Annotated in this window: 51 protein-coding genes and 7 pseudogenes (2 of these 58 running past the window's edge); 34 read left to right on the top strand and 24 right to left on the bottom strand. The window is 66.0% G+C overall.

Annotated elements, in window-relative coordinates:
• From AC3A6X_RS20965 to AC3A6X_RS20955, 3 genes are all read right to left on the bottom strand, one after another.
• Positions 1 to 99, bottom strand: partial view of a hypothetical protein gene (locus tag AC3A6X_RS20965; RefSeq protein WP_487844001.1) — the 5' end (the start) only. 180 nt of this gene lie to the left of the window's left edge; 99 of the gene's 279 nt are visible here — the first part of the coding sequence; it begins with the start codon at positions 97 to 99; the stop codon falls past the left edge of the window.
• Between the two features lie 706 nt (positions 100 to 805).
• Complete coding sequence (locus tag AC3A6X_RS20960; RefSeq protein WP_487844000.1) at positions 806 to 1,309, bottom strand: hypothetical protein; 504 nt, start codon at positions 1,307 to 1,309, stop codon at positions 806 to 808.
• An 89-nt stretch (positions 1,310 to 1,398) separates the two neighbouring features.
• Positions 1,399 to 1,896, bottom strand: coding sequence for a hypothetical protein (locus tag AC3A6X_RS20955; RefSeq protein WP_487843999.1), 498 nt, complete (start codon positions 1,894 to 1,896; stop codon positions 1,399 to 1,401).
• A gap of 518 nt (positions 1,897 to 2,414) precedes the next feature.
• Here AC3A6X_RS20955 and AC3A6X_RS20950 point away from each other — a divergent pair.
• Positions 2,415 to 3,574: pseudogene (locus AC3A6X_RS20950) on the top strand (IS30 family transposase).
• Positions 3,575 to 4,020: 446 nt separating this feature from the next.
• Complete coding sequence (locus AC3A6X_RS20945; RefSeq protein ID WP_487843998.1) at positions 4,021 to 5,637, top strand: N-acyl-D-amino-acid deacylase family protein; 1,617 nt, start codon at positions 4,021 to 4,023, stop codon at positions 5,635 to 5,637.
• 827 nt (positions 5,638 to 6,464) lie between these two features.
• On the opposite strand, the gene AC3A6X_RS20940 is transcribed toward AC3A6X_RS20945, so the two are convergent.
• The 6 genes and pseudogenes from AC3A6X_RS20940 to AC3A6X_RS20915 all read right to left on the bottom strand — a co-directional run bounded on the left by AC3A6X_RS20940 (position 6,465) and on the right by AC3A6X_RS20915 (position 11,319).
• Complete coding sequence (locus tag AC3A6X_RS20940; protein ID WP_487843997.1) at positions 6,465 to 7,961, bottom strand: sialidase family protein; 1,497 nt, start codon at positions 7,959 to 7,961, stop codon at positions 6,465 to 6,467.
• Between the two features lie 622 nt (positions 7,962 to 8,583).
• Positions 8,584 to 8,847: a hypothetical protein gene (locus tag AC3A6X_RS20935; RefSeq protein WP_106559146.1), complete on the bottom strand. Its 264-nt coding sequence runs from the start codon at positions 8,845 to 8,847 to the stop codon at positions 8,584 to 8,586.
• A gap of 332 nt (positions 8,848 to 9,179) precedes the next feature.
• On the bottom strand, positions 9,180 to 9,338 hold the full coding sequence (locus AC3A6X_RS20930; protein ID WP_487843996.1) for a DUF255 domain-containing protein: 159 nt from the start codon (positions 9,336 to 9,338) through the stop codon (positions 9,180 to 9,182).
• Positions 9,335 to 10,306, bottom strand: coding sequence for an ABC transporter substrate-binding protein (locus AC3A6X_RS20925; RefSeq protein WP_487843995.1), 972 nt, complete (start codon positions 10,304 to 10,306; stop codon positions 9,335 to 9,337). The genes AC3A6X_RS20930 and AC3A6X_RS20925 overlap by 4 nt, the downstream gene beginning before the upstream one ends.
• Before the next feature lie 479 nt (positions 10,307 to 10,785).
• A pseudogene (locus AC3A6X_RS20920) lies at positions 10,786 to 10,974 on the bottom strand (LysR family transcriptional regulator); the annotation flags it as partial.
• A 39-nt stretch (positions 10,975 to 11,013) separates the two neighbouring features.
• Complete coding sequence (locus tag AC3A6X_RS20915; RefSeq protein WP_487843994.1) at positions 11,014 to 11,319, bottom strand: helix-turn-helix domain-containing protein; 306 nt, start codon at positions 11,317 to 11,319, stop codon at positions 11,014 to 11,016.
• A gap of 95 nt (positions 11,320 to 11,414) precedes the next feature.
• Here AC3A6X_RS20915 and AC3A6X_RS20910 point away from each other — a divergent pair, with 95 nt between their 5' ends.
• Positions 11,415 to 12,029, top strand: a complete 615-nt coding sequence (locus tag AC3A6X_RS20910; protein ID WP_487843993.1) for a Rossmann-fold NAD(P)-binding domain-containing protein — start codon at positions 11,415 to 11,417, stop codon at positions 12,027 to 12,029.
• Between the two features lie 169 nt (positions 12,030 to 12,198).
• Entirely contained in the window at positions 12,199 to 12,441 is a 243-nt protein-coding gene (locus AC3A6X_RS20905) for a hypothetical protein (RefSeq protein WP_487843992.1), read from the top strand.
• Positions 12,442 to 12,535: 94 nt separating this feature from the next.
• Here the strand turns inward: AC3A6X_RS20905 and AC3A6X_RS20900 are convergent, their stop codons facing one another.
• Positions 12,536 to 13,615 (bottom strand): ArdC family protein, encoded by a 1,080-nt coding sequence (locus tag AC3A6X_RS20900; RefSeq protein ID WP_487843991.1) that lies wholly within the window; start codon positions 13,613 to 13,615, stop codon positions 12,536 to 12,538.
• Between the two features lie 825 nt (positions 13,616 to 14,440).
• On the opposite strand from AC3A6X_RS20900, the gene AC3A6X_RS20895 reads away from it, so the two are divergent.
• Genes AC3A6X_RS20895 through AC3A6X_RS20865 form a run of 7 tightly spaced genes read left to right on the top strand, consistent with a single transcriptional unit; the run spans position 14,441 to position 21,629 of the window.
• Positions 14,441 to 16,156: a phospholipid carrier-dependent glycosyltransferase gene (locus AC3A6X_RS20895; RefSeq protein WP_487843990.1), complete on the top strand. Its 1,716-nt coding sequence runs from the start codon at positions 14,441 to 14,443 to the stop codon at positions 16,154 to 16,156.
• Positions 16,153 to 16,542: a DMT family transporter gene (locus tag AC3A6X_RS20890; protein ID WP_309972905.1), complete on the top strand. Its 390-nt coding sequence runs from the start codon at positions 16,153 to 16,155 to the stop codon at positions 16,540 to 16,542. Before AC3A6X_RS20895 ends, AC3A6X_RS20890 begins: the two co-directional genes overlap by 4 nt.
• A complete protein-coding gene (locus AC3A6X_RS20885) occupies positions 16,539 to 17,669 on the top strand; it encodes a DegT/DnrJ/EryC1/StrS family aminotransferase (protein ID WP_487843989.1) in 1,131 nt (376 codons plus the stop codon). Before AC3A6X_RS20890 ends, AC3A6X_RS20885 begins: the two co-directional genes overlap by 4 nt.
• A gap of 17 nt (positions 17,670 to 17,686) precedes the next feature.
• Positions 17,687 to 18,670, top strand: a complete 984-nt coding sequence (locus AC3A6X_RS20880; RefSeq protein WP_487844087.1) for a glycosyltransferase — start codon at positions 17,687 to 17,689, stop codon at positions 18,668 to 18,670.
• The gene (locus AC3A6X_RS20875) at positions 18,667 to 19,623 is read left to right on the top strand and encodes a formyltransferase (protein ID WP_487843988.1); all 957 of its coding nucleotides are present in this window, start codon (positions 18,667 to 18,669) and stop codon (positions 19,621 to 19,623) included. The genes AC3A6X_RS20880 and AC3A6X_RS20875 overlap by 4 nt, the downstream gene beginning before the upstream one ends.
• A 31-nt stretch (positions 19,624 to 19,654) precedes the next feature.
• Positions 19,655 to 20,698 carry a bifunctional UDP-4-keto-pentose/UDP-xylose synthase gene (locus AC3A6X_RS20870; protein ID WP_487843987.1) on the top strand — a complete coding sequence of 348 codons (1,044 nt, stop codon included), beginning with the start codon at positions 19,655 to 19,657 and terminating at the stop codon, positions 20,696 to 20,698.
• Between the two features lie 19 nt (positions 20,699 to 20,717).
• The gene (locus AC3A6X_RS20865) at positions 20,718 to 21,629 is read left to right on the top strand and encodes a polysaccharide deacetylase family protein (protein WP_487843986.1); all 912 of its coding nucleotides are present in this window, start codon (positions 20,718 to 20,720) and stop codon (positions 21,627 to 21,629) included.
• Positions 21,630 to 21,678: 49 nt separating this feature from the next.
• Here the strand turns inward: AC3A6X_RS20865 and AC3A6X_RS20860 are convergent, their stop codons facing one another.
• Positions 21,679 to 21,831 carry a hypothetical protein gene (locus tag AC3A6X_RS20860; protein ID WP_487843985.1) on the bottom strand — a complete coding sequence of 51 codons (153 nt, stop codon included), beginning with the start codon at positions 21,829 to 21,831 and terminating at the stop codon, positions 21,679 to 21,681.
• Positions 21,832 to 22,020: 189 nt separating this feature from the next.
• Between AC3A6X_RS20860 and AC3A6X_RS20855 the strand changes: the two genes are divergently transcribed.
• Positions 22,021 to 22,338, top strand: a complete 318-nt coding sequence (locus tag AC3A6X_RS20855; protein WP_487843984.1) for a DUF3761 domain-containing protein — start codon at positions 22,021 to 22,023, stop codon at positions 22,336 to 22,338.
• A 204-nt stretch (positions 22,339 to 22,542) separates the two neighbouring features.
• Positions 22,543 to 23,280 carry a hypothetical protein gene (locus AC3A6X_RS20850; protein ID WP_487843983.1) on the top strand — a complete coding sequence of 246 codons (738 nt, stop codon included), beginning with the start codon at positions 22,543 to 22,545 and terminating at the stop codon, positions 23,278 to 23,280.
• A 164-nt stretch (positions 23,281 to 23,444) separates the two neighbouring features.
• Here AC3A6X_RS20850 and AC3A6X_RS20845 read toward each other — a convergent pair whose 3' ends face one another.
• The 4 genes from AC3A6X_RS20845 to AC3A6X_RS20830 form a co-directional block, all read right to left on the bottom strand.
• Complete coding sequence (locus tag AC3A6X_RS20845) at positions 23,445 to 23,720, bottom strand: hypothetical protein (RefSeq protein WP_487843982.1); 276 nt, start codon at positions 23,718 to 23,720, stop codon at positions 23,445 to 23,447.
• A 39-nt stretch (positions 23,721 to 23,759) separates the two neighbouring features.
• Positions 23,760 to 24,032 (bottom strand): hypothetical protein, encoded by a 273-nt coding sequence (locus AC3A6X_RS20840; protein WP_487843981.1) that lies wholly within the window; start codon positions 24,030 to 24,032, stop codon positions 23,760 to 23,762.
• A gap of 779 nt (positions 24,033 to 24,811) precedes the next feature.
• Positions 24,812 to 24,937 (bottom strand): hypothetical protein, encoded by a 126-nt coding sequence (locus AC3A6X_RS20835; protein WP_487843980.1) that lies wholly within the window; start codon positions 24,935 to 24,937, stop codon positions 24,812 to 24,814.
• Between the two features lie 285 nt (positions 24,938 to 25,222).
• Positions 25,223 to 26,470 carry a DUF4382 domain-containing protein gene (locus AC3A6X_RS20830; protein WP_487843979.1) on the bottom strand — a complete coding sequence of 416 codons (1,248 nt, stop codon included), beginning with the start codon at positions 26,468 to 26,470 and terminating at the stop codon, positions 25,223 to 25,225.
• Positions 26,471 to 26,898: 428 nt separating this feature from the next.
• Here AC3A6X_RS20830 and AC3A6X_RS20825 point away from each other — a divergent pair.
• Positions 26,899 to 27,003, top strand: a pseudogene (locus AC3A6X_RS20825) (DUF6958 family protein); the annotation flags it as partial.
• A gap of 35 nt (positions 27,004 to 27,038) precedes the next feature.
• Here the strand turns inward: AC3A6X_RS20825 and AC3A6X_RS20820 are convergent.
• Both AC3A6X_RS20820 and AC3A6X_RS20815 read right to left on the bottom strand, forming a co-directional pair.
• Positions 27,039 to 28,208, bottom strand: coding sequence for a glycerophosphodiester phosphodiesterase (locus AC3A6X_RS20820; RefSeq protein ID WP_487843978.1), 1,170 nt, complete (start codon positions 28,206 to 28,208; stop codon positions 27,039 to 27,041).
• 401 nt (positions 28,209 to 28,609) lie between these two features.
• The gene (locus tag AC3A6X_RS20815) at positions 28,610 to 28,954 is read right to left on the bottom strand and encodes a hypothetical protein (RefSeq protein ID WP_487843977.1); all 345 of its coding nucleotides are present in this window, start codon (positions 28,952 to 28,954) and stop codon (positions 28,610 to 28,612) included.
• A 316-nt stretch (positions 28,955 to 29,270) separates the two neighbouring features.
• Between AC3A6X_RS20815 and AC3A6X_RS20810 the strand changes: the two genes are divergently transcribed.
• Both AC3A6X_RS20810 and AC3A6X_RS20805 read left to right on the top strand, forming a co-directional pair.
• Positions 29,271 to 29,687 (top strand): hypothetical protein, encoded by a 417-nt coding sequence (locus AC3A6X_RS20810; protein WP_487843976.1) that lies wholly within the window; start codon positions 29,271 to 29,273, stop codon positions 29,685 to 29,687.
• A complete protein-coding gene (locus AC3A6X_RS20805) occupies positions 29,680 to 29,892 on the top strand; it encodes a BBE domain-containing protein (RefSeq protein ID WP_487843975.1) in 213 nt (70 codons plus the stop codon). Before AC3A6X_RS20810 ends, AC3A6X_RS20805 begins: the two co-directional genes overlap by 8 nt.
• Before the next feature lie 325 nt (positions 29,893 to 30,217).
• Here the strand turns inward: AC3A6X_RS20805 and AC3A6X_RS20800 are convergent, their stop codons facing one another.
• The 4 genes from AC3A6X_RS20800 to AC3A6X_RS20785 form a co-directional block, all read right to left on the bottom strand.
• The gene (locus AC3A6X_RS20800) at positions 30,218 to 30,853 is read right to left on the bottom strand and encodes an ATPase (RefSeq protein WP_487843974.1); all 636 of its coding nucleotides are present in this window, start codon (positions 30,851 to 30,853) and stop codon (positions 30,218 to 30,220) included.
• On the bottom strand, positions 30,853 to 31,215 hold the full coding sequence (locus tag AC3A6X_RS20795; protein ID WP_487843973.1) for a hypothetical protein: 363 nt from the start codon (positions 31,213 to 31,215) through the stop codon (positions 30,853 to 30,855). The genes AC3A6X_RS20800 and AC3A6X_RS20795 overlap by 1 nt, the downstream gene beginning before the upstream one ends.
• 242 nt (positions 31,216 to 31,457) lie before the next feature.
• A complete protein-coding gene (locus tag AC3A6X_RS20790) occupies positions 31,458 to 31,865 on the bottom strand; it encodes an FHA domain-containing protein (protein ID WP_487843972.1) in 408 nt (135 codons plus the stop codon).
• A 444-nt stretch (positions 31,866 to 32,309) separates the two neighbouring features.
• Complete coding sequence (locus AC3A6X_RS20785) at positions 32,310 to 33,683, bottom strand: RepB family plasmid replication initiator protein (protein ID WP_487843971.1); 1,374 nt, start codon at positions 33,681 to 33,683, stop codon at positions 32,310 to 32,312.
• Positions 33,684 to 34,235: 552 nt separating this feature from the next.
• Between AC3A6X_RS20785 and AC3A6X_RS20780 the strand changes: the two genes are divergently transcribed.
• From AC3A6X_RS20780 to AC3A6X_RS20730, 11 genes are all read left to right on the top strand, one after another.
• On the top strand, positions 34,236 to 35,480 hold the full coding sequence (locus AC3A6X_RS20780) for an AAA family ATPase (RefSeq protein ID WP_487843970.1): 1,245 nt from the start codon (positions 34,236 to 34,238) through the stop codon (positions 35,478 to 35,480).
• Between the two features lie 723 nt (positions 35,481 to 36,203).
• Positions 36,204 to 37,229, top strand: a complete 1,026-nt coding sequence (locus AC3A6X_RS20775) for a ParB/RepB/Spo0J family partition protein (RefSeq protein WP_487843969.1) — start codon at positions 36,204 to 36,206, stop codon at positions 37,227 to 37,229.
• A gap of 1,111 nt (positions 37,230 to 38,340) precedes the next feature.
• A complete protein-coding gene (locus AC3A6X_RS20770; protein ID WP_487843968.1) occupies positions 38,341 to 38,568 on the top strand; it encodes a hypothetical protein in 228 nt (75 codons plus the stop codon).
• An 83-nt stretch (positions 38,569 to 38,651) separates the two neighbouring features.
• Complete coding sequence (locus AC3A6X_RS20765) at positions 38,652 to 40,526, top strand: site-specific integrase (protein WP_487843967.1); 1,875 nt, start codon at positions 38,652 to 38,654, stop codon at positions 40,524 to 40,526.
• Between the two features lie 528 nt (positions 40,527 to 41,054).
• On the top strand, positions 41,055 to 41,333 hold the full coding sequence (locus tag AC3A6X_RS20760; RefSeq protein WP_487843966.1) for a type II toxin-antitoxin system ParD family antitoxin: 279 nt from the start codon (positions 41,055 to 41,057) through the stop codon (positions 41,331 to 41,333).
• Positions 41,323 to 41,616, top strand: a complete 294-nt coding sequence (locus tag AC3A6X_RS20755) for a type II toxin-antitoxin system RelE/ParE family toxin (protein ID WP_487843965.1) — start codon at positions 41,323 to 41,325, stop codon at positions 41,614 to 41,616. The genes AC3A6X_RS20760 and AC3A6X_RS20755 overlap by 11 nt, the downstream gene beginning before the upstream one ends.
• A gap of 320 nt (positions 41,617 to 41,936) precedes the next feature.
• The gene (locus AC3A6X_RS20750; protein ID WP_487843964.1) at positions 41,937 to 44,693 is read left to right on the top strand and encodes a DEAD/DEAH box helicase; all 2,757 of its coding nucleotides are present in this window, start codon (positions 41,937 to 41,939) and stop codon (positions 44,691 to 44,693) included.
• Between the two features lie 35 nt (positions 44,694 to 44,728).
• Positions 44,729 to 45,760: an SWIM zinc finger family protein gene (locus AC3A6X_RS20745; protein WP_487843963.1), complete on the top strand. Its 1,032-nt coding sequence runs from the start codon at positions 44,729 to 44,731 to the stop codon at positions 45,758 to 45,760.
• Positions 45,761 to 46,139: 379 nt separating this feature from the next.
• Positions 46,140 to 46,505, top strand: coding sequence for an excisionase family DNA-binding protein (locus tag AC3A6X_RS20740; RefSeq protein ID WP_487843962.1), 366 nt, complete (start codon positions 46,140 to 46,142; stop codon positions 46,503 to 46,505).
• A gap of 57 nt (positions 46,506 to 46,562) precedes the next feature.
• Entirely contained in the window at positions 46,563 to 46,874 is a 312-nt protein-coding gene (locus AC3A6X_RS20735; RefSeq protein WP_487843961.1) for a FitA-like ribbon-helix-helix domain-containing protein, read from the top strand.
• A complete protein-coding gene (locus AC3A6X_RS20730; protein WP_487843960.1) occupies positions 46,871 to 47,299 on the top strand; it encodes a PIN domain-containing protein in 429 nt (142 codons plus the stop codon). Before AC3A6X_RS20735 ends, AC3A6X_RS20730 begins: the two co-directional genes overlap by 4 nt.
• An 81-nt stretch (positions 47,300 to 47,380) precedes the next feature.
• Here the strand turns inward: AC3A6X_RS20730 and AC3A6X_RS20725 are convergent.
• Together AC3A6X_RS20725 and AC3A6X_RS20720 are read right to left on the bottom strand one after the other, a co-directional pair.
• Positions 47,381 to 47,592 (bottom strand): annotated as a pseudogene (locus tag AC3A6X_RS20725) (IS3 family transposase); the annotation flags it as partial.
• Positions 47,593 to 47,990: 398 nt separating this feature from the next.
• Positions 47,991 to 48,203: pseudogene (locus AC3A6X_RS20720) on the bottom strand (SDR family oxidoreductase); the annotation flags it as partial.
• Here AC3A6X_RS20720 and AC3A6X_RS20715 point away from each other — a divergent pair.
• Together AC3A6X_RS20715 and AC3A6X_RS20710 are read left to right on the top strand one after the other, a co-directional pair.
• A pseudogene (locus AC3A6X_RS20715) lies at positions 48,174 to 48,299 on the top strand (ABC transporter ATP-binding protein); the annotation flags it as partial. The pseudogenes AC3A6X_RS20720 and AC3A6X_RS20715 overlap by 30 nt on opposite strands.
• A 42-nt stretch (positions 48,300 to 48,341) precedes the next feature.
• On the top strand, positions 48,342 to 48,572 hold the full coding sequence (locus AC3A6X_RS20710) for a hypothetical protein (RefSeq protein ID WP_487844095.1): 231 nt from the start codon (positions 48,342 to 48,344) through the stop codon (positions 48,570 to 48,572).
• A gap of 32 nt (positions 48,573 to 48,604) precedes the next feature.
• On the opposite strand, the gene AC3A6X_RS20705 is transcribed toward AC3A6X_RS20710, so the two are convergent.
• Entirely contained in the window at positions 48,605 to 49,507 is a 903-nt protein-coding gene (locus tag AC3A6X_RS20705; RefSeq protein WP_487844086.1) for a LysR family transcriptional regulator, read from the bottom strand.
• A 116-nt stretch (positions 49,508 to 49,623) separates the two neighbouring features.
• On the opposite strand from AC3A6X_RS20705, the gene mdlC reads away from it, so the two are divergent.
• The 5 genes and pseudogenes from mdlC to AC3A6X_RS20680 all read left to right on the top strand — a co-directional run.
• Positions 49,624 to 51,246 (top strand): benzoylformate decarboxylase, encoded by a 1,623-nt coding sequence (mdlC, locus tag AC3A6X_RS20700; RefSeq protein ID WP_487843959.1) that lies wholly within the window; start codon positions 49,624 to 49,626, stop codon positions 51,244 to 51,246.
• Between the two features lie 65 nt (positions 51,247 to 51,311).
• Positions 51,312 to 52,760 carry an aldehyde dehydrogenase gene (locus tag AC3A6X_RS20695; RefSeq protein ID WP_487843958.1) on the top strand — a complete coding sequence of 483 codons (1,449 nt, stop codon included), beginning with the start codon at positions 51,312 to 51,314 and terminating at the stop codon, positions 52,758 to 52,760.
• 130 nt (positions 52,761 to 52,890) lie between these two features.
• Positions 52,891 to 53,868, top strand: a complete 978-nt coding sequence (locus AC3A6X_RS20690; RefSeq protein WP_487843957.1) for a Bug family tripartite tricarboxylate transporter substrate binding protein — start codon at positions 52,891 to 52,893, stop codon at positions 53,866 to 53,868.
• A gap of 3 nt (positions 53,869 to 53,871) precedes the next feature.
• A pseudogene (locus tag AC3A6X_RS20685) lies at positions 53,872 to 54,033 on the top strand (aldehyde dehydrogenase family protein); the annotation flags it as partial.
• Between the two features lie 113 nt (positions 54,034 to 54,146).
• Positions 54,147 to 55,067: the 5' portion of a Bug family tripartite tricarboxylate transporter substrate binding protein gene (locus AC3A6X_RS20680; protein ID WP_487844085.1), read on the top strand. It continues 57 nt past the right edge of the window; 921 of the gene's 978 nt are visible here — the first part of the coding sequence; it begins with the start codon at positions 54,147 to 54,149; the stop codon falls past the right edge of the window.

The raw sequence follows: 55,067 nt of genomic DNA, 5'->3' as shown, positions 1-55,067 counted from the left end.
GGTTACGGTTTGGCTCCTGAAAAGCGGACCGTGGGTCCGGAAACCCTTCTCCCACTTGTCCGGGTCTTCAATCTGCGCTGTGATTACCACCTTGGGCATGTCATCTCTCCTTTGAGCAGGCACCCGCTCAGATGGGAACTTTGAAAGCCTGATTGCTACGCGCCAAGGTTGCCAGGCTGGCTTGGAGGCTCACACACCAGTGGACGAAGTTCATGTGGGTCTCGTTGGTGGTTTCAGGCCAGGGCGAGGCGGGTGGCCTTGGCCATTTGACGGCCGCGATACTGAACTAGTCAATTTGTATTACATTTTGACGTTCATGGACGCTCGCAGGGCTTGACGCAGGTGCGGCAGGAGCCGGTCTGGCCTTCCGAGTTCGTGGCCTCGGTGGTCATGTCCAAAGTTGTCGACCGTTATCTCGAGCTTCCGTCAAGGCGCGTTGCGTGTTTGCAAAGACCGACCTTGAACGTTCGACTTCTGAGTTCTTCGGCGCTGTGTCGTTTGAAGCTGGCAGAGCTCCTTTGAGCGCGGAGCGCAACTCGGAACGTGGACGACCTACGACAAGAATGACGCGGTGTGCAAAGTCGCGGCCATTAGGCCAAACGGCAAGTGACGGCCAGCACCGGCCTTCGTTCACCAGGCTCATTCGCCCTGATTCGACCTTCGCGGCGCGGTGCACACAACTTCTGCTGGTTCTGTGAGCGCTTGGCCTGAAGCGCGTGCACTCAGCGCCGCGGCCCCCGTCATGCGCGGGCGCCATGGCGCAAATAGGTCATGCTCCCGCCCTGTACCTCGGACCGGCTAGTCTTCACTCTGCCGCTACGGCTCGGGCAGGACGTTGAAAGTCCGAGGCGGCATAGCCGCCGCCCCTGAGCAGGCTGGTGTCCGTCGATTGGAACTTGCAGAAGGCCGGCACCGGCGTCAGTGATCTGCTCATGCCGAAGCCGAATCTCAAGGCGCGCTCCTGATTTGGCTCGATCGTGACGGTGATCACGGCGTCCGGAATGGGGGTGCCGTCCGGCTGAGTCTCCTCCGTGTGGTAGGTGACGGTCACTTCCCTGGCGACGGTGCCAAGGTTCAAGAGCGCACACGCGCCAGTGAGATTGGTCTCCAGGAAGAAGGGTGGCGTCGCCAGGACCGTCGGCGCCCGTTTGCCCGCGCCGCCGGCGCGTTGGGGATCGCCCTCGTTCTGGTCGGCCGAGACGGGAATCGATGTCACCATCGATCCGATGGCCGCCAAGGCGCATGCGGCGGCCCGATGAGCGAACCCGCGCTTTGTGCGTCGTGCTGCCGAAAGAATCAGGTTGTTCATAATCGGGTCTCCATCTGAATTGCCGCGATCGGGACTGACTCGGATCTGCGGCGAAGTGGAGTCGGGGTGCAGGCAAATACCGACGGGCTTCACTGAGCCACTATGGTGCTGAGAATGCGATCTCCATCCCGGATCGCGGCGCTCGCCCGGAGCACGCTCGTGTCTGCCGATTCAAAAACGCACCAGTTCCCCGTCGGAAAAGGCACCACTCTCGGGACGCTGAATCCAAAGGACCGGATGCGCCCTGGCGGCAGGGTGATGTTCTCGACGATATCCGGAAAGGGGCCTCCCCCGCCGATGAGCCTGAACTCCGTGTGCATAGTCACAGTGACTTGCTGAGGTGCCGTGCCGACGTTCGCGACCGAGCAGATGAAACTCTCGAGGTTGTTCCAGTACAGCGGCGGCGTCGCCAGGAGCGTCGGCGGGTCCTTGCGCGATCCGCGGTCGCCATCTGCGCGTGGGTTCTGGTCGGCCGATGCGGGAATCGCTGTCGCCATCAAACCGATGGCAGCCACGGCGCAGGTGGCCATCCGATGCGCAAGCTGGCGGCCCGTGCCGAGCGCGGCTGAGGGAACAAGCTCTTTCATGGCTCGACCTCCAACTGAGGTGCCGCAGGGTGGACGACTCGAATGTGCGGCGGACCTCGAGCCGGGGCTCACGCTGGCAGGACGACGACGGCGGTCGTCGAGATGGACATGCCCGTGGTTGCGAAAGTGTAGGCGTCGCTGGATGGAGTTCAAGCTCAGAACTGGGGTTGACAGCCCTGGCCGTTTTTGCGGATTGGGTGATCTCGGCGCCTAGGCCGGAGTTGACGATTTGTTCACCCCCTCGGGGGGACCAGCCCGTGTTTAACAAGGGAAGTGAATCGCGCAACCCGGACGCCGTGCGGCGTGCCGCTGGGTTGCCCTCCGAACAGGCGAGCCGCGACTTGGGCGGCGCCTGGGCGGTCGGGATGCGCCGCCTGGCGGGCGCAATCTTGTGGCCTTGCCCCGACTAGCCGAAGTGCCAACCCTCCGGGTTGCCGACTAGACTTCGGCAGTCGGCTGCGGATTCAATCGGTCGATGCAACACATTAAAAACTGCGTAGGCAGAAGGAGTGTTGCAGATGGCGTACCGGACGCGAACCTACTACACAGACAGCCAGAAGGCATTGATGTGGGAGCGATGGAGGCAGGGATGGACCCTCCATCAGATCACTCAGCTGTTCAATCGGCCACACGCATCGGTACAGGGAATTCTGTCGCGTACTGGCGGCATTCGGCCGCCTGAGCGAAGCCGTTCATCGATGGCGCTGACGCTGGCCGAGCGCGAGGAGATCTCGCGTGCCATGGCGGCTGGCTTCTCGATTCGCTCGATCGCGTTGATCCTCGGGCGAGCTCCATCCACGATCAGCCGCGAGATCAAGCGCAATGGTGGTCCGGAATGCTATCGAGCGCCCCAGGCCGACCAGGCAGCATGGGATCGGGCTCGTCGGCCCAAGCGCTGAGACTGGCTGAGAACCGGGACCTGGCACGCGTCGTCACGGAGAAACTTCGACTGCAATGGTCTCCGGAGCAGATTGCGGGGTGGCTCAAGCATACTTACCCGTGCGACGAGACCTCCCACGTGTCCCACGAGACCATCTACCGCAGCCGGTTCATTCAAGCCTGCGGGGCCTTGAAGAAGGAGCTGTTGCAGCATCTCAGGCGCACCCGGGGCATGCGCCGCTCGCGCAATCACACGCAGAAGACAGACGACCACGCAAGAATCGTCGACGCCGTTTCCATCAGCGAGCGGCCAGCCACAGCTGAAGATCGAGCAGTTCCCGGCCACTGGGAGGGCGACTTGCTCTTTGGAAGCGCCAACAGCCAGATCGCCACGCTGGTTGAGCGCCAGACGCGATATGTGATGTTGATCAAGCTGGATGGCAAGGACTCTCAGACCGTCGTCAACGCACTCATCAAGAACGCTCGCAAGCTGCCACAGGAGCTCTACAAGTCACTGACCTGGGACAGAGGAACGGAGATGCACGCTCACAAGAAGTTCACGTTGGCCACCGACATTCAGGTGTACTTCTGCGATCCGCAGAACCCGTGGCAGCGCGGAAGCAACGAGAACACGAATGGATTGCTCAGGCAGTACATGCCGAAGGGCATGGACATCTCAGGGTTCTCACAGCTTCAACTCAACGCGATCGCGAGACAATTGAACGAGAGGCCGCGCAAGACGCTCGGCTTCCAAACACCCGCTGAGATGTTCAGCGAATGTGTTGCATCGACCGGTTGAATCCGCAGCCAAAACCGGAAGTTCCCCATGGTTCTCTGTTTTCGCTAAAGGGCGACGCTGTACCTCAAGCAATGACCCTTGCACGCAACCGCTCAATGCCTGACACCGTTAGCCACTACTAGCAGCCCAGGGGAATCTGTTTGACGAGTGGCGCCCACACGTTGTGGCCGAAGCTGATCATTTCGTCGAGGATGGTGTCGTCCGCAAGGAGAGCTGGCGCACGGCATCAGCACCATCGTCCGCACGCAGCTCGGCGGCCAGTCCTGGCTCACCGGCGGCGCCGACCCGCAGCGCGATGGGCATCGTGGCGGCGACGGCATGGTGGCTTGAGGGCCTGTGCTGACCATGCCCTGAGGGCATGGCCGGTGGTCCATTTGTAATGGCCGCGCGCGCGGCGGCGCCTCTAGACTGGGCGCCGTCCCACTTCCAACGCGCACTCCATCGCCATGCCCGTCGCCATCTCCCGCTTCCCGCTCCGTCGCAGCGTCGCCGTGCTGGCGGCGCTACTGCCCCTGGCCTTCGGCGTGTCGGCGCGCGCCGTCGACGAACCTGTCGCGCTCGATCTAATCATCGAAGGCGGCACCATCTTCACCGGCGACGACGCGCCGCCGCAGGTGGGCGACGTCGGCATTGCCGGCGACCGCATTGTCTTCGTCGGCCGGGCTGCGCCGCATCGCTTCGTGGCCAAGCGGCGCATCGATGCGCGCGGCCAGGTGGTGGCGCCGGGCTTCATCGATCCGCACACCCATGCCGACCGCGACCTGTTCCAGGCCGACGCGCGCCGCCGGCTCAACGTGCCCTTCCTCACCCAGGGCGTGACCACGGCGGTGATCGGCAGCGACGGCTTCGGCGGCGCCGACATCGCGGCGCAGGCGCAGCGGCTGAGGGACAACGGCGCCGGCACCAACACCGCGATCTACGTCGGCTTTGGGCCGGTGCGCGCCGGCCAGCTCGGCGAGGCCAACCGCGCGCCGACGTCCGAGCAGCTGGACGCCATGCGCGCCCAGGTCTCGCGCGCGATGTGCGAAGGCGCGCTCGGCCTGTCAACCGGGCTCTTCTATGCACCGCAGAGTTTCGCGCGGACCGAGGAGGTGATCGAGCTGGCCAAGGTCGCGGCGCGCCACGGCGGCCTGTACGACAGCCACATCCGCGACGAGTCCATGTACAACATCGGCCTCAAGGGCTCGATCGACGAGGTGATCCGCATCGGGCACGAAGCTAGGCTGCCGGTGCACGTAGCCCACATCAAGGCGCTGGGCGTGGCAGTGCATGGCCAGAGCGGCGACATCATCCGCCGCATCGAGGCCGAACAGAAGCGCGGCCTGGCGATAACCGCCGACCAGTACCCGTGGACCGCATCGAGCACCCGCTTCTCGGCCGCGCTGGTGCCCGGCTGGGCGGTGGACGGCGGCCGCGCCGCGATGCTCAAGCGATTCGACGACGCCTCGCTGCAGGAGCGTCTGCGCAAGGACATGCGCGAGAACCTACGCCTGCGCGGCGGGCCGGAGGCGATCCTGTTCTCGGCCGGCCCGAACACCAAATACATCGGCCGCACGCTGGCCGAGGTGGCGCAGGGCGGCGATCCGGTGGACGCCGCCATCGCGGTGCTGCGCGAGGCCGACTTGGCGATCGCCTCCTTCAACCAGACCGACGACGACGTGCGCAACTTCATGAAGCGGCCGTGGGTGATGACCTCCTCCGATTCGTCGGAAGGCCATCCGCGCGCCTACGGCACTTTCGCGCGCAAGTACGACCAGTATGTGGCGAAGGAAAAGGTGATCTCGCTCGGCCGCTTCGTGCGCGCCAGCACTGACCAAGTGGCCGACACCCTGGGACTGACCAAGCGCGGCTACCTGCGCAGCGGCTACCACGCCGACGTGGTGGTGTTCGATCCGGCGCGCTACGCGGCGCGCGCCACCTATGCGCAGCCTACGCTGCTGTCGCAGGGCGTGACGACGGTGCTGGTGAACGGCGAGCTGGCGGTGGACGGCGGCGAAGTCACCGGCCGCGCCGCCGGCCGGCCACTGCTGCGCACGCCGCGCGAGGGAAGCTGCCCGGCCTGAAGCCGGCGGCTGGTCAAACGCCAGATTGGCTACGGCGACGAATTTCTACCGGAGGTTGCCGAAACAAGCGATGTAGAACACTTGGTCATGCTCTCAATCCGCGGACTGGTCGACGCGTTCAGTCGTGGCATTGCGGCGACGCTGTAGGAAATCAAGGGTGACGATGAACGTCGGAAGCTGTTCGCGGATCGGCTGGAGAAGATGGTGCACGAACTGCCGTATAACGACTGACGTTCTATCCTCAAGATGAGGGGCCGCCTCAGCGACGATTGCGCAATGTTTTCGTTGCGCGCAGTCCGAGTTGGCGTCCGCTTTGAGGACGGGGCGAGCGACCGTTAAGGGCCCGGCAGAGCCGTCGAGGATGTGGCAGGATGCGGGCTAATACCGGACGGTCGCGTTCAGGTCAGAATTTCAAGGACGCAACCGGTGGGCACCAGGAACAGCAACTATCCTGAAGGGAGAGCGGTGAATGCCTCGTCCATCTCGCTGGAGGCTAACCATATTTGCCTTCTTGCTGACCGCCACCGCATTCCTTTTCCATTGGCTCGGGGCGCTGCGGCAGTTGGCCAGAAGCACGTTCGTCAACACGGTCTCTTTACAGGTCGAGGAAGCATGTCTTCGCTCATACGATGTCGAGTGCCTGCGCGCCAGCTGGAAGATTCGGGAGGCCACGGCTACGATGCTCGCGCGTGGGCGCGTGGGCGCGTGGGCGCTACCGCGTCGGTGCCGCTGGACGCTGAACTCAAAACCTACCCTCGGTGGGCCAAAAATCTCCCTGTTGGAGTGAAGTAGATTCAGCTTCCGGCCATGACCGACCGTTCGCTAGGCTACCTGACGAACAGGATGCTCTGGCGGTCATGGCTGTCGACGAATACGCCGTTGTTGTTTTGCGGGAAGGCGACCGGCAAGCCCAGGTTGTTCGCGACTGTGAATGCCGCAACGAAGTCGACGCCGACGGTGGCGAGCCCGACATAGTCGCCGGGGAAATAGCCACGTGCGCCGGTCAACACCATCTGGCGCGTGTCGAAGGACTGAGGCGTGAGCCGGCGCTCGCCCAGGTAATTCAGGTTGGCGTCGAACAGCGACAGGAACACGTCGGTGGACAAGGGTGCGTCGCCAAGTACGTCGTTGCGCCAGTCGTAGAAGAGTACGCCCACCATGCCCTGCGCGTTCACCGCCACCACCGGCAGGAAAGCCTGGACCGAGGCGTTCGTGGCTTGATTGACGCGTACCGGCGTCGACCACGTGGCGCCACCGTCATCCGAGCGCGCGACGACGACGCCCGCCAAGCCCGCGCTGTTGGCATTGCCGTCCTGCCAGGCCATGTAGAGCTGCCCGGTCGCGCGGTTGGCGGCGATGCTCGGCAGTTCCTGCGCATCGCGCACGGGGATGCCGAGCTCCGGGTCTACCGCCGTGATGCTGGCGAACGAGGCCACCCGCGAGTCGACGCGCTTCCAGTGGCGCCCCTGGTCGGTCGAGCGCAACACCGCCTGCTCGAACGTGACGCGGCGCCTGGCTTCGTCGAACACGATGCGGAAATAGGCGTTCACCAGCGACCGGTCCGGCAGCACGACGATCTGCGCGCCCTGGCGGAACACCGCGTGCTCGGCGGGCGCCGTATTGCCCATGGTCGCGATCGGGATGGGCGGCGACCAGGTCAAGCCGCCGTCGGTCGAACGCGAGAACACCACCGAAGTGACGCCGGTGCGGAACAGCGTCCAGGTGGCGTATACGAGGTTCGAGTCGAACGAGTCGGCCGTGATGGTGTTCTTGTCGTGGAACAGCGAGCGCAACGTCGGGTCCTGCGCTGGCGAGCGGGCAATCACGACGGGCGCCGACCACGCGGCCCCGCCGTTGGTCGAACGCGCGACCACCATGGCGTTCGCGTTGACCGTTCTGTCGGTGACGAGCGCCATGTAGTGCGCCGTGCCGTTCGGGCTGAAGCTGATCCACGGATCGGAGCCGCGTTCGTAGTCGCCGGCCGAGCCCGGCGCGGCGCCAGAGCAGCGGGTGAACGGAATGACCACCTGCTGCCACGACAAGCCTCCGTCCGTCGTGAACGCGGCGCCGAGACTTTGCGCGCCGCCCGTGCTCCACCGGTCCTGGTGCCAGCCGGCGATCATGTTGCTCGGGTTGGTGGGGTTGACCGCGAGGTGCGGCTCGGCCTCGCTGTTGCGATAGACCACGCCGGTCTGCGGGGCGCCATTGCACGCGGTGACGGCCAGCGGGTCGTTCGGGTTGCCGCCGTCCGGGTTGGTGCTCGTCCCGCTGATCAGCACCTGCGCGCGCAGCGCGACGGGCCAGGCGGCGGTGAGCAGCACCATGCCGAGCACGGCAGTGCACAGGATGGCGGGCCGCGCTGACAGCCATTGGCGATGTGACATGACCGTTCTCCTTGCACTGATGGAGGGCGGACATCGTACACCTGCAGCAGGATCGTTGAACACCCGCATCCAGCTCGCCCATCAATGAAGCGCTCGAACTGCTTGGAGTTCGAGCAACCACCGCTGAAGCCGACGCGTTCCAAACTGTCGGCCTCGGGGGGCACCGATGAATTGATGACTGGCTCGGCCTGGCGGACGATGACGACTGAACCGGGGCCGCTGTGGCAGCATGCGGGCCATTTCCGGTCATACGAACGATCAGGAAATCGCCGCGCCAACGGCAGGTTTCAAAGTACAGCCGCCACAGGGCCTCGGCCGGTCGAACGCGACCGATCTCCAAAGCGGTCGCTCATGGTCTGCCGGCCCTGATCGACTTCGGATCGACTCTGTCCGTCAGCAGTTGGATCAGCCGAAACTACGCTGACGGCCCAAACCGGAAGTCGACGCGGCCCAGGTCAATCGCCATAAAGCCGACGGTCAACGTCCCGCTCGACGGGTTAGCAGCACTCACCACAACCCGGACGCCACCGCAAGAACGGGCCGCCGGATCGGCAGCGCCTGTCTAGGCTTCGATGCACACCACCACGGTCTCGGGCAGCACGCCGTCATGGGCCATCGCATCGGCCGCGTCCTTGGACTGCATCGCGGCGCCAAACTTCTCCATGTCGGGAACGTCCATCATCAACGCCACGGAGGTCGGATCCGTCGGGTTGATGAATGTGCGGATGTTCGTTACGCCGATCAGTTCGAAGAATTCCTTGCGCTTGGGCGAGGCCAGCCAGTGCTTTTGATCCTTGACCTTGTGGTGGGCGACGATCGTAGGCATCGAAGTCTCCTTTGCGTTCCGAAAAGCAAGCGGTGTTGCACCGATAGCGCCGCGTTCAAGCCGGCGCCCGCTTGAAGTAGACGCTCATCGTTCGCCCATGTCCAGCGCGCTGCGTTCACATCGCCCGCATTGGATGACTCTAGCGAGCGGCACGTTGTGGCCGCCACCGGTTTTCGCTGGGGGATGCCGCGAGCTGACTTTGGCCGCCAGGGCAATCGCACCAAAAGTCAGCTTCCTGGCGCCGCCTCGTACTCACACTGGCGGCCATCAACCGTCACTCGCGGTCGACCGCTTAAAGCATGTCGGTGCGAGTCACCCGCTGCGGTCACGCGCTAACGCGCGTGCTCTCGAAGTACCGGCTTGTCCTCGCTGCGCGCCTTGGTGAACGCCTCGTCGCCCCACGGATACCAGTCGACCGGGTTGAACGCGTGCTGCAGCAGATAGGGGCTGGTCTCGCGCTCGAGACGGTTGGTGCGGCGGGTGGAGTTCATTCGATCACCGCATCCGCGCGCAGCAGCACTGAGCTTGGAATCGAGATCCCGAGTGCCCTGGCGGTCTTCAGATTGACAACCAATTCGAAGCGCGTGACCTGCTCGAACGGGATGTCGGCCGGCTTGGCCCCTTTGAGGATGCGGTCGACCTGATGGGCAACGCGCTTGGTGATTTCGTCGGAGATGGGTCCGTACGAAACCAGACATCCGTCGTGTGCCTGGAAGCGGAACGCGCACACCGTCGGCGTGCGACTGGCGAGCGCGAAATCCGCCACCCGCTTCCAGTTCGCAAGAGTCAGGTAGTCGTTGAACATCAGCAGCGCGCCGACCGGATCGCCGGCGATCGGCGTGAATACGCTGTCGTAATCCGCGGCCGTTCGTACTCCGAGCGGCACCACACGAACACCGAGAGCGCGTCCCGCTTCCTGCGTGTGCTTCAGATGCACCAGCGAGCCGCGATCGTCGACGTTGTACAGCGCGGCGACGCTCGACAACGCCGGCACGATCTGCCTCAGCAGCTCCATGCGCTTCACGTCCAGCTCGGGCGCCAGACTCTCGATGCCGGTCACGTTGCCGCCCGGGCGTGCCAGACTGGGAACGAGGCCGGTGGCCACCGCGCCGTGGGCAAACCCCACGACGATCGGAATCGTGCTGGTCGCCTGCTTGGCGGCAAAGGCATGCAGGTTCGTGTAGGCGACGATGACGTCGACCTTGGCGCGCACGAGATCGGCGGCCTGCTCGCGCGCGCGATCCGGCCGCCCCTGCGTCGTGCGGACCTCGAACACCGCGTTCCGGCCTTCGACGTAGCCGAGTTGTCGCAGCGCCTCGTCGACCGGACTCGCGTCGTTGGCGCAGAGGAAGCCGATGCGGAATGGGCTGGCCGGCTGTGCGTGGACCACCAGCAGCGGCAATGCCAACACCAGCGCCAGAGCGAATGCGCGGGCCAGTGGTCTCGACTTCGTAGTCATCTCGGTCCCTCCTTCATCCGTCGCGATCCGCCGCCGGCTGAACCAACGGATGTGCCGGCGAGATTTGCTGCCGATGCTGGAATGTCCCAGCGCATGCATTGGAGAGTACTCCGTCCGGCCGGTCTATGCCACGTTCGCAAACAGAACTCGCCGCCACGGGACACCGAGTCGGCCATCCACAGTCAGACGCCCGATCAGCAAAGTTCGGCTTTGCGGCGCGGAATCTCGACCGCCGTGTGACCGCTTGGGGCCGGCAGCGCTGCATCGTGACCATCGGGTGCAGCCGTTCGGCCCCGAAATTGTCGCGATCGTCGTTCGGCATGCGCGAACGACTGCTGTCGCAATCACTGACGTTCTTGGTGGCGTCGGCGAAGGTCAAGTTCCAAGGTAGACCGGTCGTTCGCTGAGAAAACCGCCGCTGGCTCCTATGGGCCCCGAACTGCCGTTCGGGCGATCACGCTGAACGTCGGAGATCAGTCTCATCCTGCCACATTCGCGTCGTCGCCGCTGCCCACTTCGCCGACCTTTCGCCCAATGAGCCACGCCTGAACCGGGCGGACCATCCTCACAGCAATGTCGGCTTCACGACGCAGCAAGTTGGTCAGCTGATCGCTCGCCACCAACTCGACCGCAATGCCCGGCTCCTGGCGGTGCAGTTCCGCGATGAGGGGGTGGAAGCAGGTCGGTGGGGGCCACCATGCTGGTCGTCAGGCGCACAGTGCCGGTCGTGCGGTCCTGCTGGCCCGCAAGCGTCCGGGCCACGGCTTCCGCGCCCTCTTGCATCCGCCTCGCCCCCTCGGCAACGGCAAGCGCGGATGGCGTTGTGAGACATCACGCCCCGTGCGCTCGAACAGCGGCGTACCCCACTGTGCCTCCAGCTCCGAGATGTGCCTGCTGAGCGTTGGTTGCAGCGCTCCCGTCTTTCGAGCCGCCCCCGTCAGGCTGCCGGCATCGAGCACGGCAAGAAAGCTCTTGACCAGCGCCCAGTCGAAGCGGTTCAGTTCATCTGTCATGCAAAAGTGTATGGCTGGACTGCCGGGATGCGCAATTGCGGAATGGCGCGATCTTGCCGAGACCGAGGCCATTCCTACTGCACACCAGCCTGTCGATGAACACTCCTGTTGCTTCACCACCGAGCGTCCTGATCCTGGGCGCCAACGGCCGCCTTGGCTGCGCCCTGGCGCGGGCCTTCCATGCGGCGGGCTGGTCGGCCCTCGCGCAAGTGCGGCCTGAAGCCTCGCCATTGCTGCCGCCGAAAGTCATCCTGCTACGCGTCCCGATCTCAGACGTGGATGCGCTCGCCAACGCCGCGCGTTCTGTCACCGTGGTTATTCATGCAGTCAATCCAGCGTACACCCGATGGAGCACAGAAGCGCTGCCTGCGCTTCGGGCAGGCCTCGAAGTCGCCCAGCGAACGAACGCACATTTCATGCTGCCCGGCAACATCCACAACTTCGGCGCTTCGATGCCGCCACTGTTGAGTGAAGACACGCCGGCACGCGCCAGCACGGAGAAAGGGTGCGATCCGAGTGGCGTTGGAGAAACTCAAGGCCGAGCAGGCAATGCAGGGCGGCTTCCCTGCCAGCGTCGTCAGGGCCGGCGACTTCTTTGGCAGGGGCACGGGAAGCTGGTTGGATCTTGTCATCCTGAAGTCATTGCCGGCCGGCAAGCTCGTCTACCCTGGGCCAATGGACGTTCCCCACGCCTGGGCCTCTTTGCCTGATCTGGCTCAGGCATTCGTGAGCGCAGCGCAACGGCCACGTCACAAGGGACTTCAGACGTGGCCTTTGCCGGCTACACCCTCACCGGCAATCAGTTGCTCGGCCACATCGGCAGTTGCCAGCCTGGGCATTGCGCCCTCCCAGGGCTTCCGGCGCGGCAGCATGCCGTGGATGCTGATTCGTATCGCTGGCATGGTGGTGCCGCAGTGGCGTGAACTGGCGCGCATGGCCTATCTTTGGACCGTGCCGCATGCACTGGACGGCCTTCCATTGGCAGAGCTTTCGTTGCCTTCATCGCACACGACTCCCGTGGAGTGCGCACTTCGTGAATCCTTGATTGGACTGGGCTTCGGCTCCTCCTCTGAGGTCTCCTCGAATCGACGAGCCGCATCGATTGGCGCAAGATTCCAATGAGCGGCGCGATCGCGCGCTGGTCGTATGAAGCCAAGCCGCAAACGTGCACCTCGATCAACTGCAATCCGGCCGAACGTGCGCCGGTCGACCGGACTCATTCTTTCGGTGGAAGGAGCGCCGCAGTGTCCAGCAGCGGCATCTCCCTGGCCAGGATGAATTCGAAGGCGGCTCCGGCATGGCGCGCCGCCGTGAAGATCGCCGTGCGATCGCTCTTCAGCACTTGCAGCCAGCTGTCCAGGTAGGCCGCATGGCCCTCGATGGTGGCGTCCACCAGGCCGCAGTGCCCCATCACGAACGCCGAGCCCAGCTCGGCCACCAGTTCCTCGAACGCATAGGCCGCATCGCCGAAACGTTGCCCGAACTGACGATTCAGCCGGCTCGGATGGCCGCTCCAATGGACCAGTTCGTGCAGCGATGTGGCGCAGCAGGCTTCGGCGCTGGTGAACTGGCTTGGCCACGGCAACCGGATCTCGTCGAGCTCCGGCAGGTACATCGCCCGCTCAAAACCATGTCGGATCGTCGCATTGCAACCGCCGAGCAGGCGCAATGCGCCCTCCACCGGTCCCCGCGGCGGCTTGGCGGCAGGGACGCAAAGCGCGACGACCTCGGACGGCAGGCCGTCGATCTGCGCGACGTTGAACACCCAGAACGGCATGGCCAGCAGCACACCGCCGCGCGACGATGCCTCCGCCCTGCCCTCGTCCTCGTCGTCCTGGAGCGTCTCGGCGCCGTCGGCGTCCTGCCCCTTGCGTGACTTGCGTTCGAAGTGCGCGCACATCACCGCCCGCTCGCCGCGCCGCACCTGCGCCCCCAGGCTCGATGCCTGCTTGTAGGTCAACCAGACATTCGATCCATAGCCGTGCTCGATCGCAGCATCCCACAGCAGCAGCACGTTGGCGCCGTGGTAGGGCTCGCCGGTCTTGCCGTTGCGCGGCACGCCGCGCGAAGCGGCCCGCGTCCAGCGCTCCCGGAACACGTTGCCGCCCTTCTCGAGCAGGCCGACGATGCGATCGGTGATGACCTGACGGACATCCAGCCGGCCGCTGCTGCGACCGGTCCGGATTTCGCCTTCAAGCTGGCCTGCTTTTGGTGAGTCCTCGGGGGGTACGGGGGGAACGCCCGTGGCTGTTTGGGTATGCGCAGGGCGCTGACGGGTGGAAGAAGCTGCATGCATGGCTGGTCCTTTCTGCGGGGTGTGCCGCGGTGGTTGAACATCTGCTTTCGGAGCCGCCTCGACGCATGAAGAGCGAGCGCAAGGGCCGATGTCCAGGGACCGCCCGGAGGCCGCAGCCGAGCTCAGCGAGGACCGGGCGAGGACGGTGGCGCAGTCCAAAGCCCTGGACAGCGGCCCGTGCGAGCTAGGCGTCGATCAAGAGGTGGGTCTGAAGGCAGATGTGCGCGGCATGTCCTGCCGGAGCAGCGCATGCACGCCACCCGCCAACGTCACTTGGCCGCCTGGCCGAGTGACGACGCCTACCTCCGCAGGACGGAGGCAAATGACACTTCGACAAGGTTTTCGCTGCCGTGCGCCTGTCGCACGGCCTGACCGTCGCCCCCTGCGCGCAGCGCGGCACTTTGCAATACCGTCATGCCATCGACGTGCGCAACGAGCTCAGTGCGCGACGTCAGTTGTGTGTACGCGAGCATGTACCGAGGTCTCAACGACCAGGACCGGCGCTTCGGCGCTTCATCCGCCTGCAGGGCGATCAGGCGATGCGCCCGCCGAGGGTGTGCCGCTTGGCGAGCGCACCCTGAATGATGGAGATGGAAGGGCGGCCGCCGCCGCCAGGAATCGGGCCGCGCCCCTCAGGGACGGGAATCAAGGCCGAGCGAATCGCTCGGCAAAAGCCCTTTGGAGTTCGACCAGCATCCCGCAGTGACTCGTCCAAGCTTCGTCTCCTAAATGCATTCCTCCGGTCAGGGGCCATTCACGTGTGGTTCAGCAAGGTGCGCCAACCTCGATGGTTGCCCTCCCAGACCTCCTTGGCTCCCCAGACCGATGAAGACAGTCGCCAGCCGGCGTCAGGACCATGCCGCCATTGCGCTGCCCGGTCCCCACAGGATGCCGCCTGCCGCGGCACGCTCTCATGACCTTGCCGCCTGGGCCGCGGCGGCGCTGCTGCTGCTGCTCGGCCTGATCTGGTTCGGCACACTGGGCACCCGCTCGCTCATCCATCCCGACGAGGGGCGCTACGCCAGCCTGGCGCTGGAGATGGCGCGCAGCGGCGACTGGGTGACCCCGCGCCTGAACGGCCTGCTCTACTTCGAGAAGCCCGCGCTTCAGTACTGGATCGGGGCCCTGTCCTTCCTGGGTTTCGGCGTGTCCGAGTTCTCGGCGCGCCTGTGGCCTGGCTTGGCGGGCTTCCTGACGGTGCTGGTGGTCGGCTTCACCGCCGCGCGCCTCTGGGGCCGCGCGACCGGGGTCCGGGCGCTGGCGATCGCGGCCTCCATGACCTGGATCCAGGTCAACAGCCACTTCCTCACCCTCGATGCGGGGCTGACGCTGTTCCTCACGCTGGCACTGTGCGCCGTGCTGCTGGCGAACAACGGCGGGCCGGACGCGCGCCAGCGCCGCCGCTGGATCTGGCTTGCCTGGGCCGCAATGGGCGCCGCGGTGCTGAGCAAGGGGCTGGTGGGCATCGTCATCCCCGGCGCGGTGCTCGTGCTGGTCAGCCTGTGGCGACGCGACACGTCGCTCTGGCGGGGCCTGCACTGGGCCTCGGGCCTGCTCATCTTCCTGGCCATCACCGCGCCCTGGTTCGTGCTGGTGTCGCTACGCAACCCCGGCTTCGCGAGCTTCTTCTTCATCCACGAGCATTTCGCGCGCTACCTGACCGAGGTGCACCAGCGCGAAGGCGCCTGGTGGTACTACCTGCCCTTCGTGCTGGTCGGCATGCTGCCCTGGACCGGCGCCCTGCCCTGGCTGCTGCGCAAGGACCGAGCCGAGGCCGGGATCGCCCCCCGCCATCTGCTGGCGGCCTGGTGCGTCTTCGTGCTCCTCTTCTTCAGCGCGTCGGGCTCCAAGCTGCCGTCGTACATCCTGCCCATGTTCCCGGCGCTGGCTCTGTTGGTCGCGATGCAGCTGCGCGACGTACAGGCCGACACGCTGCGCCGGCACCTGCTGCTGCCGGCACTGGTCTGGGGGCTCGCCGCGCTCGCCTCCAACCAAAGCGGCCGCTTCGTCTCGATCCTGGCGCCGGCGGAAGTCCTGGCGCCGCTGGCCTCGGCCCTGCGCATCGGTGCCGCTCTCATGCTGGCCGGCCTCGCGCTCAGCTGGTGGTGCCTGGGGCGGCGCCGCATCACGGCCGCGGTGCTGAGCCTGGCGCTCAGCCAGGTGACGGCCACGGCCGTGGTGCTTCAGGCCCACAACGGCTACGGCCAGCTCAAGAGCGCGGCGGCGATCGCGGCTGTCCTGCAGCCGCTGATCACGCCGCAAACGCCGGTCTTCTCCGTGCGCGCCTATGACCAGACCCTGCCCTTCTATCTCCAGCGTGACGTGGTGCTGGTGGACTACGAGGATGAATTCGCCCTCGGCCAGCAGCACGAGCCCGCGCGGTCCATCCCGACGCTCGACGCGTTCGCGGCGCGCTGGAATTCCCTGCCCCATGCGGCGGCCTACATGAGCGTTTTTGCCTGGGTCGAACTGCACCAGCGCGGCCTGCCGATGCGCATCGTGTTCCAGGACCCGCGGCGCGTCGTCGTCGTCAAGCCATGAAAGCACTCGACTTTTTCTGGGTCCTCGGCGGCGTGCTGCTCAACGCGGCGGCCCAGCTGCTGCTGAAGGCCGGCGCCAGCAGCAGCGGCGAGATCGTGCTGTCGGCCGGCGCGCCCGCCCTCTGGCGCACCGCGCTGGGGCTGGCGCAGCACCCCGGCATCCTGGGCGGGCTGGCCTGCTATGCCGTGAGCGTGGTGGTGTGGATCGTCGCGCTGTCGCGCGTCGACGTGAGCATCGCCTATCCCATGCTCTCGATCGGCTACGTCGTCAACGCGGCGCTGGCCTGGTGGCTCTTCGGCGAAGCCGTCAACGCGCAGCGCTGGCTGGGCATCGGCGTCATCGTCATCGGCGTGCTGCTGGTGGCGAACAGCGGGAGCCGTTCATGAGTCCGGCGCCCTTCCTCCCCTTCACCCGCCCCTTCATCGACGAGCGCACCATCGCCGAGGTGGGCGAGGTGCTGCGCTCGGGCTGGATCACCACCGGCCCGCGCTGCCTGGAGCTCGAGGCCGCCTTGACGAAGCGCCTGGACGGCCGGCCGGTGCGGCTGGTCAACTCGGGCACCGCGGCGCTGGAGCTCGCGCTGCGGCTGTGCGGCATCGGCCCGGGTGACGAGGTCATCACCACGCCGCTGAGCTGGGTGGCGACGGCCAACGTCGTGCTGGCCGTGGGCGCGACCCCGGTCTTCGTCGACGCGGAGGCCGGCACCCGCAACATCGACCTCAGCCGGGTGGAGCGCGCCATCACCGCGCGCACGCGGGCGCTGATCCCGGTCGACCTGGCCGGCCTGCCGGTCGATCGCGACCGGGTCGACGCCATCGCCCGGCGGCACGGGCTGCGGGTGATCGAAGACGCCGCCCAGTCCTTCGGCGCGCGCTGGGGCGGCCGCGAGATCGGCAGCTTCGGCGACCTGGTGTCGTTCAGCTTCCATGCCAACAAGAACCTCTGCACCGCCGAGGGCGGCTGCCTGGTGCTCAACAACGAGGTGGAAGCCCGCCGCTTCGAGAAGCTGCGGCTGCAGGGCGTGATCCGCCTGCCCGACGGGACCATGGACGTCGAGGACTGGGGCAGCAAGGCCAACCTGACCGACGTGGCCGCCGCCATCGGGCTCGGGCAGCTGCGCCGGATCGACGAGTTCACCGCGCGGCGACGCGCCCTGGCCGAGCGCTACCTCGCGCGCTGGGACGGCTCGCTCGGCTTCGAGCTGCCCCCCGTCGACGCCGCCCAGCATGGCAACTGGCACATGTTCCAGCCGCTGCTGCCGCGCCGGCTGGCGCCGCGCCGCGGCGACTTCATCTCGGCGATGCGCGAGCGCGGCATCGGCGTCGGCGTGCACTACCCGGCCATGCACCTGTTTTCCCTGTTCCGCCGGCGCGGCCACGCCCCGGGCGACTTCCCGGTGGCCGAGGACATCGGCGCACGCACCGTGACGCTGCCCCTGTACCCGGCCATGGCCGACGCCGACGTGGACCGCGTGTGCACGGCCGTGGCGGCGACGGTCGCCGCACTGGACTGAAGGAGCTTCCGATGAAGATGAACGATGCCCCCTCCCTCGCGAGCGCGGCGCCGCTCGAGCGGTCCGACGGCCCGTCCCTGAGCGTCGTGATCCCGGTCTACGACGAGGAGGCCGGGCTGTCTGCCCTCTTCGAACGGCTCTACCCGGCGCTCGACGCGCTGGCCCTCGACTACGAGATCGTGTTCATCGACGACGGCAGCCGCGACCGCTCGGCCGCGCTGCTGGCCGGGCAGTTCGAGCGCCGGCCCGACGTCACCCGCGTGATCCTGCTGAACGGCAACTTCGGCCAGCACCGCGCGATCCTCGCGGGCTTCGAGCACTGCCGCGGCGCGCGCGTGGTCACGCTCGACGCCGACCTGCAGAACCCGCCCGAGGACATCCGCCTGCTGGTCGAGGCGATGGACCGCGGGCACGACTACGTGGGCTCGATCCGCCGCGACCGGCAGGACGCCGCCTGGCGCCGCTGGGCCTCGCGCGCGATGAACGGCCTGCGCCAGCGCCTGACCGGCATCGTCATGACCGACCACGGCTGCATGCTGCGCGCCTACGACCGCGACATCGTCCGGCTGATCAACCAGTGCAACGAGATGAACACCTTCATCCCGGCGCTGGCCTACCAGTTCGCGAAGAACCCGACCGAGGTGGTGGTCGGCCACGAAGCCCGGCATGCGGGCGAATCCAAGTACTCGCTCTACAGCCTGATCCGCCTGAACTTCGACCTGGTCACCGGCTTCTCGGTGGTGCCGCTGCAGGCCTTCTCGATGCTGGGCATCGTCGTCTCGCTGCTCTCGGGCGCGCTGTTCGTCCTGCTGGCCGCACGCCGCCTGCTGCTCGGCCCCGAGGAGGGCGGCCTGTTCACCCTGTTCGCGCTGCTGTTCCTGCTGGTCGGGCTCGCGCTCTTCGGCATCGGCCTGCTCGGCGAGTACATCGGCCGCATCTACCAGGAAGTGCGGGCGCGGCCGCGCTACCAGGTCAGTGCGATCCTGGAGCGCGAGCGGTGAGCGAGGACCGCGGTCGTCCCGCGCGCGCGATCGTCTTCGCCTACCACGACGTCGGCGTGCGCTGCCTGCGCGTGCTGCTCGATGCCGGCGTCGAGGTCCCGCTGGTCCTCACCCATGCGGATGCGCCGGGCGAGACGATCTGGTTCCGCAGCGTGGCGGCAGTGGCCGCGGAGCACGGGCTGCGCTGCGTCGCGCCCGCGGATCCGCACGACCCGGCGCTGCTGGCTGCCGCGCGCGCGGCCGAGCCCGACTTCCTGTTCTGCTTCTACTACCGCCAGATGCTGAAGCGGGACTGGCTGGCGCTGCCGCGGCGCGGCGCCTTCAACATGCACGGCTCGCTGCTGCCGCGCTACCGGGGCCGCGCCCCCGTGAACTGGGCCGTGATCCATGGCGAGCGCGAGACCGGCGCAACCCTGCACCGGATGAACGAGAAACCCGACAGCGGCGCGATCGTCGATCAGTGCGCCGTGCCCATCCTGCGCGACGACACGGCGCAAGAGGTGTTCGGCAAGGTGACGGTCGCGGCCGAGATCGTGCTGGCACGCAGCCTGCCCGCGCTGCTCGACGGCACCGTGGTGGAACGCCCCCAGGACCTGTCGCGGGGCCGCTACTTCGGCGGGCGCAGGCCGCAAGACGGGCGCATTCCCGGCGACGCCGGAGCCCGGCAGATCCACGACCTGGTGCGCGCGCTCGCGCCGCCCTACCCGCCGGCCTTCCTCGAGCTGCATGGGCAGCGCGTCTTCATCCAGCGCACCCTGCCGGCGCCGGCGCCGGCCGATGCGCCGGGCCGCGGGCTGCGGCTCCTGAGCGACGGCGCCTCGCTGTGGCTGATCGCGGCCGACGGCAGCGCGCTGCGCGTGCTCGCGGCGCGGCGCGACGGCGTCGCCGGGCCGCTCCACGCCGGCAACTTCGACAGCATTTCTTCCGGCCGCTGGCTTGCGGCCGACGCCTGACACCTTCTTGTTCTCCTCCGACGCAAACCCCATGCTCAAAGTCCTCATCCTCGGCGTCAACGGCTTCATCGGCCACCACCTGACGCGCCACATCATGGAGCGCACCGACTGGCAGGTGCACGGCATGGACATGCAGTCCGACCGCGTCGCGCCCTGGCTCGACCACCCGCGCTTCCACTTCTTCGAGGGCGACATCACCATCAACAAGGAGTGGATCGAATACCACGTGAAGAAGTGCGACGTGGTGCTGCCGCTGGTCGCGATCGCGACGCCGGCGACCTACGTGCGCGAGCCGCTGCGCGTGTTCGAGCTCGACTTCGAGGCCAACCTGCCGATCGTTCGGCAATGCCTGCGCTACGGCAAGCGCGTGGTCTTTCCCTCGACCAGCGAGGTCTACGGCATGTGCACCGACGAGAGCTTCGACCCCGAGGCCTCCCACCTGGTCTACGGCCCGATCAACAAGCCGCGCTGGATCTACGCCTGCGCCAAGCAGCTGATGGACCGGGTGATCCACGCCTACGGCCAGCAGGAGGGTCTGCGCTACACGCTTTTCAGGCCCTTCAACTGGGTCGGCCCCGGCCTGGACAGCCTGCATGCGCCCAAGGAAGGCTCGAGCCGCGTGCTCACCCAGTTCCTCGGCCACATCGTGCGCGGCGAGCCGATCCGGCTGGTCGACGGCGGCCGCCAGCAGCGCACCTTCACCTATGTCGACGACGGCATCTCGGCGCTGGTGAAGATCATCGCGAACGAGGGCGGCATCGCCGACGGCAAGATCTACAACATCGGCAATCCCGACAATAACGTTTCGATCCGCTCGCTCGCCCGGATGATGCTGGACCTGGCATGCACCCTGCCCGAGTACCGCGATGCCGCGGCCGCCGTGGAGCTGATCGACGTGACGTCCGCGGACTACTACGGCAGCGGCTACCAGGACGTGCTGTATCGCGTGCCCGACATCCGCCGCACCACGGCCGAGCTGGGCTGGCGACCCACCGTCGGGATGCCGGCGGCACTGCGCGAGATGTTCGCCTACTACCGCGACCAGGCCGCGGCGGCCGTCGACCTGGAAGCCTGAAAAAGAAGGTGCGGCGACGATGGCGCGGATCGCACTGAAGGTCGACGTCGACACCTGGCGCGGCACCCGCGAAGGCGTTCCCGCCCTGGTCCGCCTGCTGGCGTCGAGCCGCTGCGGCGCGAGCTTCCTCTTCAGCCTCGGACCAGACCACACCGGCCGCGCCATCCTGCGCGTGCTGCGCCCGGGCTTCCTCGGCAAGGTCTCGCGCACCTCGGTGCTCGAGCACTACGGCCTGCGCACCCTGCTGCACGGCGTGCTGCTGCCCGGACCGGACATCGGCCGGCGCGAGGCCGCCACGCTGCGCAGCGTTCGCGACGCCGGCTTCGAGGTGGGCGTGCATTGCTGGGACCACGTGCGCTGGCAGGACCGCCTGCTGAACCGGGACGCCGCCTGGGCCGAGCGCGAGATGCGCCGCGCGCTGCAGCGCCATGCCGAGGTGTTCGGCGCCCCGGCGCGGCTGCACGGCGCCGCAGGCTGGCAGTTCAACCCGGCGGCGGCGCAGGCCGAAACGGCGCTGGGCATCGAGTTCGCCTCCGACACACGCGGCAGCCACGCCTTCGTCCCGGTGGCGGACGATGGCACGGCCCTCGGGCCGCCGCAGTACCCGACCACGCTGCCGACGCTGGACGAGCTGATCGGCCTCGACGGCATCACGGCGGACAACGTGCACCAGCACCTGCTGGCGCTGACCGGGCAGACGACGCAGGACCAGGTCTACACGCTGCACGCCGAACTCGAGGGCCTGAAGCTGCGCAAGGTTTTCGAGCGTCTGATCGCCGGCTGGCGGGCCCAGGGGCACGAGCTCGTCGCGCTGCACACGCTGCACGCCGAGCGCATCGGCGCGGCGCTTCCGCCGCATCGCATCACGCTCGGCAGCGTCCCCGGCCGCTCCGGACTGCTCGCGCTGCAGGGTGCGGCCTGGCAAGGCTGACCCGGGGGCCGCGATTGATTGCGGCTCGGACTCCTAGATCTCGGCCCCGTCAGGGCCGCCTGCACGTTGCGCTGCGGCTGAGGATGTGTTCCTCCAGCAGCGCGAAGGCGGTGTCGGCGTCGCGCCGCAGGTGAGCCAGCGCCACCAGCTTGCTCAGCGCACCGCCCATGCACCGCCGATCGGACGCCGCTGCTTCGGTCACGGTCCGAACGGCTTCGAGCAGAACCAGCAACCGGCCGTCGCTCGGCCGAGGCCGGTAGCTGGCTCGGTCGTGTTGACCAGGCATAGCGGGCCCAGTGTCCTACGCAAACGCGCAACCAAGACTGGCGCCCCCGGTGTTGCCGGCGGAGCAAGAAGGATCCTCCCACTGGATGCGCCAAGGAGTTCAGTCATGCGTTATCGGCCGGTTCTTCTCATCTGCTCATCCCTTCTTTGCCTGGCCGCGCAAGCGCAGGCGCCGGCGAAGGCGCCCGCTGGCAGCACGGCGCAATGCAAGGACGGAACGTATTCGAGCGCCACCAAGAGGTCTGAAGCATGCGCAGGGCACCGCGGGGTCAAGACCTGGTACGGAGCCGCTGCAGCGGCCGTGCAGACCCAGTCCCCCGCGGTAACGGCGACTGGCGCTGCGCCTGCCACTGGCGAGCCCTCCAGGACCCCGGCGACCCCGGAAAACCCCGTGAAGCCTGCGCCATCGGGAACGCAGAAGTAGATTGTCACTCCCGGGCTGGCGATGCCCAGTAGCTGCGCCGGCAGATGGGAAACGGCCGTGCGCGCGCCTGCCAACTCGAGCGTGGTGGGGGTGTGAATGGGTGATGGGCCAACATGCCACCACCGGTCAAGCGCACCGGCTCTACGTCGAGCGCGCGGCCTGCCCTGACCATTCAAGAAGCGTCCCGCCACGCGCGCCGACAACGTGATCGAGCCAGTGATATCGGCTGATCTGTGGAAGCAGGTGCAGGCCAAGCTGTGGGACCGTCGCAGGCTCCGTCGGGACAAGGAGCAGCTGATCCAGGTGCTTCGTGAGAGGCTGGCCGAACACCCCAAGTTGAACGCCCACGATCTAGAAGCGTTGGGTCTGCATTCGAAGAAGGCCTATACCAACGCCTTCGGATCAGTGTCACGAGCGCTGGAGTTGGCTGGCCGTGACCCAAGGGCAGTCCGAGCCCTCCACGAGCGAAGAAAGCTGGTCGGCAGAAAGGTCGGTGACCGGATGACCTCCGATATCGCGGGCCTGCTGCAGCGGCTCGGAATGGACTGCCGCGTACACCCCCGAAGCCGGGTGCTCGTGTTCGCAGCGACAGTGAAGGCCCGCCTGCAGGTTCTCTGGCCACGAACTTATCGAGGCGTCCGGCGGTGGCATGTACTGAAGTCGGGGCGGCCGATCGCGCAACTGGTACTGCTCGCGCAGATGGATGACGCTGAGCGCGCGATCCGCTTCGTACTGCTCAACCCTGAGGAGTATCGGGAAACAGCGCCGTGGCTCGACGAAGAACTACCTCCGTACCTCGCGCCGATTGCCACGGGGGTTGAGCTTGCTCAGGCAGTGCGAGTCAGACTGGCTGGCGTGACGCGCCGATCTGGTTTCGCTGGCGTCGAATTTGGCGACGGCAACCTCAAGCCAAACTGTCGTAGCCCTCGGGCAATAGCGTGATGGGGCCGCCTCAGGCGTATGGGTTCTTCAGAGGGCCGGGCAGCGACTTGCATACTGCTCTTTCAGCATCACCCGCTTCGCCGTCGAAGGTTCCGCAGAACCTCAAGTCCACCGCGATTCGGTAGATCGATCATCGGTTCTGTTGCGACTGGAGTGCGTGAGGTTCATGGCGGCAGCTGGTCCAGTTGATCGATCGTGTCGCGCAGACGGTCCAGGTCAACAAGTGCATTTGCGAATGCCTCCTTCTGGATCCCGTGCTTGTCGAGCACGTCGAAGACGAAGGCCTCGAAGGCGTCGCCGATGGGGCCCTCGAGCATTCGGTGCTCCTCCAGGAGGACGTTGCCGCGTATCAGCAGATCCGCCATCGCCCGCGCGACCGGCGCATGCGCCTTCTCGAAGGCTGCGACGAGTCGCTCCATCTCTTCAGGCGTCGCTGGCACGATGGATTCCTTGTTGAAGATGAGGCGCCGACGGCCAGTTCAAGGGCAGGGCCGCCGCTCGACGTCGCCGCGAGCGAGGGCGTGTCGCCCTGTCCCGCGGCCGCTGACCGCTGCAAAGCCCTCTTCGGACACGTGATGAACCACGGCAGCCCCGGAAAACCATCGAAGCCCGGCGTCCTCCAGCATGGGCGGGATGTCTGCCTCGACGAGTTGCGCAGCGCTCAAGACGGACAGCTTCTCGATCTCGTCTTCGTCCGAGACGTGGCACGGCATCCTGGCTTTGCAGAGCCGGCTCAGCAGTTCCATCGGCATTGCTCGCCTCCTTTCCCTGGGTGACAGCCTTCACTTTCTCATGACGACAACGTAGCGCGCTTCGTCCAGGCAATCCATTAGGAACAAACACCGATGCGCCCAGGCTTGAGGGGAATGCGGTAACGGTCTGGTTCAGCGAAAGCCATCATCGACCTCGCGCTTTCCTCGTCCGGACGGCCGGCGGCAAGTGAGTTGTCGCTCGCATCATTTTGTGGACAACGTGGAAGGGGTCGCACCAACATGGCGTGCTGCGACGCGTTGCCGTCACGCACTTAGAACGTGCCAGTCCTACGAAGAACAGGCGTTGTGCAGTGCACCAAAATACGAAAGTCAAGGCCTTGTTTTCCCCGTGGCCGGTGTATGACTCTGTGGATAACCGGGTGAGCATCTCGCCGGAGCCGCGACCGGCTTGGCCTTTCATTGCGATGCTCACTGAACGAGCAGCCTGCTTGAATTTGTTTTTTTGTAGGCCTGAGCCGACAGGAAGACCCCGCCAACGGGGGCGAGTGGCGCATTTGAGCGCGACGATGTGCCTGGGGGGGAGGCCGTCGCTGCCGGCCGCGGCGCAATCTCGCGTGGTACTGCCCCCCTTCTCCAGGCGCTCGCGATCTCGAAGCCCTCCTTGCAGGCCGCACGTGCTCTCTCGTTTCCACGAGGCGCAGGCCAGGATCCGCACGAAGGCGCACAGGGGCATAGCGAGCCGGGAGTGGACGCCGGCTCGACGCGACGCCAGGCGCCCCGCGTCACAGGGCCGGAGCCCCGGCTCCGGCCCAGCCGCGTCAGCGGCCGATGCGCTGCAGCGCCAGCCTCCACAGGCCGGTGTTCAGCCGCACGAGGGTTCGGCCGACGGCACAACTGTCAGCCTTCAGCTTTTCCGAGCATCGACGATAGCGGTCACGCGCCACGTCAAGGTTCCTGGGGCCGCCCATCTGTTCGACCCGGAATGGACTGCGTACCTGGCTCGTCGTCGAGCCGCGAAACGTTCCGTCAACCTGTTCGGTGCCAAAGCCTGGTGCTGAAGAATGGCTTGAGCCGGATGCGGGGTGACTCGCACGTCCGGTTCTTAGGCGGCGGCGGCGCAGCAATGCGCCGCTGCTATCCGATGGTGTCGAATAGGAACTGCCCAGCTTCGACGAGCGAGTTCAAGCGGGCACGAGCGGCCGCCCAGGCGTTGAGCCATCCGCAGGCGTTCAGAACTGGAGGTCCTGGCCGGTGAGGTCGCCAGCGGAGACATCTGCCTGCCGCGTGGTGACGGCATCCGTGGTGCTTGTGGCCTGCAAGCTGTACTTGCCCGCCGCGGCGGCATCTGCCGTCAAGGGAATGGGAAGGGACGTCTGGTAGGTCCCTACCACCGGCGCCGCCGCCGGCAGCGCCGGCTGTGTCGCGAAGAGGCTGTAGGCACCAGTGTCGGCGGTGGCCGCGGTGGCGGCGATTTCGTAGGTGCGCGCGCCGCTCGACTGCAGGGCCCGGACCGTCGCCTGCGCGCTGGCTGGGCTGACGGTGCCCGTCACCTTGCGGATGGGCGAACTCGGCAGTGAGATGGGATTGTTCGTGCTCGCCAGGGTCGTGCTCGCGCCGGCGGTGACCGGCACGTCGCGGATGATGCCGGTGGCGCGCCCGTTGGCCGAGGTCGGCACGATCACCACGTCCACCGTGCCCACGCTGCTGCTCTGCTCGATCGGCGACAAAGTGAAGTTACCATTGCCGTCCGCCACCGTGGCCTTGACCACTTGGCCATTGCGCTGCGCGTACACCGCGGCGCCCGGCGCGCTGGCCAGCACACCGATGACCGAGCCGCTCACGGTGCTCGGTAGCGCAGTCACGACCGGCTTGAGGCCGTAGCTGCCGTTGCCGCGCGTCACGATCGATTTGCAGGCATCGAAATCCAGGACCAGTTCGGTGAGCGTATCCGCCGCCACGGTGAAGGGGCGGATGATCTTGATGCCGGCCTGCACCGCGCTCGGGGTGTCGAGCGGCTGCTCGGCGCCACCGGTGGGCACCACCGCGTTGGCCGTGGCATTACCGGCGCCGTTGGCCGAGAGCACCAGGCGGACCTGCTGGTAGGTGCCAGCCGAGAGCGGGGTCTGGCCGAGCGTCGTCAGCACGCCATTGGTCAAGGACAGGAGATCGATGCGCCGCGCCGGGCTGACGGTGATGTCCACCCACCCGGCTCCACCGGTGTCTGCGCTGGCATCACTGTGGACCCGCACTTTTTCGACCGTCACAAAAACATTGTCGAAGCCGCAGGCGGGTGCATCGGTCATCGCAACTCGCAGCGTGCCTGTAGAGCTGGTTGCAGTGGTCCCGGTGCCGGCCCAGAAACCGCCACCACCGCCACCACCTCCCCCACCTCCGCCTCCGCAGGCCGAGAGCGCGAGCGCGCCGCTCAGCGTCAGGATTCGAAATGACCGTGCCAGGATCTTGTCGACGTTCAGCATTTCGCCTCTATTGCCTCGAGTTGGGGGAGTTGGAGCACGGAAAATGTGAAATATTCACATTCCATCGGCTGGATCGTACAAGGCGGGCATGCGGGCCGCAAGACAAACAATGGTGCTATTCACCCAAGGCTCGACCAAAAAAAATCGCGCTACCGCATCCGATAGCGCGATCTTGGAATTCAATGCTGCAAAGGGGTCAATGCGTTGAGACGTGGTCCAGACGAATGACCGGGCCTGCGCTTGAGCGGAGCGGCTTTAGCAAGCATCTCCTCGAACGACTACTTCGCTGAGAATCTTTCGCTGGTGGCGGTCGAGGCTGGTTACGTTCCAAAAGCGGTTCCAAAAGCGCCGCACCTGGCGCAACCGCCGGATGGACTGCTGTCTGCCTCTTCGCGGGCCATCGCGCTGGACGAGTTGCGCGCGATTGCTTGCTGTCCCACCCGCCCGACGAGCTGTACCCGCAAGGGGTCTCAGCGGGCTGGTGGGCCAAGGCGGTGCAGGTCGATCTGGAGGCCAGGCGCGTCGTCGTGCGCAAGAAGACACGCCGCCCCTGCGCCGGGCCCGACCGTCAAGGTGCGACGAAGGAGTCGCGCGCGAGCTTGCCGAGGTGCGGATGGTCGGTGAAGAATCCGTCCATACCGAGCTTGAGGAAGGCCTTGATCTGGCCGTCGAGCTTGCCGAAGGCCGCCGGGTCGGCACCAGCGTCGAACTCGTTCGGCAGGAAGGTGTTCTCGGCGCGGAAGGTCCAGCCGTGCACGATCAGACCGGCTGCGTGGGCGTCGCTGACGAAGCTCGTCGGTGTGCCGAGCGTGCCGGCTGTGGTGAGCGGAATCATCACGCTGGTGTTGGCGCCCACCCCGTTCGCATAGCTGCGGATCTCGGCCAGCCCGGCGGGCTTGGCCAGATCGGCGTAGGTGCGCGGATCGCCGCTCGCGACGAAATCCCACGGCTTGCCGCTCGCGCTGATGAGCTGGACCAGCGGCACCTGCGTCATGCGGTTGAGCTTGCGCAGGTTGGCGGTCTCGAACGACTGGATGAACACCGGCGCCTGCGGCCCCACGTAGCCGTGGCGCGTCAGCGTGCGCACCAGCGGCTCCTCGAGCGGCAGGCCGATGCCTTGGAAGTAGCTCGGGTGCTTGGTTTCCGGGTACACACCGATCGGTCGCCACGCCGCCGGACGACCGCGCCCGGCGTGCGCCTCGGCGCGGCGGCGCTCGTTGGCCTGCGCGACGAGCTGCAGCACCTCGTCGAGCGTCGGCACCTCGAACATGCCGTCGAAGCGCGTGTTCGCGGTGCGCAGCGCGGGCAGTCGCTCGCGGGCACGCAGCGTCTTCAACTCGGCGAGCGTGAAGTCCTCGGTGAACCAGCCGGTCACCGTCACGCCGTCGATCATCTTCGCGGTCTTGCGCGATGCGAACTCGGGACGATCGACTACGTCGGTGGTGGCTTCGCGCACCGAGCCGTCGGCATTGAGGATCGCGATCGCGTTCTCGTGCCTGGCCACGAGCACGCCGTCCTTGGTGATCACGAGGTCGGGCTCGACGTAGTCGGCGCCTTGCTCGATGGCCATCCAGTAGGCAGCCAGCGTGTGCTCGGGCAGGTAGCCGCTGGCGCCGCGGTGGCCGATGACCAGCGGCGGCGCCGGCGGGCGGGCGCCGTGCCGCTCACCTGGCTGGGCGCAGGCGGAGATCGAGACGAAGGCGAGAGTGGTCGCGGCGAGCAGCGACAGGAGCTTCATGTGCTAGTCCCATGGCAGGTGGAAAGCGCCAACCATAGGATCCGGCCGTGACTCCACCATGACGCCGCGTCCGCCAGGAGCACACCGCGACGCGTCTCAGATCGGCGAGACCCCTCGAATTCGCGACCGATGTGCGGTCCATGTCGAGGAGGTGGTGGGCCCGCTAACTGACCGTGTGGCGCTCAGGCCGCTGTACCTCGGCTGCGCGTTGCTGCAGTACCGGTGCCGCTCTGTCCGCGTGGGCCGACGGCGAGTGACTGCTACGTCAGATGGCCAAGGTCCGCGTTGGTCAAGGGTGGTCCGACACCTGCCCTCGCGGCGCACGTTGGCATGGCGCTCTCGTGTCGGTCGGGCACCGGTCCTAAGGATGCAGAGCCTTCCAAGTATGGAGAATCGATTCCTCAGCCGTCGACTTCACGCGGCGCCTCAAGTGTCAGGCTGCATACGCCTTCCGGATCGAGCAGAGCATCCTGCTCGAGCGAGAGGGCGAGGTCCTGGGCACCGATCCGCTCTGCCAGCAGCACCCGGTTGATGACCGTACTCCGCGAAGTCGAACCCGAATCCTCGCCAGTTCCGCTCCTTCGAGACGCAGGCATAACCCAGCAGAATCGAGGCTGCCTTGAAGCGAGTTTCGCGGGGCCGTTCGGATCGCCAACGCCTGCACGAATCCGGAACTGTTCTGGGGCCTCAAGGGTGGCGGAGGCGGCAGCCTGGGCGTTGTCACCCGGCTCACGTTGCGGGTTCATGAACTGCCGGGGTCGTTCGGCGCGGTGAACATCACGATCAAGGCCACTTCAGCGACGGCGTTCCGCCGACTGGTCGGCATGATCGCCGACTTCTACAGCCGGAGCCTGCTGAATCCGCATTGGGGCGAACAGATCCGCCTGCGCCCCGACAACGTGCTCAGGATTGCGATGGTGTCCAGGGACTCAGCCGAGCCGAGGCGATGTCGATCTGGCAACCGTTCCTGGATTCGGTCGCCGGCGCGCCGGCGGATTTCGAGGTCGAGTCTCACCACTGAAGATCGTGTCGAGCTGCGCTCGCAGCTTCTGGGCACCGCTGTTGAAGAGGCTGCTCGGTTTCATCAGCACGGACGACCGCCCCGATGCACCGCAAGGCAATGTGTTCTGGCCGGACGATCAGGGGCAGGCGGGCCAGGTCTTGCACGGCTATCAGTCCGCCTGGCTTCCCACGGCCCTGCTGGGCCAAGACCGGCGGCAATCTCCATGTGACGCGTTGTCGGCCGCGAGCCGGAATTGGAACGTATCCCTGCACGTCAACAAGGGCCTCGCGGGCGCTCCTGACGAAGCGGTCGCTGCCGCTCAGGACACGGCGATGAACCCCGCGGTGCTCGATGCCTTCGCGCTGGTGATCTGCGCGGCAGCGCAAGGGCCTGCCTTCCCGGGCGTCGCAGGTTCACGAGCCCGATGCCGGCCTGGCTCGCCAACGCGCGCAAGCCATCGGGCGCGCCATGGATGAGTTGCGCAAGCTCGTTCCGGATGCCGGCGCCTACGTGGCGGAAAGTAACTTCTTCGAGACCGCCTGGCGGAAGTCTTTCTGGGGACCGAACGATCCGCGATTGCGGGCGGTCAAGGATCAGTACGACCCCGAGGGACTCTTCTTCGTCCATCACGGCGTCGGCCGCGAGCGCTGGAGCGCCGACGGGTTCACCAGGCTGGCGTGACGGCGTGCAAGCGGCCCGGCGCGCTCAGTGCGGGCCGATGCGCGAGGCGCGCCTGCGCAACACGGCGGTACGCGACAAGCGCGCCACAGAGGCTGATGACGGAGCTTGCCGGGTGCTGCCCTTCAAAGTGGGGCATCCCAGCGCCTGTCTAGTCCCACACAGGAAGGGTCTGCAAAGCAGCATGGGGACGAACCTGAAGAACATGGCGCCTTCGCCGAGGTCTGGCCGACGAGGTTGTTGGCCGCTCCCCTTTCCGCAGAATCGATGTTTAACAAGACATCGCTTCGATTTCGCGCCCGGGAAGGCGTGAGCAACGCGTCCAGGCTCAGGCCTCGCCGGATCGCCCCAGCGCCACGGCCATGACCGGCTTGGCCCACTGCGGCACTTGGTCGAGCGCGATGTGAGAGACGATGCGCCCGCCGTCCATGTGCAGCAGCAGCAGCGGCTGGGGCCGCTGCCCGGCCTTCGGATCGCCTTCGGCGCTGTTGTCGTAGACGCGCAGGCTCACCAGATGCGGTAACAGCCGGATCAGGTTGGCGCGGCTGGTCTCGTAGCGCTCACGGATCTTCGCTTCGGGAACGTCATGGCCGCCAGCCGCCACCCGCGCCCGCACGCGCTGGAGGTGCAGCTCCGGCGACGACAGCCCGGCGTACCAGAGATGGACCTGCGCCCCCTGGCGCGCGCCGTCGAGCAGCATCTGCGGAATCGTCCTGGCGCCCAGTGTCGTCTCGAAGGCGAAGTTCAGTCCCTCCGCCAAGGCCCGCTCGAGCCCCTTGCGGCCGAACTCCCAGGCCTGGGCATTGGCCGCCTCGGCCGACAGTCCCGGGTTGGCATCCAGCAGCGCGTGGGCGGCCAGGTCGGGGTCGAAGTAGTCCACTTTCTTCTGCAGCAGTGCGGCGCCGCCCACGCTGCTCTTGCCGGCGCCGTTGACGCCGGCCAGCACGAAGATCCGTGCCGGCATCAGCGGCGTGTCGCCGCCTGGGCAACAGCCGCCACACCGAGTTCGGCGGGATCCATGGCGAACGCGTCGGCCATGGCCTGTGCGGCCGCCTCGCCCTGCATGCGCGCGAACATGTCGTCGAAGTGGTGCGTGAGCGCTTCCAGGTTCGGCTCCGACGCCTGCTCCAGCTCCAGGTAGCGTTCCACGGACATCAACACCATCGATGGCTTCTCATGGCGCGTGATCACCACTGCGCCTCGTGCCATCACCGTGCTGCTCACCGTCTGCATGCCCGAGGCCAACTTGGTGGCGGAGAACGACGGCAGATCGCGCGTCAGGCGCTCGATCTCGGCGGGTCGGACAGAGGCAGTGTGGACGGCCATCGCAAATCCTTGAAATTACAGGTTTTGCCCATTTTACCCATTTTCTGGCAGCTTCCTTGGTCGCCATCGCGTCTTGACCCGGGGCAACAAGCAATGACTTACTTTCGCCCGCGACGAGCTGCACCGGGAAGCCGGCCGGCCGGAACGTGCTGCCATGGGCAGCGCCAGGGTCCCGGTGGAATCGCGCTCTCGCCCCTCTGTCAGCGTCTGGGAAGCCAACACCCCTGCACCGGATGGCTCGGCTATCCCTTGCCCTGCGTCTTGAATGGCTTGTCCGGCGCCGTCGGCTCATCGCTGCCGTCCGCGTCCTCCATCCAGTTCGGAATCGACGAAAGACGGCGAGCCTCCACTTCGCTGAACTCCTGCTCTGCGGCGATGAAGCGCAGCTCGCATCCGCCAACGTTCAGGACATCGCCGTCGACGAGCACCTGCGTCTGGACGCGTTCGCCATTCACAAAGGTCCCGTTCTGGCTCCCCAGGTCCTGGATGATGGTGAACGCGGGTTCGACAACGATCACGGCGTGCGTGCGGCTCGCGAAGATGGAGCTGAGCACGACGTCGTTGTGCTTGCCGCGGCCCAGCGTGGTTTCCATCGGTCCGAGGTCCACCAGGCCCGTCTTGCCTGCCGAGGTAATCAGGAGCTTGGGCATCCGCCATGTTACGGAGCCCACGCGAGATGGGTCGAGCCGGACGCCTGCCTGGCTTGCTGTCGGACGCCACCGTATCTCAGTCCCATACAGTTTCGCGGACCGGCGCCCTGCCCCACCCCCCCCCCGAAAACGGGACACGCGAGCGCTTGGCAGCACGATCTCTCGACCAGATCGGCAGACGTCGCCTCCAGCTACGCCTTGCGTTGAAGCCCAAGCGTGTGCTCACACCGATAAACTTCGAAGCACGGCGCTGTGTGGATGCACCCCTTGCTCAACGAGTCCCAGGTGCGAAGCACGAGCACGATGAAGACGTTCTGGTGGATCTTGTGCTGCAACGGGTAGGCGCCCCCCACGAGAAGGCGCCTGACCTCGTGAAAGCTGCGGCGCCTCTGCGCGGTGGTCGGCCGATGCGACGGACCAGCCAGGATGGCCCCGCCAATCCGGTCACATGCCGGCGACGCCCTGTGCCAGCGCAAAATCCAGCAGCACCCGGTCGGAGGGTTCCTCGGGCCAGGTGACCTGGGCCAGCCATCGATGGAAGGTGGTGGCCGCGATCCGACTGGCCGGCCCGTCGCGCCGCCAGGCCCGGGCGATGGGCACGGCGATCTGGTCGAGCCGATCGGCCTCGAAGCGCGAGCGCATCTCGGCCTGCATGGCTTCGGGCATTTCCAGGTAGAGCGATTTGGCCTTCTGCATGCGATCGTTCTCCCACAGCTCCCGGATCCGGTGCGTGCGATCCTCGTCGCCGAGCGCGGCCGCGGGGCGTGCCTGGGACGGCGAAGGCAGGGCGGCCGGCGCGGCCGGCTCGACCGCTCCCCTCACGCCGGCATAGCCCTTCTTCAGGGCGTCCTTGAAATACGCTGCCGGCGACTTCAGCATCGGCAGCGTCTGGCTGCGAAGCCGCTGCTCCACATGCTCGAGCGTGCCGCGCAGCTGGCCTTCGTCGGTGGTCGCATACAGGTCCTGGGCCTCGTCCTGCTTGAGGCCGAGCGCGATCAGCTTCCCGACCAGCTCCAGGTCGAAGACGTTGCGGCTGGGGTCGTCGGCGGCACCCAGGCGCTGCTGCAGCTTGGGCACCACCCGGAACTGGATCTCCTCGATGCGCCGGCCGCGCTTGTGCTCGATGAGCTCAAGGCTGAAGTCCTCGCACAGCGCCTCGATCTCGGCCAGCGCCTTGCTGATCACGTCGCGCTTGAGAAAGCGGTAGTCGACCTCCGTGATGTCGCTGCGCCCGGTCAGGACAGCCGCCCACCACAAAACGTCCTCGCGCATCGACAGCCGGCTGGGTGAGGTCAGGTAGCGTGCGCCGATCTCGTAGAGCACGGCCGCCGGGTAGCTGCGCATCTGGGCGCTGATCTCCAGCAGCACGCGCGTGTACTGGTGGGGCTTGACCAGCCGTTCGCGGATCTCTTCCGGGTAGCGCCAGGAGATTGTGCAGGGCCGTCCCCTGCCCTGCTCCTCGATGGTGACGGTGCCCAGCAGCTGCGACGACACCCAGCGCTTCAGGCTGGGGCCGCTGGTCGACCATTCGATGGTCGTTGCCTGCATGTCGCGCAGGTGCGACTTCAGCAGCTCGGTGTTGTTGGAGTTGAAGCGCGCATCGCCGATCAGCTCGCTGAGCGCGAGCTTGTAGACGGGCTCGTCCACCCCCTGGCGCTGCGAGTGGTAGAGCAGCGCGTTGTAGATGCGCCGGGACAGCAACGTCAAGCGGCCGCGCTTGGGGCGAATCGCGATGGCCTCGTTCGCCTTGGCGACGCTCTGTTCGTCCGGCGGTGGCGCTGGCTTGGGCGGCTGTCGCGGAACTTCGCCCTCTTCCATGGGCCTCTTTCAGGGGATCAACGGTTTCACATCATGCCTCCGGTTTGTGAATTGGTCAATTCACAGATCTCCGCAGCGTGTGTCTTGAGACATTGAAACCAAACACTTGAGGGAATTGAAGAGTTGGTGCTCCAGATTCTCGAAGCCCGACAAGCACTTGCGAAGCATTTCGTGAGTACGTCTGGGAATTCGTGTGAGAGAGTTTGGGATTGAATGTGAGGTCGGATGGGATACGGAGTGCCGCAACGTGCGCATGCTTGGGATTTGACGTGAGTGGACAAGGGGTGCGGCGCCCAACCTGCGCGTTTTCGGCCCTGCGGCCCCTGCCGAACGCCGGCCTCTCCGGCCTTGAAGCCCCCTGCCCCACCGGATTGGCCGGTATCTGCTCTGCCGGGGCGCTGCGCAGGGGCCGAAATCCCAAGGGATCTCACCTTGGTCCCCAAACGCTCTCACAGTTCGCACTCCCAATCCAGTGCTGTTGTTCGCGTATCTTGTTCATTCTACGGATTCCAATAGAATCGCCGGATTCCGTCGAATGAGGTTCTCTTAAATATGGCGCTGCCCGTTCCCACCGAGGCTGGAAACCAGGTTTCCACCCCTCCCCTCACTGCCCTGCCCTCCTCCGCCCGTGCGAGCATCGACATGCCGCGCATTTCGGCCCTGGCGACCCGCGCGAGCTCCATGGTCGAGCAGATTCGGGGCCGCTTGCTGGCGCCGGAGGCCAGGAAGATTGCACCGACCTACTCTACCGCGCAACTGGCCGCCTTGTGCGCCGTCGACAAGGCGCATGTTGCCTATCGGATCACCAAGGAGGACCTGCCTTCCGGTCGCCTGACGCCAGCCGGCGGCAAGCGCATCTTCGAGTTGAATGAGCTGCGCTCGTGGACGCGAACCTACCGCGCCGACAAGATGCGCCCTGCCGGCAAGAAGGCCTTCACCATTGCGGTCGGTAACTTCAAGGGCGGCGTGGCCAAGACCACCACCGCGATGGTCCTGGCCCAGGGATTGAGTCTGCGCGGCCATCGGGTGTTGGCCATCGACACGGATCCGCAGGGATCCCTGACGACCCTGCACGGCCTGCTCCCCGAAGCCGAGATCACGGAGGACATGACGATCGCGCCGTTGTGTGACGGCAGTCAATCGGACATCCGCTATGCGATCCGCTCGACCTACTGGGAAGGCCTGGATCTGGTGGCCGCTGCCCCGTTCCTTTTCTCGGCGGAGTTCGCGCTGCCGGCACGCCAGATGCAGGAGCCCGGCGCGAAGTTCTGGGACGTGCTGAACATGGGCCTGGAGAGCGTGCGCGATCTTTATGACGTGATCGTGATCGACACCCCGCCGTCGCTGTCGTACGTCACCATCAACGCGCTCTGGGCCGCCAACGGCATCATCGTCCCGGTGCCCCCGTCGGGCTTGGACTTTGCATCCTCGGCGCAATTCTGGTCGCTGCTGGCCGACCTGGGTGGCAACCTGGATGCGCAAAGCGGCGACCGTGCGGGCAAGGCCTTCGATTTCCTGCATGTGCTGCTCAGCCGGGTGGATCCGAGCGACCCGGCCACGCCGGCGGTGCGCCAGTGGATCCAGGCCACCTACGGCGAATACACCCTGCCGGTGGAGATTCCGAAGACCAGCGTGACCAGCAACAAGGCGGCTGAGTTCGCCACCGTCTATGACGTGCAGAAGTACGAGGGCGCCGCCAAGACCTACAAGCGGGCGGTCGACGCCTACGACTCATTTGTGGAACTGGTTGAACAGTCGGTGGTAAGTGCCTGGCAGGACAAGGCCCAAGTGCAATGAGCCGCTACTCAGGAACCTCAGAAAACACGATCGCAGCCGGTGGAAACCAGGTTTCCACGGCGCCGTTCATGATGGCGCAGGGGCAGTACTTCGGCGGCGATCGGGCGAAGCGCCGGCCGCGTCGCGGGATCCGGTGGGCGGCCGCGGGGAAGGGCGCAAGACCAGCTTGTCCGAAGATCCCCTGCTGCGCCAGGCAGCGCAGGATCGGTGGAAACCTGGTTTCCACATGCGGCCGGCCGTTGGCGCCGCACACCTGGAAACCAGGTTGCCACGGTTCTCGGCACAGGCGGATGTGGCCGCTCGACGCGGAGACAGTTTCGGCTCGCCGAGGGGGTGGCAACCAGGTTTCCACGCCGCCGGCGTTGTCGGCGCGCCGGCCACGCTTCGGCGGCGACTTGCCGGGATGCTCTGCATGTCACGGCACCTGGGGAGAGGCCGCGCGGGCGGGCGCACGGGCCGCTTGTCCGAAGAACTCGGAGTCCGCCATACGTCGCAGCAGCAGTGGAAACCTGGTTTCCACGGTCACCCGTGCGTCAACGCCTCAGGCGTGGAAACCAGGTTTCCACGCCGCCTGGCGCACACGGTTCTTGCGGCTCGGCACAGGGCCCCGTTCGCCCCGCCGCAACGTCGGTGGAAACCAGGTTTCCACCCCCATGGAGGTTCAACATGGCTAATACCCGCAAGCGACTCGAAGCCCTCACAGCGGGTTTGTCGATCCCTGAGGTGCTGCCGGCCGCCGCGCCAAGCGCAGCCCCGGCCGCGCCGGCGCCCCCAGGCTTCCCCGGCGCCGCGCCGCTCGTGGAAACCAGGTTTCCACCGGCCCAGGTCGGGCATCCCGCGCCGCGCACCGGACCCGGCCAGATGCTGGCGTTTCGCGGCCAGATCCAAGCGGTGGAGGGCGAACTCTCCGCGCTGCGCGAGCGTCTTCGCCAGTACGACGGCTCGACCCCGACACGCAAGCTGGATCCTTCGAAGATCCAGCCCACCCGCTGGGCCAACCGCCACCCGGACTCGTTCAAGAATTCGGATTTCGCGGGCCTCAAGGCCGACATCGACCAGGCCGGCGGCAACGTCCAGCCGATCCTGGTACGGGCCGTCCCCGACCAAGCCGACCACTACGAGCTGGTCTTCGGGCATCGGCGTCACCGTGCCTGCCTGGAGCTGGGCATTCCTGTCCTGGCGGTTGTCTGGACCGATGAGCTGGGCGATGCCGAGCTGTTCGCGGCGATGGACCGTGAAAACCGTGAGCGTGCCGATCTCTCGGCTTACGAGCAGGGCCAGATGTACCTGCGCGCGATCGACGAGCAGCTGTTCCCAAGCCAGCGCCAGCTCGCGGAGAAGCTGGGCGTGAGCCACACCTGGGTCAACAAGGCGCTGATGGTGGCGCAGCTCCCGTCGGCCGTGGTCGAGTGCTTCCGCAGTCCGCTGGAGATCAATCATCGACATGCGGCGCAGCTCAACGCGGGCCTGGAGCAGGACAAGCGCGGGGTGCTCAAGCGGGCCGAAAAGCTGCGCGGCCAGAAGCTCGCCCCGGCCGTGGTGGTGGCGCGCCTGCTGGGGCTCGATTCGGTGCTGAAGGCGCAGAAGATCCCGGTGCAGAGTGAGGGCAAGACCTTGGGGTCGTGCCAGCTGGCAACGGATGGCGGCGTGACCATCTCCCTGCTGCCCGGCCCGATCGCGGACCTGCCCCCCGAGGCAATCTCGGCCGCCATCGCCGACGTGTTGGGAAAGCTTCGCGCACAGGGGTAGGGCTCGCCGCAGGGGCAGGGCAGGGCAAATGTGAGTACCAGTGGGAAACTTGCGCCGCCTGGGGGTGGTCTGCGCGATGCGAGGTAGGCGCCATCTTTCCCTGTCCCGGCGCAGCCTCTGCGAGGGGGCGCGCCCACCGGCAGCGCGTCCATAACCGCCAACAAGCGAGGCGGCGACTGCGACCCGCTTCCGGCGCGAGCCGGCTCGAGGACAAACCCCTGCGTCTGCGTGATCGGCGCGGGATTCTCCGGATGCGTTGGCGCAGGCGTCGCTGGGAAACCTGAGGGCCTCCCGCGCAGGCGGCGCTTGCGCAGGGGGCACGACGGAAGACGGCGATGGCCAAGCGCATCGCCGCGCGCGTCGTCCAGCACAAGAGGACCGGTTTGTACTTTGGCTGCCGATGGCAAGGCCAGAAATGCGGCCCACATCAGCGGCGGGCCTGATGGCAACCGGAATGTGAACGCTCACCCACTTTCGCTGGGGGTTAGCTGCTGATCGGCTCGAGAGGACGCGAACACGTGGTCACACCCGATCAAGGCAAGCAAATGGTCAGCCTGCCGAGTACCGTGACGCGGCGTTCCTGTCTTCTAGCTTTCCCCCCCTGGCCAACGCGCGCGGCCTTGTCCGGGCGCGGTTAACTTGGGGCGTCGGCAGAGATCGGACAAATCCGCGGACGCCGTCCGGGCGCACCTGGCGGCCCCGTGCCAGGCGAGCCGTCGCAGACGCTCAATGTGAGGATGATTGGGAAATCCACGCGGCTGCTCCGAGCGCCGCCCTGAGTCAGCTGCTGCTGGCCGCGACTGCGCGCCTTGGGCCAACGTGGCCGGCACGCCACAAGAATCAACCGATGTTCGCCCCGATCCTGTTCGCTTATATTCCGGGAGCGGGCCTATAAGTCCTTGATTTCATTGGACTTTCAGTGATGTGTCAAAGTTTTTCCGATTCTGAATCCGATTTCCTGCATTGATGATTATGTAGATAATCATCACGCCGGAACGCCCGGAAGAGGACATCCGCTTGGCCATGAATGGGGCGGGGAGTGTTGTCCTGCAGGCATCGCGCCCGAGCCTCCAGCCGAATTGTCCAGGTTTTAATCGGCCCTTTATTGAACATGACCACGTTGCCGACGCCGTCCCAGATCGCCAGCCTCGATGACGAGCGCCTCGAGCAGCTCGCCGCCAATTGGCGCGCACAGGCGCTGCGCGGCGACCGGCGCGCCTTCGGCGTCGCCCACGCCTTCGAGGTCGAGCGGCGCAAGCGCCTGCGCGAGAGCCAGCTGCTGCAGCTCGAGCCCCTGGACCCGGTCGCGCCGCGCAAGGCCTGGTGGAAGTTCTGGTGACGAACCAGCACGGCGCGCCCGCGACCCCGAAAAAGGGCAAGGTGCGGCCGGACCGAAAGCTGCACCGTGGTCATTTCGCCTTCATGCGCGCGCTGGCGCAGGGCCTGGACGAGCGCGCGAGTTGGGACCGGTACCTGCGGCTCGAAGGCGAGCACACCGACCTGAGAACGGTGCGGCGCACGATCGCCTGGATCCGCGACGAGTTCGCCGCGGCTGCGCGGCGCGAGCAGAAGCCCGGCACCGCGCGGCTGATCCTGCTGGATGCCGACCGCTTCGCGGCGGCGCCGGCGCTGCCGAGCCTGGCCGAGTTCGCCGCCGCCCAGGGCCTGGAGGACTTCTCCGAGGCCGAGCAGATCGAGGCCTATGAAGCGGCCTACCCGGGCGGTGGCGCAGGAGGAGGGCAGGGCGGTGCCCGACCGTCGCGTCGCGCCCGCGTCATCGAGCACCAGCTGCAGGCACTGCGCTGGCTCGAGGGCTTGGTGGTGCAGGATCCGCGGCCCGGCGACCGCGTGGCGGCCTGGCTCAATCCGTCGTTGGCGGCCCGGCTCGAACGCGCCGGCGTGCCGACAGTCGTCGATCTGGTCGAACGCATCAACGGCATCGGCGCGCGCTGGTGGGTGCAGGTGCCGGGGGTCGGTGAACTCAAGGCCGCCCGGATCCTGGACTGGCTGCAGGCCAACGAATCGGTGCTCGGCTTGCGCGTCGGTGCGCACGCCACGCAGCCGCGGGCCCAGCTGCCGCCGGCGGCGCTGGCCGCGGTGGTGCCGGCGGCGACAGCGTTGCGACCCTACGAGAAGTTCGTGCTGCCGGCCGAGCTCGACGGCAGTGCAGGGCTTTTCCGCGCTCCACATGCCAAGTGCCTCTTGATGGCCGCGAACGATCACCAGGCCGTCGGCGCATGGCTCGCCGCCAAGCGTCCAGGCAAGGTCGAGGGCGACCTGTCGCCGACTCAGCGCTCATACCGCAAGGAAGCCGAACGTCTTCTGCTCTGGTCGATCCTCGAGCGCAAGAAGGCGCTGTCCTCGTTGTCGGTAGAAGACGCCACCGCGTACCGCAGCTTCCTTGCCGATCCGCCCTCGACCTGGTGTGGACCCCGGCACCACCAGCGCTGGTCGCCGCTGTGGCGGCCGCTCGAAGGACCGCTGACGCCGGTGGCGCTGCGGCAGTCGCTGATCATCCTGAAGAGCTTGTTTGCTTTCCTGATGAGTCAGGGCTATGTGGTGGGCAATCCGTTCGCAGCCGTGGCACTGCCGTCCAATCCGCAGCGCCCGTTGGGCTCGAGCCGCAGCCTGACGTTTGCGCAATGGGACCACATCGACACCTTGCTGCAGGACCTTGTCGACACGGAACCAGGGCGGCGGCTTCGGCGCAGCATGCGCTGGCTCTACGCGACAGGGCTTCGTCTGTCCGAGATCACGAGCGTGAAGTGCGAGGACCTGCAACAGGTCGACTACAGGACGGCGGGTGGGGGCGTGGCCACTGGCTGGCTGTTGTCGGTCATCGGGAAGGGTGGCAGGAGCCGCCAGGTGCCGGTACCGGCCGAACTGGTCGATGAGTTCGGGAGCGAATTGGCTCGGCATGGTTTCGAGCGGCACGTCGGTGCCGTCAGCAACCAGGGCATTCACCTGCTCGCGCGCTTCGACACGGTGCTCCAAAAACCCACCCCGTGGTCTGCTTCAGGCCTCTACCAGTCGATGAAGGCGTTCCTCGCGCAGGCGGCCCGCGGCCTCGAAGGTGCCGACGCGCAGCAGCTGCGAAAGGCCAGCACGCACTGGTTGCGCCATTCGCATGGCTCACACGCGCTGCAGGGCCGGGAGGGCCAGGCGCCGGTGCCGATCCAGGTCGTGCAGAACAACTTGGGGCATGCCTCGGTGGGGACGACGTCGATGTACCTCACCACCGAGAGGGAGTCCAGGCTTGCCGGGATGCGGGGGTTTTGGAAGTCAAATCAGGACTGAGTAAGGTTTTTTCACCCGATGATTTGCACATTCAAACAGCAGCGGTTCACCACGGAGGGCCAGAAGAGATTTCGGGCCGCATGTTTCGGCAGCGCGCAATGGCTCGCCTGTGCTCGCCGTCAAACGCGGGGCCGGTGACCTGGTGGACGAATTTCGCAAAGGAACATCAGCGTGAACTCCGGCAAAGCGACGGCGAAGGCACGTGCGCTCGCCGCTCAGGTCATGGTCCAGTCTGGCTCCCGAGCCCATCGAAACCTCGTTCGCTGAAGTGGTACGTCTCATTGAGCAGGCCAGGAGCCGGGCGTACCAGGCGGTCAACTCGCGCGTGCCAAGGCCCAAAACAGGCATGGATAAGGTACCGCTATCTATGCCTTTTTTGCTACGCACGTGTCAGGACCACCGACGAGGTGTTAGGGCAGCGCGGGGTGCTCGCGCTGGAGGGATAAGGGCGGCAACTCCCCTGGAGCCCGGCAAGGCACCGTTGTGTCGACTATCAGTATTTGATAGTCTGGAGCTCAGAGGTCCGCCATGCCATCGAGTTACGTTTTAGGAAATCATTTCGAGAGTTTTGTGCGTCAGCAGCTGGACTCCGGGCGTTATCAGAGCGCGAGCGAAGTCATCCGCGAAGGCCTGCGCTTGCTCGAAGAGCAAGCAGCCTACAAGCAGGCGAAGTTGGATGCCCTGCGCGCCGACATTCAGGCCGGCATCGACAGCGGTCCAGGTCGACCGCTCTCGGAGGGAGCTGCCAAATTGAAGTCTCGCTATCGCTACTGGGCTGACAAGGGCGCGCCACCAGGTGCGTTGTGAGATTTCGCCGCTGGCCGAGGCGGATCTGCTGGAAATTGGCGACTACATCGCCCAGGACAAACCACGTCGAGCCCCAAGCTTCATCGATGAATTGATCGAGCAGGCCGAGAAGATCACTCAAATGCCTCGTGGCTACACCGCGCGTGAGGATCTGGCTGCGGGACTGCGCATGTGCACGCACGGGCCATGCATCCTCTTCTTCCGGGTCATCGGCACTGTCGTGAGAGTCGAGCGTGTCTTGCACAGCCGGCGCGACATCGACGCTGACGATTTGTCGAGCTGAGGATGCGCGTGATGTCGGTTTCCCTTCAATGTGTCACTTTTGCTCTTTCGTTCTGTCAGCGCCAGAGCATGGAGAGCCTGGATGCGCGGCGGCGCTTTCACGGCGAGCGCTCGCCACCACACCCTTTGGCTGCCACATTGATTCGCAGGAACGTGCCAGAGCCCGCTGCGGCGGTGCCAACACCCCGCCGGGGGATCAAGGACGGGGGCAAGTGACGGCACTGCGGCGTGTTCGACATTGGCCAACACCCCCCACAGGCCAGCGCGTCGCAGGCGCGGCCCTTGCGCAGGCCGGTGACGTTTGCGCCAGAAAATTTTCCCATGGCTGATCTCGCTCGCGATATGCCTGCCCCCCAGGGCGATCTCGTTGGCCTGGCTCTGGACCTTGCCATCTCGCCTGCCGGCCAGGCCTACCTGGAGACTGCGCGCGGCGTGACCGAGGCCCCGGAATCGCCCGCGGCCACGCGCATTTGCAAGGCCTTCGATCGCAGCGGCGCGCATGGCTTGCTGCAGCTCGGTGCGGTGGAATTGGGCGGCGTCCTGACTCCCGCGCTTGCCTTCGGCCGCGAGTTCGCCCATCTGTTCATGGTGCGGTTGACAGGCCTTGCCACGTTGGCCGACAACTGGGCGAGCGTTGAGTTGCCCGCGCCCCGCGCAGCGCTGGAACAACTGGCCGCCGCAGCGCCACCCATGACGGGTGCGGAATACCTCGACGGCGCGGTGCTCGCTGCATGGTGGGGAGACCTGCACACGGCAGTGCGCGAGGAAATCGCCGCCGGCGGTGGCGAGGTCTATGCCTGGTTGCGAGGCAAGCACCCGAGCTGGAACCTGGTTGGCCGGGTCTGTTTTCATCTCGCCGAGAACAAGGGCAACGAGCAGGCACCGTTCGCCTTTCTCGCCACCTGCGCGAGCCATGTGTCGAAGGACGCTCGCGTCCAGCATGTGCCGCTGGGGCGAGCGCTGCACAGCTATTCCGAGGCCCAGGATCGCGCCGGGCTGTTGAAGTTGCTCTTGCCGGTGCACAAGGCGGCCGAGCAAAGCCCGTGGCTGAAGGCGTTGGTCGATGCGGGCAAGGTGTTTCATCCGCTGGCCTGGTCGCCGCCCGAGGCATACCAGTTCCTGCGCAACGTGCCCCTCTTCGAAGCCAGCGGCCTGATCGTTCGCATCCCGGACTGGTGGAAGCCGCGGCACCCACCGCGCCCGCAAGTCCGGGTGAACCTGGGTGAGCACGCCTCGGGCCTTGGGCTGGACACGATGCTCGACTTCAACGTCGAGCTCACGCTCGACGGCGAAGCGCTTTCCGAGGAGGAGAGGAAGCAATTGGCAGCGGCCGGCGACGGTCTGGTCCGGCTCAAGGGACGCTGGGTCGAGGTCGACCGCGAAAAGCTGGAAGCCGTGTTGGCCCATTGGAAGAAGGTGCAGCGCTCGGCCGCCGACGGTATTTCCTTTCTCGACGGGATGCGCCTGCTGTCGGGCGCCTTCATCGACGCCAAGTCCAATGCAGAGCTGGCGCAATCCAGCGCCGACTGGTCGACGGTCCTGGCGGGCGACTGGTTGCACAACACGCTCGCGCACCTGCGCGAGCCTGGCGAGTCAGGTGAGGCCACCGATCCGCAGCCCGAACTCAAGGCACAGCTGCGACCCTATCAACGCAAGGGGGTGCATTGGCTGTGGTTGCTCAACCGCCTGGGACTGGGTGGCTGCCTTGCCGACGACATGGGCCTGGGCAAGACGGTTCAGGTGCTCGGTCTGCTGTCGCTGCTCAAGCGTGAGCGCGATCCGGGGCCCCATCTGTTGGTCGTGCCCGCTTCGCTGATCGCCAATTGGCAAGCGGAGGCAGCGCGCTTCGCACCCCACTTGCGGCTGCTGGTCGCGCATCCGTCGGCGATGGCGACCAAGGAGTTGGCGGTGCTCTCCGAAAAACGGTTGGCGGGCGTCGACGTCGTCGTGACGAGTTATGGCACCGTGACACGCCTTGCCTGGATGGGCGAAGTGCAATGGTCGGTGGTCGTGCTGGACGAAGCACAGGCCATCAAGAATCCCGGGGCCCAGCAGACGCGCAAGATCAAAGCGCTCAGGAGTCGCGTGCGCATCGCGCTGACGGGCACGCCCGTGGAAAACCGGCTCGGCGACTTGTGGTCGCTCTTCGATTTCATCTGCCCGGGGCTGCTCGGCCCCGCTGCGACCTTCAACCGCTTCGTGCGCAGCCTGGCGAGCAGGGAGCACGTCGACTACGCGCCGCTGCGCAGCCTGGTGCGACCCTACATCCTGAGACGCCTGAAGAGCGACAAGCGGGTCATCGCCGACCTGCCCGACAAGACCGAGGTCAAGGCGTACTGCGCACTCAGCAGGCTGCAGGCGAGCTTGTATCAGCAGGCGGTCGACGCGCTGGCCACGCAGATCCAGACCTTGGAGGGTATCCAACGGCGCGGCCTGGTCCTGGCCTTCCTGATGCGCTTCAAGCAGATCTGCAACCATCCTTCGCAATGGCTGGGCGACGACGCGTACGGACCGCACGACAGCGGCAAGTTCGCACGCCTGCGGGAATTGTGCGAGGCGGTCGCTGCGCGCCAGGAGAAGGTGCTGGTCTTCACGCAGTTCCAGGAAATGACGGGGCCGCTCGCGCAGGTTCTGCAAGGCGTTTTCGGGCGTCCCGGACTGGTGCTTCACGGCGGCACCGCGGTGAAGGCACGCGCGGCGCTGGTCGAGGCCTTTCAGCTCGAGCAGGGGCCGCCATTCTTCGTGCTCTCGCTCAAAGCGGGAGGCACAGGCCTGAACCTGACCGCAGCATCGCACGTCGTGCATTTCGATCGGTGGTGGAACCCGGCCGTGGAAAATCAGGCGACCGACCGCGCCTATCGAATCGGGCAGAAGAGCAACGTGCTGGTCCACAAGTTCGTCTGCCGTGGTACGGTGGAGGAGAAGATCGACGCCCTCGTCGAAGGCAAACTGGGTTTGTCGAACCAGGTCATCGATGGCGGCGGCGAGGCACTGATGACGGAGCTGAGCAACGACGAGTTGCTGCGCATGGTCGCGCTCGATATCGGCAGCGCCATGGACGAGGCCAAGGCCCGCTAAGAACGCGTCTTGTTTGGAAGAGGTCGGGGCAACACATGGGACGAAACGACTACGGCGGCTGGGCGCCTTACATTCCCGTGGCGCAAAGGCAGCGCCAGGCCAAGCTAACGGTCGCGGCGCTGAACAAGAAAGGGCAGGGCTGCCAGCCGGTCACGATTGAAGGCCGCGCGATCGCCAAGAGCTTCTGGGGCAAGGCCTGGTGCGACAACCTGGAGTCCTACAGCGATTTTGCGAACCGACTGCCGCGCGGGCGGACCTATGTGCGCAACGGTTCCGTCATCGATCTGTGCATCGAGAGCGGCCGGGTGTTGGCGCGCGTATCCGGTTCGGATGTCTACAGGGTCGAGATCGGTGTGCAGCCACTGCCGGCGACGAGGTGGGGCGCGATCATCAAGGAATGTTCGGGCAAGGTGGCCTCCCTGGTCGAATTGCTGCAGGGCCGCCTGTCCAAGGCGGTGATGGAAACGGTGACGCGCCGCGGCGAGGGGCTGTTCCCGCTGCCGCGGCAAATCAGCATGTGTTGCAGTTGCCCGGACGCTGCGTCGATGTGCAAGCATGTCGCGGCGGTGCTGTACGGCGTGGGTGCCCGCCTCGACAACGAGCCGGAGCTGCTGTTCCGACTGCGCCAGGTGGACCCGCAGGAGCTGACTGGACAATTTGGCGACATGCCAGCGATGGCGCCGTCCGACACGCGAGGTGCCTTGGACGGCACAGATCTGTCGGCCTTGTTCGGCATCGATCTCGACGATGGATCGACGACGTCGACAGCGCAGCCGGCGCCCGCCATGGCGCCGTCTCGCAAGCGCTCGCGAGAGCCGAAAGCCGTCGATCCGCTCGGGTCGGCTGTGTTGGCGAAAGACAGCAAGACGGCAGCAGCTCCGCGACGCGAGCGAAGCAAGGCCATCACAGCCAGCGAATTGATTGCGCGCGGCGTCGCGCGGCACATGATTCAGAACTGGATCGTTTCCGGTGTCTTGCTGCGCACCGAGCAGCGCGGCCTGTATCGGACAACGGCACAGACAGAAACGCGGATCGTTGCGTACACAGCTCGAACCGTTCGCATCTGACGGGCTGTTTCCTGGGTGCCGTCGACGACGCTCCATGACGCCTGGTGCACGCAGCGCGGGGGAAACGGCGCCCTAGCGCGGGGAGCGCGGGCTCGGGCAGGCTCGCCAGCGGAGAACACTCGCGAGGTGCAGTGTGGCAAGCGGCGCCTCCGGAGCCAGCCGTCGCCAAGTACGTGCCCCTGCTTGCGGACCCGTTCAACCCTCTCGCCGCCGAGGTGGGTAAAGGCTGTAGCGCGCGAGGTAGCTGAAGTTAGCCGCCCAAAATCGAGGTCCACCAATGCACCCGTTGGCCTCGACATCATGGCGGCGCCGACCAGCGTCGACGCACTCGGCGCGCGCATGACCGTCTTCGTGGCGAAGGTGCTCGAACAGTCACTGAGTGCTCGCACTGTCCAGGGCAGGGCGCTGCGCATGGTGCTTATTTGCCAAGCTGGCAAACGAAGAGATTGGCAGTGCGGATGCGTTCCCGGTTGTTGCGCAACATGCGATCACCGATGTGCTGCTGACAACGGTGGAGGCCGCCGCCAAGCTCAAGGTGAGCCGACCGTACGTATCGATGCTCGGCAAGGCAGGCAAGCTTGGCGTAGTCGTGATGACCGAGGGAGGGCATCGGCGCATCCGGTCGTCTGCCGTCCAAGCTTTCCTGGCGACCCGCGCGAAGCAACATGAAGGCGCGATGTCGCCGCGGCAGGCAGGTGTCGAGGCCGGCTTATATAAGCGGAGCAGAGCAGAGAACAGTGGTTGATACGCCTAGCCAGGCCAGTAGCGCTATCATTGATAGCATTAAGGCATGGAGGCTATCGTGGCAACCCTCATCATCCGAAACGTACCGGACGACACCCACGCGAAGCTCAAGATTCTGGCCGCCAGAAGGTCAGGGCGTGCGAGCGTCGAGGGCTTGGCCAGATCGCTACTCATCGCCGCGGCGGAAGAGCAGGCGCAGGGTAATTGGGTGGATCGCATGGTCGCCCGTAATCAGGCATTGATCGAACGCTTCGCTGCGCAGGGCGTCGAGCCGATCAGCCGCGAAGAGATGGACGTGATCTTCGCCCGCAACCAGTCACCGGCCGAGTTCCCTGACTTCAGCGGCTCCGAGTTCGACCCGCCGCAATGATCCTGCTCGACACCAACGTCATTTCAGAAACGATGAAGGGAAGGGCGGCTGATTCGGCGGTTCTCGCCTGGCTGGCCGCACAGCGCCAGGGCGATCTCTACACCAGCACGATCACCGTCATGGAGATCCTCAACGGGGTGGCCCTGCTGCCTCTGGGCGCGAGGCGTCAGTTGCTGGACCAGCAGGCCCAGCTGGCCATCCAGGAGTACCAGGGCCGCATCCTGGCCTTCGACATGATGGCGGCCGTCGCACACGCGCAACTCATGGAGCACACCAGGACGCGCGGCTTCACCGTCACCTATGCGGACAGCCAGATCGGAGCCATCGCTGCAGCCAACGGCTTCGCAGTCTGCACTCGCGACGTGACGCCATTCAGGGCGATGAACATCGTCTGCGCAAACCCGTGGACTGATCCACCCGGCTGAGAAGATAGCACCCGTCGAGGCCATGTCAGTGCCCCACCGCGCTTTGACCTTGCCCCTGGAATCCGTATCCCATAGATGAGCTCATGAGTTGGCTTGCCTGGGTTGATTGGCAAGCCAGTCCTGCTCGAACTGCATCGCACTGACGTAGGCCAGCGTCGAGTGCAGTCGAAGCACGGTTGTACCAGAGCAGCCACGCAACGGTTTCGTCCTTGGCCTCGCGCTTGGGTCTTGAAGCGTTGTCCGTGCAACCGCTCCACCATCAATGACCCGAACAGCGCCTCGCTACAGGCGTTGACGCTCCTATGTCAAGCAGGACGCAGCTCCCGTGCGTTCCAGAAGAAAAGGCGGTGCTGTCCTCCAGCCCCAGCACATCCATCTCCGGCGCGGACACGGCCCGATCAATTGGAGGATGCGCGATGTGACAAGCACCTGCCCCGCATCGCCGAGCTGGTCCAGCATGCTCACCGCCGCGTGATGGCGACCGATTCTCAGACAGAACGCGCCGATCCGCGTGCGTCCAGGTCCTTGCGGTTTGTTTTGTCTTCAAGCTGACCCAAGCGCTTGTGCCAAGACTCACATCTCACTTCGAGCTTCCGGCGCTCACCGTAGGTGCCCCAAATGCCAGCACTGCGACTGTCAACAAGTGTTGAAGTCAGTTAAAGCCGCTAGCCAGGTCAACGAAAGCCGATCTTCAAGCCACAGGCACCGTGCCGCCGTCAATGACGTACTCCACACCGTGGATGGACGCGGCCCGCTCCGACACCAGAAACCCGACAAGCTCAGCCACTTCACGCGGTCTTGCAGGGCGTCCGATGGGTATGCCCCCCAACGAGGCCATGAGCGATTTCTCGGCAGCTTCGTAGTCCGTGCCGTTCTGCTTGGCGATGCGCTCGACCAACTGAACGCCGAACGCTACGCGGAGGTCTTCGAGCACTTCCCGCTGCTCCAACGCCGGCTGAACCAGCGGGCGGGGTCGCTGAGCGGCGGCGAGCGGAAGCTGTTGTCCTTCGCCCGGACCATGGGGCTGAAGGCGAAACTCGCTATGCTCGACGAACCTACCGAAGGCGTCCAGCCAGAAAACATCGACCGGATGGCCGCGATGGTCACCCGCAGGAAGGCCGGCGGCGATTCATTCATCATCGTCGAGCAGAACCTTGAGTTCGTGGCAGCCTTTGCCGACTCGGTCCTGGTCCTGGACCACGGCGAAGTCGTCCTGCAAGGCAGCTTCGCCGCCCTGGGCCGCGAGCGGATCGAGCAGCACATGGTCGTCTGAGCATCTTCGCTCGATGCGTGCTTCACGTTGCTTCACGCTGCCGTCAGCGCGCGGAGCTCCTCGAGCAGCTTGACCGAGGGGCCCGGCAGCATGCCGGCCCGCCTGCGAAAAGCGGTCAGGATTCTTTTGTCGCTTGCGCCGGGGATGTCGAGGGCATCGATCAGCCCGGCCTTTCGCTCCGCGTCGTACATCGGCGCCGGCATCCACCCCAGAAAGCCCGAGTGGCCGATCAGGCTCTTGAGCGCCATGACCGAGCGCGTCTCGACGACCACGTTGGGCAGCGCAAGGTTGTGCCGCGCAAATACGCTCTTCATGTGCTCGAACGGTGCAGTTCCCTTTGGAAGGATCGCCCAGCGCTCGGCCAGGGTGTCCGACAGCTTCAGCTTCGGCTTCTTGCGCAGAGGGTGGTGACGGCCAGCCACGACGTAGCTGGTGTCTTCCCATCTGCAGTCCTTGACGGCGGCGATCTCGTCCGTGTCCTCGGTGTCGACCCCGAGCGCCAGGTCGATCTCGTGCGAGACGAGCGCGTCCGCAAGCCGGTCCCAGACGCCTTCGATGATCTGAACCTGAAGGTTCGGCCACTTCCTGCAGGTCCGGCCAATGGCCGAAGGAAGCACGAGACAAGCGATGCTCCCGACCGCACCGACCCGGATCGTGCCCTTCGCCAGCCCGAGCATGGCCTTGATGTTCTCGCTTGCGTGCTCCGATTCGCGCTGCAGCAGGAGTGCATGCGGCTGCAGCGCGCGGCCGACATCGGTGAGCTGCATTCCCTTCGAATGGCGCTCAAACAGCGGTGCCCCGGCCTGCTCCTCCAATCTGCGGATCGTGCGACTCAGCGCGGGTTGGGTGATGTTGAGTGCGTCGGCCGCTCGCCCCAGGCTCCCCGAAGAAACGATGGCGTTGAAGGCGACGAGGTGCTGCAGATCGAAAGTCATGCCAAACAGTAATGACTTTTTCTCAAAAAGGCAATTTTCAAGATGGGCGCGCGATCCCACACTCCCCTCATCGAGACAGCATTGCGAGTTCGCGGTGCACAGCAGGAAAGCACGAAATGACCGGACCCATACCGCAAGCCGCTGCCGCGACGCCCGCGCAACCCGCCGGCACCACCACCGTTCGCGAGGCCGTGTTCGACTTGATGCGTCGCTTCGGAATGACCTCTGTGTTCGCGAATCCAGGGTCGACCGAGCTTCCCATGTTCCGCGACTTCCCCAGTGATTTCCGCTACGTCCTCGGCCTGCAGGAGGCCTGCGTGGTCGGTATGGCGGACGGCTACGCGCAAGCGACCCGGAACGCTTCGTTCGTGAATCTCCACTCGGCTGCCGGTGTGGGCAACGCCATGGGCAACATCTTCACCGCCTTCAAGAACCGCACGCCCATGGTGATCACCGCCGGGCAGCAGGCGCGTTCGATCCTTCCCTTCGACCCGTTTCTGTCTTCGGCCCAGGCCACCGAGCTGCCGAAGCCGTACGTCAAATGGAGCATCGAGCCGGCCCGTGCGCAAGACGTGCCGCTCGCGATTGCCCGCGCCTATTACCTGGCCATGATGCCGCCTTGCGGTCCGGTGCTGGTTTCGGTGCCTGTGGACGACTGGGATCAATACACCGAGTTGGTTCCGACCCGGATCGTGAGCACTCGAACCCGTCCGGAGCCCGAGCTCATTGCCCGGATCTCGGCCGCATTGGAAGCAAGCGAGCGCCCGGCGTTCGTGGTGGGCGCCGCAGCGGACCGAGACGACGCGTGGAACGAAGTCGTCGCGCTGGCCGAGGCCCACAACGCCCGGGTGTGGGTCGCTCCGATGTCCGGACGTTGCAGCTTTCCGGAAGACCATCGCCTGTTCGCCGGCTTCCTTCCGGCCATGCGCGAGCGCATCGTCGAACTGCTCGAGGGCCACGATCTCATCCTCGCCATCGGCGCGCCGGCATTCGCATACCACGTCGAAGGCGCGGGACCTCATGTGCCTGCCGGTGCCGCCCTCTGCCAGTTGACCGAGGATCCCGATACGGCGGCCTGGGCGCCCGTCGGCATCTCGGCAGTCGGCAGCGTCCGGTTGGGATTGCTTGATCTGCTCGCCCTGCCGCCCAAGAAGACCCGCCCGCTCCCCCCCGCGAGAAAGGCCGCGCCGCGCGCAGAGCCGACGCCGTTGATGTCGGTGGCCTACGTGCTCCAGACGCTCGCGGAAGCAAGGAAGCCGGAACACATCGTGGTCGAAGAGGCGCCGAGTGCAAGGCCGGTGATGCAGGCCCAGCTGCCGTTCACACGCAGCGAAACCTTCTACACGATGGACAGTGGCGGCCTTGGCTACGGCATGCCCGCGTCCGTGGGCGTTGCCTTGGGAAAACCCGGCAGCCGGGTCATCTGCCTGATCGGCGACGGATCCAGCATGTACTCCATTCAGGCGCTTTGGAGCGCGGCGCAGAACAAGCTGCCGATCACCTTTGTGATCTTGAACAACCGGCGGTACGCCGCACTGCAGGATTTCGCGCCGGTGTTCGGCTTTTCGCCCACCGATGTCGTGCAGGGCACCGAACTGCCCGACCTCGACTTCCAGTCGCTGGCCAAGGGGATGGGGTGCACCGCAGTGCGCGTGACCGACCCGGCCGATCTGCGCAAGGCGCTCGACGAGGCTCTGTCCAGTGACAGGCCCGGCGTCGTGGAGGTCCGGGTCGCCTGACGCCGCCAATCATTCCCGTTCCAAGGCGGAAGCATTCTTTCAAACCACCCTACGGAGACAAGCCGATGAAGATTTCGATGTTGATCAATGGCGAGCGCACGAACGCTCGCAACGGCGCAACCTTTGAGCGGCGCAACCCTCTGGACGGCAGCGTGGCAACGACCGCACCCGCGGCGACGACAGAAGACGCCGTTGCCGCGGTGGATGCCGCGGCCGAGGCTTTCAAGACCTGGTCGACCACCGGCCCCGGCGAACGCCGGGCGCTGCTCATGAAGGCCTCGCATGCGCTGGAAGCCAAGGCGGATGCCTTCGCCGCGGCCGTCGCCGCCGAGACCGGCGCATCGGCCATCTGGGCAGGCTTCAATGTCCACCTGGCCGCCGGCATGCTGCTGGAGGCTGCGTCGCTCACAACCCAGATCAGCGGCGAAGTCATTCCCTCCGACGTTCCTGGCAATCTTGCGATGGCCGTGAGGCAGCCCGCAGGCGTCATCCTCGGCATTGCACCGTGGAATGCACCGGTGATCCTCGCGGTTCGCGCCATCGCGACCCCCCTGGCCTGTGGCAACACCGTCGTGCTCAAGGGCAGCGAGATCTGTCCCGCCACGCATGGCTTGATCATCGAGGCGCTGCAAGAGGCTGGTCTGCCAAAGGGCGTGGTGAACTTCGTCACCAATGCGCCGGCCGACGCTGCCGCCGTGGTCGAAGCAATGATTGCGCATCCGGCCGTGCGCCGCGTGAACTTCACGGGCTCGACGCATGTCGGCAAGCTCATCGCTGCAACCTGCGCCAAATACCTCAAGCCCGTTGTGCTTGAACTCGGCGGCAAGGCCCCCCTGGTCATCCTGGACGATGCCGATGTCGACGCAGCCGTCAATGCATCGGTGTTCGGTGCATTCGCCAATTCCGGACAGATCTGCATGTCTACCGAACGCATCGTCGTCGACGAGAGCATCGCCGATGAGTTCGTCGCCAAGCTCAGCGCACGGGCCGCAAGTCTTCCGCTGGGCGACCCGCGGCGGGGACCCGTGGTGCTCGGTTCGGTGGTCGACATGGCCACGGTCAAGCGCTGCAACGAACTGATCGACGACGCGCTGTCCAAGGGCGCCAAGCTCGTCACCGGCGGCAAGGCGAAGGACACCCTGATGCCCGCGACGCTGCTCGATCACGTCACCTCGGAAATGCGCATCTTCCGGGAGGAGGCTTTCGGCCCTGTGAAGGGCATCGTTCGGGTCAGCGGTGTGGAAGCGGCCGTTGCCTGCGCCAACGACAACGAGTACGGCCTTGCGGCCGCGGTGTTCGGACGGGACGTGGCGCGAGCCATTCAGGTGGCCGGGCGCATCGAGTCGGGCATCTGCCATGTGAACGGCCCCACCGTCCACGACGAAGCACAGATGCCGTTCGGCGGCGTCAAGGGCAGCGGTATCGGTCGCTTCGGCGGAAGGGCCGGCGTGGAAGCCTTCACCGAACTGCGCTGGCTGACCGTGCAGACCACGCCGCGCCAATACCCCTTCTAGCAGACGCACAGGCGCATCGGCGTTCTTGCCGGGCGCCACGCCACTGTCGGCAAAACGCCGAGATGGACGAGCCGACGCCTGCGGCAGCGAAGCTGCCGCACCCCGATTCTTAAAACCGGAGACAAGAGAAATGAAGTTTGCTTCGATGAACCGCCGGGTTCTCGCCTGCGCCCTGATCGTCATGGGCACCACGCCTGTCGTGGCGCTCGCACAGGACCAAAAGCCGATCGAATGGGTTGTCGGCTATGCAGCGGGCGGCGGCTCCGATACCGTGGCACGAACGATCGCCGAGGAGATGGGCAAGTCGTTGAAGCGCACGATCATCGTGAACAACAAGCCCGGCGCTGCAACGAACATCGCTGCCGATTACGTGGCGAAATCAAAAGACTACGGGAACATCATGTTCACCGCCGACTTCGCCACGCTGGCGGCCAATCCGGCACTGTTCGCCAAGCTGCCCTACGACGCGGAGAGGGACTTCATGCCGGTCGGCATGCTCGCACGATTTCCGCTCTTGCTGGTCGTTCATCCGAGCAACCCGGCCAACAACCTGAAAGAGTTCATCGCATGGGTCAAGGCCAACCCCAATGGAGCGAACTTCGCATCGTCGGGAGCCGGCAGTCCTCAGCACCTAGCCGCGGAACTGTTAAAGGAACGCACAGGTCTCGCGCTGCAGCATGTGGCCTATCGCGGCGGCGCGCCAGCGGTCATCGATCTTGTGGGAGGCCAGATCCCGTTCGCGCTCATGGACAGCGCCACGGTCCAGCAGTACGTGATGTCGGGCAAGCTCAAGGCGCTCGGCGTGGCCAGCAAGGAGCGCCTGAAGAACTTCCCCGACGTTCCGACGCTCTCCGAGCAGGGGCTGATCGGTTTCGACGCATCCGCCTGGCAGGGGCTGGTCGTTCCCAAGGGAACCCCGCCCGAAACCATCGCCGCCCTGAACAAGACGCTGCAGGCTGCGCTTGCCTCCACGCCGGTGAAGGCGCGGCTGGAGACGCTGTCGCTCGAAGCACTGCCGGGTACGCCGCAACAGATGACTGCCTATGTGCATGCGGAACGCGAGCGATGGGGCGCGCTGATCCGAAAGAACCAGATCCGCCTCGACTGAAGGTGCCACGTGAACGGCCCCACGGTGCACGACGAAGCCCAGATGCCGTGCGGAGGCGTCAAGGGCAGCGGCATCGGACGTTTCGGTGGCAAAGCCGGCGTCGATGCCTTCACCGAACTGCGTTGGCTGACGGTTCAGATCGCGCCGCGTCACTACCCCTTTTAACTTCCCGTCGCCAGCTATCACTGCCCCGGCCGCCTTTCGGCCGGGCGTGGAGCAGTGCACATCAAAATTTACAGGAGACAAGAGTGAGCTTCAATCAATTTCGGTTGTCCACGATGACGTCGGCTGCCCGGTGCGCGGGCTTGGTCGTCTCTGCGGCCCTGGCCTTCGCCTTGCCCGGTGCCGCCTTTGCCCAGGCTTGGCCGGCAAAGCCCATCAAGGTCATCGTCAACTTCCCGCCGGGCGGTGCGGCTGACCAGATCGCAAGGTCTCTGACGCAGCCGCTGCAGGAAGCGCTAGGCCAGCCGGTGGTCGTCGAGAACAAGAGCGGTGCCGGCGGCAACATTGGTGGCGAGGCAGTGGCGAAGGCCGCGCCCGATGGCTACACGCTGCTGATGAGCTCCGGCGGCATGGTCTCGGTCAACCCGCACATCTATCCCAAGATGCCGTTCGATCCGGCCAAGGACCTAGTCCCGGTGGCTTCGGCAGCGCGCGTGCTTGTCTTCCTTGTGACACAGCCATCGTTTCCTGCGAAGGACGCCAAGGATTTCCTGGCCCATCTCAAGGCGAACCCGGGCAAGCTGTCATTCGGCTCGCCAGGCAACGGCAGCTCACCTCATCTGGCGGCCGAGATGATGAAGTCGCAAGCGGGCGTCTTTGCAACGCACGTCCCCTACCGCGGCGCCGCACCTGCTCTGACCGATCTGCTGGCGGGCCAACTGGACTTTCTGTTCGATCCCGGCGTAGCCATCCCACACATCAAGGCGGGCAAGGTCAGAGTGCTTGCTGTTGGCAGTCCCAAGCGATCGCCCTTGTTTCCTGATGTGCCGACCCTCGACGAGGTGGGGCTCAAAGGCTTCGATGCCGACACGATATTCGGCCTCTACGCACCTGCCGGCACGTCCCCAGAGATCATCGCCCGCTTGAATCGTGAGATCAACAAGGCACTCACGTTGCCGGGCCCGCGTGAGCGGATCGCAGCGCTCGGCGGTGAAGTGGCGCCCATGACCCCGGCCCAGTTCCATGACAAGGCGCTG

The organism is Variovorax sp. Soil_C_12 (genome assembly GCF_057657375.1).
This window is presented reverse-complemented; position numbering and strand designations above follow the sequence as displayed.

What these genes read in the sequence shown, in the direction of transcription:
- AC3A6X_RS20960 (WP_487844000.1), bottom strand. Translation starts at nt 1,309, where the DNA reads ATGAACAACCTGATTCTTTCGGCAGCACGACGCACAAAGCGCGGGTTC.
- AC3A6X_RS20955 (WP_487843999.1), bottom strand. Translation starts at nt 1,896, where the DNA reads ATGAAAGAGCTTGTTCCCTCAGCCGCGCTCGGCACGGGCCGCCAGCTT.
- AC3A6X_RS20945 (WP_487843998.1), top strand. Translation starts at nt 4,021, where the DNA reads ATGCCCGTCGCCATCTCCCGCTTCCCGCTCCGTCGCAGCGTCGCCGTG.
- AC3A6X_RS20940 (WP_487843997.1), bottom strand. Translation starts at nt 7,961, where the DNA reads ATGGTGCTGCTCACCGCCGCCTGGCCCGTCGCGCTGCGCGCGCAGGTG.
- AC3A6X_RS20935 (WP_106559146.1), bottom strand. Translation starts at nt 8,847, where the DNA reads ATGCCTACGATCGTCGCCCACCACAAGGTCAAGGATCAAAAGCACTGG.
- AC3A6X_RS20930 (WP_487843996.1), bottom strand. Translation starts at nt 9,338, where the DNA reads ATGAACTCCACCCGCCGCACCAACCGTCTCGAGCGCGAGACCAGCCCC.
- AC3A6X_RS20925 (WP_487843995.1), bottom strand. Translation starts at nt 10,306, where the DNA reads ATGACTACGAAGTCGAGACCACTGGCCCGCGCATTCGCTCTGGCGCTG.
- AC3A6X_RS20915 (WP_487843994.1), bottom strand. Translation starts at nt 11,319, where the DNA reads ATGACAGATGAACTGAACCGCTTCGACTGGGCGCTGGTCAAGAGCTTT.
- AC3A6X_RS20910 (WP_487843993.1), top strand. Translation starts at nt 11,415, where the DNA reads ATGAACACTCCTGTTGCTTCACCACCGAGCGTCCTGATCCTGGGCGCC.
- AC3A6X_RS20905 (WP_487843992.1), top strand. Translation starts at nt 12,199, where the DNA reads ATGCTGATTCGTATCGCTGGCATGGTGGTGCCGCAGTGGCGTGAACTG.
- AC3A6X_RS20900 (WP_487843991.1), bottom strand. Translation starts at nt 13,615, where the DNA reads ATGCATGCAGCTTCTTCCACCCGTCAGCGCCCTGCGCATACCCAAACA.
- AC3A6X_RS20895 (WP_487843990.1), top strand. Translation starts at nt 14,441, where the DNA reads ATGAAGACAGTCGCCAGCCGGCGTCAGGACCATGCCGCCATTGCGCTG.
- AC3A6X_RS20890 (WP_309972905.1), top strand. Translation starts at nt 16,153, where the DNA reads ATGAAAGCACTCGACTTTTTCTGGGTCCTCGGCGGCGTGCTGCTCAAC.
- AC3A6X_RS20885 (WP_487843989.1), top strand. Translation starts at nt 16,539, where the DNA reads ATGAGTCCGGCGCCCTTCCTCCCCTTCACCCGCCCCTTCATCGACGAG.
- AC3A6X_RS20880 (WP_487844087.1), top strand. Translation starts at nt 17,687, where the DNA reads ATGAACGATGCCCCCTCCCTCGCGAGCGCGGCGCCGCTCGAGCGGTCC.
- AC3A6X_RS20870 (WP_487843987.1), top strand. Translation starts at nt 19,655, where the DNA reads ATGCTCAAAGTCCTCATCCTCGGCGTCAACGGCTTCATCGGCCACCAC.
- AC3A6X_RS20865 (WP_487843986.1), top strand. Translation starts at nt 20,718, where the DNA reads ATGGCGCGGATCGCACTGAAGGTCGACGTCGACACCTGGCGCGGCACC.
- AC3A6X_RS20855 (WP_487843984.1), top strand. Translation starts at nt 22,021, where the DNA reads ATGCGTTATCGGCCGGTTCTTCTCATCTGCTCATCCCTTCTTTGCCTG.
- AC3A6X_RS20840 (WP_487843981.1), bottom strand. Translation starts at nt 24,032, where the DNA reads ATGCCGATGGAACTGCTGAGCCGGCTCTGCAAAGCCAGGATGCCGTGC.
- AC3A6X_RS20830 (WP_487843979.1), bottom strand. Translation starts at nt 26,470, where the DNA reads ATGCTGAACGTCGACAAGATCCTGGCACGGTCATTTCGAATCCTGACG.
- AC3A6X_RS20820 (WP_487843978.1), bottom strand. Translation starts at nt 28,208, where the DNA reads ATGAAGCTCCTGTCGCTGCTCGCCGCGACCACTCTCGCCTTCGTCTCG.
- AC3A6X_RS20815 (WP_487843977.1), bottom strand. Translation starts at nt 28,954, where the DNA reads ATGAACCCGCAACGTGAGCCGGGTGACAACGCCCAGGCTGCCGCCTCC.
- AC3A6X_RS20805 (WP_487843975.1), top strand. Translation starts at nt 29,680, where the DNA reads ATGGATGAGTTGCGCAAGCTCGTTCCGGATGCCGGCGCCTACGTGGCG.
- AC3A6X_RS20800 (WP_487843974.1), bottom strand. Translation starts at nt 30,853, where the DNA reads ATGCCGGCACGGATCTTCGTGCTGGCCGGCGTCAACGGCGCCGGCAAG.
- AC3A6X_RS20795 (WP_487843973.1), bottom strand. Translation starts at nt 31,215, where the DNA reads ATGGCCGTCCACACTGCCTCTGTCCGACCCGCCGAGATCGAGCGCCTG.
- AC3A6X_RS20790 (WP_487843972.1), bottom strand. Translation starts at nt 31,865, where the DNA reads ATGCCCAAGCTCCTGATTACCTCGGCAGGCAAGACGGGCCTGGTGGAC.
- AC3A6X_RS20785 (WP_487843971.1), bottom strand. Translation starts at nt 33,683, where the DNA reads ATGGAAGAGGGCGAAGTTCCGCGACAGCCGCCCAAGCCAGCGCCACCG.
- AC3A6X_RS20780 (WP_487843970.1), top strand. Translation starts at nt 34,236, where the DNA reads ATGGCGCTGCCCGTTCCCACCGAGGCTGGAAACCAGGTTTCCACCCCT.
- AC3A6X_RS20770 (WP_487843968.1), top strand. Translation starts at nt 38,341, where the DNA reads ATGACCACGTTGCCGACGCCGTCCCAGATCGCCAGCCTCGATGACGAG.
- AC3A6X_RS20765 (WP_487843967.1), top strand. Translation starts at nt 38,652, where the DNA reads ATGCGCGCGCTGGCGCAGGGCCTGGACGAGCGCGCGAGTTGGGACCGG.
- AC3A6X_RS20760 (WP_487843966.1), top strand. Translation starts at nt 41,055, where the DNA reads ATGCCATCGAGTTACGTTTTAGGAAATCATTTCGAGAGTTTTGTGCGT.
- AC3A6X_RS20750 (WP_487843964.1), top strand. Translation starts at nt 41,937, where the DNA reads ATGGCTGATCTCGCTCGCGATATGCCTGCCCCCCAGGGCGATCTCGTT.
- AC3A6X_RS20745 (WP_487843963.1), top strand. Translation starts at nt 44,729, where the DNA reads ATGGGACGAAACGACTACGGCGGCTGGGCGCCTTACATTCCCGTGGCG.
- AC3A6X_RS20730 (WP_487843960.1), top strand. Translation starts at nt 46,871, where the DNA reads ATGATCCTGCTCGACACCAACGTCATTTCAGAAACGATGAAGGGAAGG.
- AC3A6X_RS20710 (WP_487844095.1), top strand. Translation starts at nt 48,342, where the DNA reads ATGCTCGACGAACCTACCGAAGGCGTCCAGCCAGAAAACATCGACCGG.
- AC3A6X_RS20705 (WP_487844086.1), bottom strand. Translation starts at nt 49,507, where the DNA reads ATGACTTTCGATCTGCAGCACCTCGTCGCCTTCAACGCCATCGTTTCT.
- mdlC (WP_487843959.1), top strand. Translation starts at nt 49,624, where the DNA reads ATGACCGGACCCATACCGCAAGCCGCTGCCGCGACGCCCGCGCAACCC.
- AC3A6X_RS20695 (WP_487843958.1), top strand. Translation starts at nt 51,312, where the DNA reads ATGAAGATTTCGATGTTGATCAATGGCGAGCGCACGAACGCTCGCAAC.
- AC3A6X_RS20690 (WP_487843957.1), top strand. Translation starts at nt 52,891, where the DNA reads ATGAAGTTTGCTTCGATGAACCGCCGGGTTCTCGCCTGCGCCCTGATC.